Raw genomic sequence first — 55,004 nt, forward strand, 5'->3', positions numbered from 1 at the left:
CCCGGTCTTACACCGTGTATCGAGGCTGGCTCAGGTGATTCCGGGGATCTTCCCGGTACGCCAGAATCGATCCCTGTGAAGCACGGGTACACCAACAGCACGGTCGGCGACGACACATGGGTCGTCAAGTGTTATGAAGGCCCTGACGCGGCTATCCGCCTCAAGACCGAGAGCAGGTTCCTGCGCCGACTGCGCGGGCGGCTGCCTGTGCCCGCCGTACACCGGGTGACCCCGACGAGCGTGACCACTCGCTACGTACGCGGGGCGCACGGCCAGGACCTGCTCGACGAGGGCCGCGTGACCGAGGTCCTCGCCGGGTGCGGGAAGACGCTCGCCCGCATCCACCAGCTGGGGATCGTGCACGGCGACTACGGGCCGCAGAACCTGCTGTTCGACCCGGCCACGTTCGAGACGGCGGCGATCCTCGACTGGGAGTGGGCGCACCCGGGCGAGCCGATCGAGGACCTCGCGTGGTGCGAGTGGATCGTACGCATGCACCACGCGGAGCACGTACCGCTCCTGTCGTCCTTCTTCGACGCGTACGGCGGCCCAGTGCCGTCCTGGCCGGACCGTCACGCGGCCATGGTGGCGCGCTGCCGTGCCCTGCTCGACTTCACCGGCAGGTGGGAGCCGGGCGGCGACGGCGAGAAACTGTGGCGCGAGCGCCTCGACGTCACCGCCTCCTGGACCGACGCAGCCTGACGCCGATAGGCGGGCATCAGGGCTGCGGGCGGCCCGTCAGAGATGCGGACAGAGATCAGGATTGCCCGTCAGAGATGCGGACGGGGATCAGGATGGCGGACGGCCCGTCAGAGACGCGGGCGGGCATCGGGATGGCGGGCGGCCGGTCAGAGCAGTCGCAGTCGCCAGTCGTTGCAGCGCATCGGATGACCCACCGGGTACTCGAAGTCGACCTCCCCGACGAAGGTGAACCCGGCCTTGCGGCAGATCGCGTTGGACGCCGGATGCTCTACCGATGGGTAGGCGTGCAGGTGCCGGTGCCTGCCCTCCGCCCGGGCCTTGGTCGCGATGGCGATGGCAGCAGCCGTCGCGATGCCCCGCCCCTGAAACTCCGGCAAGATCCCCCAGCCCGTCTCATAAACGGTCTCACCTTGCCATTCGCGCTCCCAGAAGCCGATCGAGCCGACCGTCTCCAGCTCAGGCTCGACGACCACGCTGAACATGGCGCCCAGTCCCGGATCATCCAGCTTGAGGTAGCGCTCGTGCCGCCCGACCACCTCTTCCTCGGTCTCGGGACCGCCCAGGTGCTCGGTCATCTCAGGAGCGTTGAGGCGGCGCAGCAACCCAAGGTCACCCTGCGACCAGGGCTCAAGTCGGACAAAAGGTATCTCCATCCCGCGGATGGTACTGAACGAGTCTGACAATCACCGCGCGAACCTTGCGACGTCCGGACCCATCCTGCGAATGACCGTGCCGTGTTCGGATTACCTCCGCCGACGGGAGCATTGAGGACGCTCCTACGGCATCGCGACGGTGTTGCCGCGGCGGCCGAAGGACGATGTTGCCGCGGCGGCCGAAGGAGGTCTCGATCATCTGGCGTCGGGATGCGCCGAGGTGGGGCTGCGGTGTCGGCCGACGACCCGCGGGCGCGACGGTTCTGCGAGCGATTCCGGGTCACATCGTTGGGGCGGCCGGACCCGCCGCCGGAGGAGATGCACCACCGGCTGAGGCTCGCAAGGAGTACATGAGCGGGACCCTGGGCGCGCCCTCCGGCAGGCGGTAGCCAGTGTGGTCGCCGGACATCGTGGCGAAGCGGCGGAAGAGGGTGTGGTCGTACTCGTGCAGGAACTCCACCCGCAGGCCCGCCGCCGCCACAGCGCTGACTACGTCGCCGATGCTGTGCTGGAACTGCACGGAGGTGTGGGACTCGATCAGCCGCCCGCCGGTGTACGTGTACGGTTCCTCCCAGATGTGCGGACCCCGGTCGAAGTAGTCGTAGGCGATCGTCGTGCCGGTCTCCTCATCAAGGACTTGGGGAAAGGGGTGGAATTCCGCGAGATAGAGGAATCCGCCCGGTTCCAGCAGCGCGGCGACCGTCTCCGCCCAGCGGGTGAGCTCGGGCAGCCACACCAGGGCGCCGAGGCCGGTGTAGACGATGTCGTAGGTCTCGCCGAGCGCCTCGACCGCGTCGTACACGTCGGCGGTGACGAACCTCGCCGGCAGGCCGCAGTCGGCGGCGATGGCCCTGGCCTGCTCGATGGCGGCGTCGGAGAAGTCGAGCCCGGTCACCTCGGCGCCGAGCCTGGCCCAGGAGAGCGTGTCCAGGCCGAGGTGGCACTGCAGGTGCGCCAAGCGGCGGCCGGACACGTCGCCGACCTCCGCGACCTCGAACGGCCTCAGGACGCTCCGGCCGTTGGCCTTGAAACCTTCGACATCGTAGAAGTCGCTGTCGACATGGATCGGGACCCGTGCGTTCCAGTTGGCCCGGTTGGTCGTCAGGTAGTCCATGACGCCCGAGGGTAAGCAGGAACGCGGTCGCAACGCCTCCCATTAAGTCGGGCGTACCGCCGTCACCTCGTAGCAACGCGGCGTTCGATCAGAGCTGGGTGCCTCGATGACAGCATCGTCGCCGCACTGTCAGCATCGGAGAATGTCCCGCGATCTTCGGCTGATGAGAGCCACCTTCGACAGCGCCGCTCACTCCTATCAGGACGCCCGCCCCGACTACCCGGCCGAGCTGTATTCCGACCTGCTGGCGATCACGGCGATCACGCCACCCGCGCGCCTGCTCGAAGTCGGATGCGGTCCGGGGAAAGCCACGCTGCCATTGGCACGGACGGGCTTCCGGATCACCGCGGTCGAACTCGGCGATGCTCTGGCAGCGGAAGCACGGCGCCGCCTCGCCGAATTCGCCGACGTTTCCGTGATCGCGTCGTCTTTCGAAGACTGGGAGCCGCCGACAGGGGCCAGCTTCGATCTCGCGTACGCGGCCACAGCATGGAAATGGGTGGACCCGAAGGTCAAGTACGCGAAAGCAGCCGAACTGCTCGCCCCAGGCGGCCATTTGGCCGTGTGGAACGCCGACCACGCGTTCCCGGCAGATTTCGACCCGTTCTTCACCGAAATCCAGAAGGTATACGACGAAATCGGCGAAGGTGATGGCAGCCCGTGGCCGCCGCCACCGCCTGAGAACCAGCCCGACCCCATCGCCACCGAGTTCGATGCCTCCGGACACTTCACAGTGGTCGGAACGAGACTCTACGTGTGGGGATTGCGCTACACGGTAGACGAATACATCGCTCTGCTCGACACGTTCTCCGGCCACATCGCCATGGACCCGGCCAAACGTGAACACCTCTACCGTGAGATACGCCGCCTCCTCGCCACACGCCCGGACGGACGGCTCGTCCGCCACTGGTCGGTCGGCCTCACCATCGGCCAACGCCTATGACCTGGGGATAGCCGCTACGCCCGTGACCTGAAGACGCCCGTGCACCGGATCTTTACACGCTCTCCCCGGAAACCGCACACCGACCTGCTTGGCTCATGGTCATGACGACCATCGCGTACCTGGACCAGCTCGCCGCCAGCGCCCCCGGCCGCGCGTACAAGCGGGACCTGCTGGCCATGATGGACCTGCGGCCCGGCCAGACCGTCCTCGACATAGGCTGCGGCCCCGGCACCGACCTGGCCGGCCTCTCCGACGGCGTGACCTCTGAGGGTACGGTGATCGGCCTCGACCACGACCCGGCCATGGCGGACCAGGCCCGGCTACGGCTGGCCGACCGTACCAACGTGGAGATCCGCGTCGGCGACGCCCACGCGATGCCACTCGACGACGGCACCGTCGACCGGGCGCGTACGGACCGGGTGCTGCAGCACGTGCCGGACCCGGGGCGGGTGCTGGCGGAGTTCCACCGCGTGGCCCGGCCGGGCGCCACCATCGCCATGGCCGAACCCGACTGGCACGGCCTGCTGATCGACTCACCGGCCGGCCCGGGCCTCGTCCGATACATCACCACAGAGGTGATCAGGAACCCGGCCATCGGACGGAGCCTCGCCCGCCTGGCCGACCAGGCCGGACTGACCGTACGGACGGTGACGGTGTTCAGCCCGGTGATCCGGGACCTGGAGACGGCCGAGCAGCTCTTCGGCCTGCGCCGCACCCTCTCCAGGGCTGTGCAGGCGGGCTACCTGGAGGACTCCGCCGACCTCGGCTCCGGGCCCTTCCTGGTCAGTTGCCCGCTGTTCATGGTGGTGGCCGACGCACCTTGACGGCGTCAACGCCTGGCAGCCCCGCCAGCCGGCACGGGCGGGCCGTACAAAAAACAAGTAGTACGGCCCGCAGCCCCCTACTTGGCGTTCGCCTTGAGGTAGTCGCTGTTCATCTGCGCGATGGTGTCCAGCGGGATCCCCTTGGGACACACGGCGGTGCACTCACCCGTGTTCGTGCACCCCCCGAATCCCTCCGCGTCCATCTGGTCCACCATCGCCTTGGCCCGCGTCAGCCGCTCCGGCTGGCCCTGGGGAAGCAGCGAGAGGTGGGTGATCTTGGCGGCTGTGAAGAGCGAGGCCGAGCCGTTCGGGCAGGCCGCCACGCAGGCCCCGCACCCGATGCAGGTGGCGGCGTCGAAGGCCGAGTCGGCGTCCTCCTTGCGTACCGGGATGCTGTGGGCGTCGGGCGCCGAGCCCGCCGGGACCGAGACGAAGCCGCCCGCCTGGATGATGCGGTCGAACGCCGACCGGTCCACCACCAGGTCCTTCACCACCGGGAACGGCGCCGCGCGCCACGGCTCGATGGTGATGGTGGCGCCGTCCTCGAAGTGGCGCATGTGGAGCTGGCAGGTGGTGGTGGCACGCTGCTCGCCGTGCGCGACGCCGTTGATGACCATGCCGCACATGCCGCAGATGCCCTCGCGGCAGTCGTGGTCGAAGGCCACCGGGTCGTCGCCCGAGAGGATGAGGCGCTCGTTGAGTACGTCGAGCATCTCCAGGAAGGACATGTCCGGGGAGACGTCTTCGACCCGATAAGTCGTCATCTTGCCGGGAGCTGACGGGCCGCTCTGGCGCCAGACCTTCAAAGTCAAGTTCACTTGTAGCTCCGCTGGGTCATCTTGACGTACTCGTACTCGAGCGTTTCCTTGTGCAGCACTGGTCCGTCCCCGGAGAACTCCCAGGCCGACACGTGTGCGAAGTGCTCGTCGTCCCGCAGGGCCTCGCCGTCGGCGTCCTGCGACTCGGCGCGGAAGTGGCCGCCGCACGACTCGGTGCGGACCAGCGCGTCCAGGCACATGAGCTCGGCCAGGTCGAAGAAGTCCGCGACCCGCCCGGCCTTCTCCAGGACCTGGTTCAGCTCCTCGGCGGTGCCCGAGACCTTGACGTCCCGCCAGAACTCCTCGCGCAGCTCCGGGATGCGCTCCAGCGCCTTGCGCAGCGACTCCTCGGTGCGCTCCATGCCGCAGTAGTCCCACATGAGCTTGCCGAGCTCGCGGTGGAAGGAGTCGGGGGTACGCGTGCCGTTCACCGCGAGCAGCCGGTCGATCTTGGTACGTACCTTGATCTCGGCCTCGGCCACGGCGTCCTCGGAGACCTCACCGAACGGCCCGGCCGCCAGGTAGTCGCCGAGCGTGGTGGGCAGCACGAAGTAGCCGTCGGCCAGGCCCTGCATCAGTGCCGAGGCGCCGAGGCGGTTGGCGCCGTGGTCGGAGAAGTTGGCCTCGCCGATCACGAACAGGCCGGGGATCGTGGACTGCAGGTCGTAGTCCACCCACAGGCCGCCCATGGTGTAGTGGACCGCCGGGTAGATGCGCATCGGCGCCTCGTAGGGGTTCTCGCCCGTGATGCGCTCGTACATCTCGAAGAGGTTGCCGTACTTCTTCTCCACGGCCTCCCGGCCGAGACGGTTGATCGCGTCGGCGAAGTCCAGGTAGACCCCGAGCCCACCGGGTCCGACGCCGCGACCCTCGTCGCAGACGTTCTTGGCGGCGCGGGAGGCGATGTCCCGGGGGACGAGGTTCCCGAAAGCCGGATAAATCCGCTCCAGGTAGTAATCGCGTTCGTCCTCAGGAATGTCGCCGGGCGCCCGGGAGTCGCCGCCCACGAGCGGCACCCACACGCGGCCGTCGTTGCGCAGCGACTCCGACATCAGCGTCAGCTTCGACTGGTACGCGCCCGACACCGGGATGCAGGTCGGGTGGATCTGCGTGTAGCAGGGGTTGGCGAAGTACGCGCCGCGCTCGTGTGCCCGCCAGATCGCCGTGGTGTTGCAGCCCTTGGCGTTCGTGGACAGGAAGAACACGTTCCCGTAGCCGCCGGAGGCCAGCACGACGGCATCGGCCACGTGCCGCTCGATCTCCCCGGTGACCATGTCGCGGACGATGATCCCGCGCGCCCGGCCGTCGTCGACGATCACGTCGAGCATCTCGTGCCGGGTGAACATCTCCACCGTCCCGGCCGCGATCTGCCGCTCCAGGGCCTGGTAGGCGCCGAGCAGCAGCTGCTGGCCCGTCTGGCCGCGCGCGTAGAACGTACGCGACACCTGCGCGCCGCCGAACGAGCGGGTGTCCAGCAGCCCGCCGTACTCACGGGCGAACGGGACGCCCTGGGCGACCGCCTGGTCGATGATGTTCACGGAGACCTGGGCGAGGCGGTAGACGTTCGACTCGCGGGCCCGGAAGTCACCGCCCTTTACCGTGTCGTAGAAAAGGCGATAAATCGAGTCACCGTCGCCGCGGTAGTTCTTCGCGGCGTTGATCCCGCCCTGCGCGGCGATGGAGTGCGCGCGGCGCGGCGTGTCCTGGTAGCAGAACGACTTGACGTTGTAGCCCAGCTCCCCCAGCGTCGCGGCGGCGGAGCCGCCCGCCAGGCCGGTGCCGACCACGATCACGTTGAGCTTGCGCTTGTTGGCCGGGTTGACGAGCTTGGCGGCGAACTTCCGCTTCTCCCACCGCTCCTCGATAGGGCCGGCGGGCGCCTTGGCGTCCTTGATCTCCGGGCCTTCGGTGTACTTCACTTGATCACTCCGAACGTGACGGCGAGCGGCGGCGCGAGGAAGCCGATGACCAGGACCGCGGACACCAGCGCCGCGACCGGGCGAAGGGCCTTGAAACGGGTGGCCCAGCCGAGGGTCTGGAACATGCTCCAGATGCCGTGCCGCAGGTGCAGGCCGACCATGACGACGGCCACGACGTAGAAGAGCGTGACCCACCAGCGCGACAGGTCGAACCCGGCGATCATCCGGTCGGCCGGCGCGGAGTCGTACCCCTTGGGGTTCACCACGCCGAAGCTCAGGTCGAGCAGGTGCCAGACCAGGAAGAGCAGGATCGTGACGCCGCCCCACCGCATGATGTGCGTGGTGTAGCCCTTGGCCTGCGACTTCTTGGCCACGTACTTCACCGGCCGGGCGTGGTGGGCCCGCCGCGCCAGCGAGATCGCGGCCCACATGTGCAGGACCACCGCGACGACGAGGCCGGCCTCCAGGATCGTCAGCACCGTCCGGTACGGCGCGAGCGGCTCCAGCAGTGTGCGGAGCGCCTCGGCGTACTCGTTGAAGGAGTCCTTGCCGAGGAAGATCTTGAGGTTGCCCAGCATGTGAAGGATCAAGAAGAGCACCATCGCGGCGCCCGTGACGGCCATGATGGCCTTCTTGCCGTTGGACGAGCGCAGGAATCCGCCGCGCTTTCCGCTGGGGGTCGGCTTTTTCGGCGTGGGCTTCAAGACTGGCGCGGTAGCGGCGCCTCGCTCAATCGTGGCTGTCACGTCTTCCGACGCTAGATATCCAGCCATGATCCGTCCAAGTCATGACGGGTCTGGTTTCCATAGCCTTCGGCTATGATGCTTGGTTTGTACGGCCGGCGTAAGGAAATCCCACGAGCCGGTGCGAGGAAAATCACATGCAGCTGCAACAGCTCGCCTACTTCGTCGCCGTCGCGGAGACAAGGCACTTCACCCAGGCCGCCGAACGGATGCGGGTCGCCCAGCCGTCACTCAGCAAGCAGATCAAGGCATTGGAGAGCGACCTCGGCGCCCCGCTCTTCTCCAGGGCGCGCGGCAACGTCACGCTGACCCCGGCGGGAGAGGCGCTGCTACCGCTCGCCCGCCGCATGCTGGCCGACGCCGGCACCGCCCGCCAGGAGGTGGCCGAGCTCGCCGGACTGCGCAGGGGCCGGGTCCGGCTCGGCGCCACGCCGTCACTGTGCGCCGGACTGCTCGCCGACGCCCTGGCCCGCTTCCACCTCGCCTATCCGGGCATCGAGCTGCTGGTCGAGGAGGACGGCTCACGCGACCTGGTCAGGGCGCTGGCCCGCGGGCAGCTCGACCTGTCCCTCATCATCACGCCGCTGCAGGGCGACGACCCGTCCCTGGTGACCGAGGAGATCCTGCGCGAGAACCTGGTCGTGGTGACGCCCTCGCACAAGCCCGAACGCAAGCCGTACCTGCGTATGGAGGATCTGCGCGGCAGGGGGATGGTGATGTTCAGGCGCGGCTACGACCTGCGCGAAGCGACCCTGGCGGCCTGCCGCCAGGCCGGGTTCGAGCCCAGGTTCGCGGTGGAGGGCGGCGAGATGGACGCCGTCCTGCGGTTCGTGGAGGCGGGGCTGGGGCTGGCCGTGGTGCCGTCCATGGTGCTCGACGGACGGCCGGGGCTGACCGGCACTCCTCTGGCGCCACCGGGACTGAGCCGCACCATCGCACTGGCCCACCGCAAGGATGTGGAGCCGACGAGGGCGGCGCAGGCCTTCCGTACGACCCTGCTCTCCTTCGTCGTCGAAGCGGGTCATGAGCGCACGCTTCCGCAAGGGGTAGAGCTCATCGCAGAATAATCCCCAACAGCCCGACTTCTATGAAGAGGCGCGTGTGACGGCAACTCTCAACGAAACGCTGACGCTGCTCCTCATCGAGGACGACGCCGGTGACGCGTTCCTCGTCGAGGAGCTCCTGAAGCAGGCCGAGGCACCGCCGCACATCACCTGGGTACGCAGCCTGGCCGAGGGCAAGGCCAAGCTCGACGCCCGGATCCAGTGCGTACTCGTCGACCTCACGCTCCCCGACGCCACCGGTCTGGAGGCGCTGGAGCAGGTGCTGGGGGCGGCGCCGCACGCGGCCGTACTGGTGCTCACCGGGCTGCGCGACGCTCACGTGGGGGTCGCCGCGGTCCAGGCGGGAGCGCAGGACTACCTCGTCAAGCAGGACGTCGACGCGCGGCTGCTGGCCAGGGCCATCCGCTACGCGATGGAGCGCAAGCGGGCCGATCTGGCGCAGCTCAGGCTGGTCGCGGCCGAGCTGACGGCCAAGGAGAACGCCCGGCTGGAGAGCGGCCTGCTGCCCGTCGCCCTGCTGCGCACCGACGCGCTGGAGCACACCACCCGCTACCTGCCGGGCACCCAGGGGTCGCTGCTGGCCGGCGACTTCTTCGACACCGTGCAGACGCCCGACGGCGCGGTGCACGTAGTGGTCGGCGATGTGTGCGGGCACGGGCCCGACGAGGCCGCGCTCGGTGTGGCGCTGCGCATCGCCTGGCGCACGCTGGTGCTCGCCGGGCAGACGGGCGAGCGGCTGCTGCGTACACTCGACGCCGTCCTTTGTGCCGAGCGCCAGGCCCCGGAGATCTTCACCACCCTGTGCATGGCGACCATCACGCCCGACCTGCGCAACGCCAGGATGCGGGTGGTCGGACACCCGCCGCCCGTCCTCGTCCGTGACGGAGTCGTCGGCGTGGTCCCCGGCGCGCCCTCCGGACCGCCGCTCGGCATCTTCTCCGACGCCGAATGGACCGTCCTCGACGTGCCACTGGGCGAGGAATGGTCCATGATGCTCTACACCGACGGCCTGATCGAGGCCGCGGTGGGCGAGCAAAAGGAGCTGCTCGGCGTGGACGGCCTGGTCGACCTGGTACGCGAACACGGCTCGATCGATCTCGACCGGCTCATCAGGCATGTGGGCACGCTCAGCGACGACCTCGCCGTGGTGCGCGTCAGCAGGAGGTCTCAGTGAGCATCCATCCGCTGCCCCCGCCGAAGCCGGCGACGGGCGTCGGCAGACTGCCGGTAGGCCGCTGGTTCCTCGCCGTCGGCGTGGTGAGCGCCGTGGTGTTCGTGCTGGGGGCCACGCTGATCATGAAGCTGGTCGCCGACATACAGGAGCGGGGTCCGCGGCCCGACGTCGCGGTCCAGCTCGACCGGCTGAACGTGGCGCTGATCGTGCTGCTGGCCGTGATGGCCGTGGTGGGGATCGGGCTGGTGTTCATCGTCCGCTACGCCGTACTGAAGCCCATCGCCCAGCTGACCGACCAGGTGCGCAAGGTCGCGGCGGGCGACTTCGACCACCGGCTGAGCGTGGCGCGGCCGGCGGAGCTGGCCGAGCTGTCGAGCCACATCGACTCCATGCGCGCGCGCATCGTGTCGGCCTGGCGGCGGGCCGAGGAGCAGTCCGACGAGTTGCGCAGGTCCAACGGGGAGCTGGAGCAGTTCGCCTACGTCGCCAGTCACGACCTGCAGGAGCCGCTGCGCAAGGTGGCCAGCTTCACGCAGATGCTGGAGCAGAGGTACGGCGACCGGCTCGACGACCGGGCCAAGGAGTACATCCGCTACGCGGTCGACGGCGCCAAGCGTATGCAACTGCTCATCAACGACCTGCTCGACTTCTCCAGGGTGGGCCGGGTCACCGGCGAGCGGGTGGTCACCGACACGGACGCGGCGCTCACCACGGCCCTGGACAACCTGTCGGCCGCGATCGAGGACACCGGGACGGTCGTCACCCGCGACGCCCTGCCCAAGGTCGTCGGCAACCGTGGCCAGCTCACCCAGCTCTTCCAGAACCTGATCGAGAACGCCGTCAAGTTCCGCTCCGACCTGCCGCCGCGGGTGCACATCGGCGTCAAGCGGGCCGGGCGGATGTGGGAGTTCAGCTGCTCGGACAACGGGATCGGGGTGGAGGCCAAGTACGCCGACCGCATCTTCCTGATCTTCCAGCGCCTGCATCCACGGGACGTCTATCCAGGGACCGGCATCGGGCTCGCGCTCTGCCGCAAGATCGTCGAGTATCACGGCGGCCAGCTCTGGCTGGATGGCGAAGACAAGGCTGCGGGGAAGGGCGCGACGTTCCGCTGGACCCTGCCCGCGGCTGGAGATGAAAATGACGACTGACTGGCGGCCGATCGAGGTGCTCCTGGTCGAGGACGACCAGGGTGACGTGCTCCTCACCAAAGAGGCGTTCGACTTCAACAAGGTCCGCAACCGCCTGCACGTGGTCAACGACGGCGAGCAGGCGATGGCCTTCCTCCGCCGGGAGGAGGGCTACCAGAACGCGCCGACGCCCGACCTCATCCTGCTCGACCTGAACCTGCCCCGGATGGGCGGCTTGGAAGTGCTCACAGAGGTGAAGGCCGACGCCGAGCTGCGCACGATCCCCGTGGTGATCCTGACGACCTCGGAGGCGGAGGAGGACATCCTGCACAGCTATCGGCTGCACGCGAATGCGTACGTCTCCAAGCCGGTAGATTTTGAGCAATTTATCCGAGTTGTCCGCCAAATAGATGATTTTTTCGTGACTGTGGTTAAGCTGCCGAGCAAAGGGCAGCCCACGTGACAGGGGTACGTGACAGGAATCACAGCGAGTCATCGAAAAAGTGAGTGACCCTCCTCACAAATCCCGAGGCGGTCGTCGTAACGTATCCCCCACCAAAGCGCTCTGCGAGCGGAGGCCACGCCCCGCCGTGCACGCGCCAAGCGAACGACCCGGATTCCCTGCGAGCAGGGTCCGCGGGAGGTGGAGAGGTCCGCGATGACCCAAACGACGCCCGATGCTCCTGTCAGAAGGCAGCGTGCGCAGATAAAGGTGCGTACGCTGCGCACCGACAGATGGTGGCTGGCCCCGCTGCTGACGTTCCTGGCACTCAGTGCCTTCCTCGTCTACGGCGTATGGGCGATCATTGACAGCAGCTACTACATCGATCCGTACATCGCCCCGTTCTCGTCGCCGTGTCTGACGACCTCGTGTGCCGAGGGCGCGCGGCTGTTCGGCTGGGCGCCGATCGGTGACTGGTACACGCTGCCGCCCGGTCTGCTGATCCTCGGCCTGCCCGGCGGGTTCCGGCTGACCTGCTACTACTACCGCAAGTCCTACTACCGGTCCTTCTGGCTGTCGCCGCCCGCGTGCGCCGTTCAGGAGCCGCACGGCAAGTACAGCGGTGAGACGCGCTTCCCGCTGATCATGCAGAACATCCACCGGTACTTCTTCTACGCGGCCATCGTCATCGGCGCGATCCTGAGCTACGACGCGATCCTGGCGGTCGTCCACAAGCCGCTGGGCCTGGGCTCGTGGATCCTGATCGCCAACGCCGTCCTGATCGTCGCCTACACGCTGTCGTGCCACTCGTGCCGGCACATCACCGCGGGCCGGCTCAACCACTTCTCCCGGCACCCGCTTCGCTACCGGGCCTGGACGTTCGTCTCCAAGCTCAACGCCAAGCACCAGCCACTCGCGTGGGCCTCGATGTTCTCCGTCATGGGCGCCGACCTCTATGTCCGCCTGGTCGCCAAGGGCATCATCGCCTTCCCGTTCGCTTAAGGATCTTTCTGTGGAAATCGAGCGTCACGAATACGACGTCGTCGTCATCGGCGCGGGCGGCGCCGGGCTGCGGGCCGCCATCGAGGCCCGCCAGCAGGGCAAGCGGACGGCGATCGTCTGCAAGTCGCTGTTCGGCAAGGCCCACACGGTCATGGCCGAGGGCGGCGCGGCCGCCGCGATGGGCAACGTCAACTCAGACGACAACTGGATGGTGCACTTCCGTGACACCATGCGGGGCGGCAAGTTCCTGAACAACTGGCGGATGGCCGAACTCCACGCCAAGGAGGCCCCCGACCGGGTCTGGGAGCTGGAGGCCTGGGGCGCGCTGTTCGACCGCACCAAGGACGGCAAGATCAGCCAGCGTAACTTCGGCGGGCACGAGTACCCCCGGCTGGCCCACGTCGGCGACCGCACCGGACTGGAGCTGATCCGCACGCTGCAGCAGCGCGTCGTCGCGCTGCAGCAGGAGGACTTCGAGACGCACGGCGATCACGAGGCCTACATCAAGGTCTTCGCCGAATGTACGGTCACCCGCCTGCTCAAGGACGGCGACCGCATCTCGGGTGGCTTCGGCTACTGGCGCGAGTCCGGAAATTTCGTGGTCTTTGATGCGCCCGCCGTCGTGCTCGCGACCGGCGGCATCGGCAAGTCCTACGTGGTCACCTCCAACTCCTGGGAGTACACCGGTGACGGCCACGCCCTGGCCCTGCTGGCCGGCGCGAAGCTGATCAACATGGAGTTCATCCAGTTCCACCCCACGGGGATGGTCTGGCCGCCGTCCGTACGCGGCATCCTCGTCACCGAGTCGGTCCGCGGCGACGGCGGGGTGCTGCGCAACTCCAACGGCGAGCGCTTCATGTTCAACTACATCCCCGAGGTGTTCAAGGACAAGTACGCCACCAGCGAGGAGGAGGGCGACCGCTGGTACACCGACCAGGCCAACAACCGCCGTCCCCCGGAGCTGCTGCCGCGTGACGAGGTGGCTCGGGCGATCAACTCCGAGGTGAAGGCGGGGCGCGGCTCTCCCCAGGGCGGCGTCTTCCTCGATGTGTCCAGCCGGCTCCCGGCCGAGGAGATCAAGCGGCGGCTGCCGTCGATGCACCACCAGTTCAAGGAGCTGGCCGACGTCGACATCACCGCCGAGCCCATGCAGGTGGGTCCGACCTGCCACTACATCATGGGCGGCGTCGAGGTCGACGCCGACACCGGCGCGGCGGCCGTGCCGGGACTCTTCGCCGCGGGCGAGGTCTCGGGCGGCATGCACGGCTCCAACCGGCTGGGCGGCAACTCGCTGTCCGATCTGCTGGTCTTCGGCCGCCGAGCGGGCGCCGGAGCCGCCGCGTACATCGACGGCCTGCCCGCCAGGCCCCAGGTGTCCCAGGAACTCGTCGAGGAGGCGCACGCCGAGGCCCTGGCCCCGCTGGGCCGCTCCGGCGAGAACCCCTACGAGGTGCACCACGAGCTCCAGCGGACGATGAACGAACTCGTCGGCATCATCCGCAAGGCCGAAGAGGTCTCCGAGGCCCTGGAGGCCGTGGAGAAGCTCAAGGAGCGGGTCCAGCTGGTCGGCGCGGCCGGCTCGCGGATCTACAACCCCGGCTGGCACCTCGCGATCGACCTGCGCAACATGGTCCTCGTCTCGGAGTGCGTGGCGCGGGCCGCGCTGCTGCGCGAGGAGAGCCGCGGCGGGCACACCCGCGACGACTTCCCCGGCATGAACCCGGCGTGGCGCCGCAAGCTGCTCGTCTGCTCGACGGAGGACGGCTCGTCCATCTCGGTCGAGGAGAAGGTGCAGCCTACGATGGCCGACCACCTGATCAAGCTGTTCGACCGGGACGAGCTGGCGAAATACCTCACCGACGAAGAGATGACCGAGTTCGACGGGATCGCAAAGTCATGAGCTACAAGGCAAAGTTCAAGGTATGGCGCGGTGAGGGCGGTGAGGGCAAGCTCGAGGACTTCACCGTCGAGGTGAACGAGGGCGAGGTCGTCCTCGACATCATCCACCGCCTGCAGGCCACGCAGGCGCCGGACCTGGCGGTCCGCTGGAACTGCAAGGCCGGCAAGTGCGGCTCCTGCTCGATGGAGATCAACGGCAAGCCCCGGCTGGGCTGCATGACGCGGATGTCCACCTTCACCGAGGACGAGACGATCACCGTCACGCCGATGCGTACGTTCCCCGTCATCAAGGACCTCGTCACCGACGTCTCGTTCAACTACGAAAAAGCACGCGAAATCCCGTCCTTCACCCCGCCGGAGGGTGTGCGGCCGGGCGAATACCGGATGAAGCAGGTCGACGTCGAGCGGTCCCAGGAGTTCCGCAAGTGCATCGAATGCTTCATGTGCAACAACATCTGCCACGTGATCCGCGACCACGAGGAGAACAAGCCCGCCTTCGCCGGGCCGCGCTTCCTCATGCGCATCGCGGAGCTCGACATGCACCCGTACGACGTGGCGGACCGGCAGGAATCAGCCCAGGAGGAGCACGGGCTGGGCTACTGCAACATCACCAAGTGCTGCACCGAGGTCTGCCCCGAGCACATCAAGATCACTGACAACGCGCTCATCCCGATGAAGGAGCGCGTGGCCGATCGCAAGTACGACCCGATCGTGTGGCTGGGCAACAAGATCTTCAAGCGCGCCAAGTAGCGTCGTACTCGTACTGAAGCAGGCCGGTGAGGGCTCCCCTCACCGGCCTTCTTCATGAGGCCGGGTGACTTTTTGACTTCTTTTGCTAAGCTGGTCAATAAGTCAGATGGAGGTCGCACGATGGCGCTGGGAAGACCGAGCGAGGCGGCCGACCGCGCCGACCGGATCCTCGACGCGGCGGCCGAGCTGACCGTGCGCCTCGGCGTTCGCAAGGTGACGATCGACGACATCGCCCAGCGGGCCGGCATCGGCAAGGGCACCGTCTACCTGCACTGGCGTACCAAACAGCAGCTCTTCGAGGCCCTGTTCGTGCGCGAGGCCATCATCTACGTGGAGACGCTGCTGGCGGAGTTGCGCCGCGATCCGGCCGTGGTGCTGCCCCACCGCATGCTCAGCACGCTGTTCCTGGTGAGCTGCCGCCGGCCGATGCTGCGGGCGCTCCTCGCCGGCGACCTGCCGCTCCTCCAGGGCAGGATGGCCGACAGCGCGACGCGCAGCCACGAACTGCTCGCCACCGCGCGCTTCCACGAGGTGATGATCCGTCACGGCCTGCTCCGCGACGACGTCGAGCACCTGATCTACGGCCTGACCGCGACGCAGGCGAGCTTCTACCTCCTGGGCACCGTGATCACGGTGCCCGACGAGCCGGACCCCGAGGCCAAGGCCAGGGTGCTCGCGCACATCGTCCGGCACGCGTACGAGCCGGCCGAGCAGCCGGACGCACAGGTGATCGCGGCCGCCGCCGCGGAGATCATCGCCGCCTCGGAAGCCCTGATACCGCCCTACCGGGAGTGGCTCTACGCCGCACACCCCAGATGAAAGGTCGTTCCATGGCAGCCAAGATCTGCCTCGTCACAGGCGCTTCGGCCGGCATCGGCCGCGCCACCGCACTCGACCTGCTGCGTGCCGGCCACACGGTGTACGGCGTGGCCCGGCGCGTCGACCGGATGGAGGACATCCGCAAGGCCGGCGGCCACACCCTCGCGATGGACGTCACCAAGGAGGAGGACCTGCGACGCGTCGTCGACACCATCCTCGCCGAGCAGTCACGCATCGACGTGCTGGTGAACAACGCCGGCGTCGGCGTGTACGGGGCCGCCGAGGACGTGCCACTCGACACCGCGCGCCACCAGTTCGAGGTCAACATGTTCGGGCCTGCCCGGCTGATCCAGCTGGTCCTGCCGGGGATGCGCGAGCGCCGCTCCGGCACGATCGTCAACGTCTCCTCGATCGCGGGGGTGATCTCGCTCCCGCTCGGCGCCTGGTACCACGCCTCGAAGCACGCCCTGGAAGGCTATTCCGACACCCTGCGCCAGGAGGTCGGCCGCTTCGGCATCAAGGTGGTGGTCGTCCAGCCCGGCCTCATCAAGACGGAGTTCGAGTCGAGCACGCCCCACGACCTGCGAGAGGTCTCCGGCAAAGGCGCCTACGCCTCCGTCGCGAACGCGATGGCCGACCGCGCGGAAGCCGCTTTCGCCGGGAAGAACAAGGCCTCGGACCCCTCGGTGGTCGCCCAGGCCATTCGCACGGCCATCGACGCCAAGGCCCCCAGGCCGCGGTACGCCGTCGGCTACCTGGCCAAGCTGCTGCTGAGAATCCACCGGCTGCTCTCGGACCGCGCCTTCGACAAACTCGTCACCCGTACGTGACGCCGCTTCACCAGCAGCGCATGTCCCTCAATCCGCCGTCATACATGCCGTCCAGGTGGACGATCACCTGGTTCGTGGCAGAAGTCTCGTCCGGTTGAACGCCAGGCTCGTCAAACGGCGTCCAGGCCATGATCTCGAAGTCATCGAGGTCTCCGTCGGGATCCTCGATCTTCGCCTGGCGGTAGTGGTTCAGCACCTCCTGGACGGGCCGGTCGGTGGAGACCTCGAAGCGAATGGTGTACCAGCAGTCGCCGGAGTCGCCGGTCACCTCCACTTGCGGGTCGATGTACCCGAAGTCCGCTCCGGGCGGCGGCGGATACTCCTGGATGCGGTCCACCATGCGCGCCAGCCGATAGTCGTTGAGCCAAACGGGCGTCATAACGATCGCCCCGAGTAACACGAACGGCACCAACGACAAGCCCAGGCAACCGATCCGCCGAGCTACACGTGAATGCCCGGACTTTTCCGATAATGCGGGTTCAGCCGCGGCTGGGGGAGTCGACATGGCTGACATACTCGCGTACCGCGCGAAAAACGGGTCATCGAGCGGTCAGGGCGGCGAGTCGCGTGCCGAATCCGACGGCCGGACGCCACAGTCGCGAGATCGTACGACCGCGTTACGGGCGACGTCCCCAGCGGCGCTTGGGCTTCTGCGGAGGCAGCGGCTGGATGGCGGTCACATCGGCGGGCGCCCCATCTGCGGGCGCCCCTTCGGCGGCCAGCCCATCGAGTGTGGGCCCTTCGAGGGTTGGCCCTCCGGGGCCAGGCCCTTCGATGCCAGGCCCTTCGGTGCCGGGTCGGGGCCGGCCGATGCTCTGCCACGGCTCGGCGTCGCCGGTCTCGGCGGCCGAGGCGGCGCCCAGCGGGCGCTCAGGCGAGTCTTCGTACGGACCGGCACCACCGGGCGGGATGTCCGCGGGCGGCTGCTCAGCCGGGACCAGAGCCTCGAACGGGGCCCGGTACGACTCCCCCTGGGGCTCGGGACGGCTGAAGGCATCGAAGTCGGACTTGGCCGGCTCCTGGCTGAACGTGTCGAACTCGTCCGGATGCAGCACCACCGGCTCGCCCGCCGTGGGCGGCTGCGCGGGACCGTAGCCGGGCTGGCCGTACATGTTCGGGTCCTGATAGACCGCGCCGTACTGGACTTGTCCCCCCGGATAGGTCTGTACGGGGACGAAGCTGATAATCGGCGCATACGCCGTACCGCCCGGATAACCGGGCGCCGCGAAACCGGCAGTGGCATAACCGGGGCCCGCCGGATAGCCCATCCCGCCCGGTCCACCGGGGGCTCCCGGGAAGCCGGGCTGACCAGGGCCGCCCTGTGGACCCGCCTTGCGTACGGCCGCCGCGTGGGCCATCCGGCGCAGCCGCCCCTCGAAGATGAGCACCGCGAACAGCACCAGCAGCACCAGCACGAGCGCCGGAATGCTGAGCTGCTGCGTAAGCGTCCGCTGGTCGTACTCGGGAGCCGCGTTACGCAGTTCGAGCGGGACCGACTCCTCCGTCGAGCTCTCCGTCAAACTCGGCGACGGCGTCGTCGAAGGGGTCTCGATGGGCGCCACGCTGGGCAGGACGACGCCCGAGTCCGTGGGCTCGGGCGTGGACGAGGTGGCGGTCGTAGACGGCACCTCCACGCTCTGCGACGGCAACGGCTGCAGCGACGAGGGCGTGGACTTGGTCGTGCTGGGGGTCGAGCTCGGCGTCTTCGAGTGCTTCGGGGTGCTCGTCTTCGTCGTCGTCTTCGTGGGCGCGGTGACGGTCTTGGTGATCGTCGTTTCCGGGTCCGGAGTGGGGGTGTCCATCGTCGTGGTGACCGTGACGGTGGTCTCCGGCGTGGTGTCGCACACCTCGCCCGCTTCACAGGGCTCGACGGCGGGGTCGTAGGCGACCGCGGAGGCGCTCGCGCTCTGGAGGACGAAGGGAACCGCACCGGCACCTGTCAGCCCTAAAGCCAGGATCAGTGCGGACACGGCCGTCGCTCGCGTACGTGCCACCTGTGCCCTCCGCGCAGTCCCGAAACCATGGTCAAGGGAATCCTAGCCGGGTAAAAGTAACAGTAAAGACGGAATTACAACACCTTTCGCCGCAATCGCGCCCGTTGTGCCCTGGCGACCAGCCACAGCGCGCCGAGCAGCACCGCGATCCCGCTCGCGACCCATGGCAGTCCGCGTGCGCCTGCCAGGGGATTCACCCGCTCGGCCGGTTGAAAGCGGTTACCGGTAATGGCGAATGGCAAGGGCGGCCCAGCTTCTTCGGCTGATGTCATGGCCCCCCACCCGGTTCCCGCACCGGCACCGAAACCCGGAGTTCCAAGTCCCGGAGCGCCGCCTGCGGGGGTGCCGCCTTGTGGGGCGCTCAGTGCTGGAGCCCCGGCTCTTGGCATGCCACCGGTGCCGACTCCTGAAGTGCCGCCGACTCCCGGAGCGCCGAGCCCCGACGTCGGCGGAGGGAGGACCTGGGGAACCTGGGGCAGGGTCAGTGCGGGCTCGCGCCGCAGCTCAGGCGCCGGGACCTGGACGGCCGTCCCGTTCGGTACGGCGCTGGACGCGTGCGCATGACCGGCTGAGACCATCCGCAGATGGGACTTCGCGGTATGCCCGTTTCTAGGGCGTACGCTTCCGGCGACCGCCGTCTTGTCCGGGCGAGCGTCCTCGGCGCCGCGTTGGACGCGCACCGCTCGGCCGCTCAGCGTGACATCGCCACGCGGGATCTCGATGAGCGTCCCCACGCTGTCATCGGCGGCCTCCCCACGCACCGCCCCCTGTCCGCGCGCCCCCTTCGGCAGGGTCTGGGCGGACGTCTTCGCCCCCTTCGGCAGGGTCTGGGTGGACGTCTTCGGCCCCTGCTGCAGGGTCGCGACAGGTGCGGCCGGCCGGCCGCTCGCCCTGACAGGGGCGCTCACTGGGGCCTTGACAGAGGTCGTGGTCGAGCCGACGACGGTCGCGAAACCGCCGCTCGTGTCACGCGCCCGAGCCGCCGCCGTGAGCACGACCTCCTTCGGCCCGCTCGGCACGGTGAGCAGCACGTCCACCGACCGATCCCCCGCCACATCACCCAGCGCACAAACCCGCGCCCCAGGGACCACACCCGGCGCCGTCACACCCGACGCGCTGGCCGCCGGAGCGGTCGGCACCAGCGCGGTCCTCAGCGTCGCGGCCGGCGTCGATGACCGCCCGGACGCCAGCACGCCTCGCGACGACGCCACCCCGGCGACCGATCGCCCACCCATCGAAGCCTGTTCGTCAGCCGCCTCCCCAGCGGCGAGCGCGTTCAGAGCGGCGGTCCGAGCCGCCAGAGCACCGCCCGACGCATGCACGCGGCCTACCGACTGCCCATCCGGCGAAGCCTGCCCGCTCCCAAAATCCTGCCCGCTCGGCAAAGCCTGCCCGACGGTCGCCTGCCCACCCTGAACGGCCTGCCCACCCGGAACCGCCAGCCCACTCGGGACCTGCCCGCCCGGAACCGCCTGCCCGCCCGGAACCGTTCGCCCCTCAATCGCCTGATCCCCCGGCCCGCCCACGATTCCCGGACCCGCGTCCAACAACCCACCGGCGGGCAAGCTCGGGCACGTCATCGACGTCAGCGCGTTCGCCGGGCTGGTCGCCACCGCGAGCCGGGCGTCGCTGCCCATCCCCTCCAGGCTCACCCGAAACCGCAGCGCATCCCCCGTACGTACCCATCGCCCGATCTCGCCGGCATCGCCCAGCCGCTCGAAGACCAGCGCGATCCCAGCCCCGCCAGCGGCCCTGAAGACCTCGGCCGCCACGGGCTCGCACTGGATGCCCGCCAAAACCGACGCCCCCGCGAAGGCCAGTGCCCCCGCCACGATCCAGCCATGTCTGACCACGTCGCCTCCCCTCAGGCCGCGTGACATTACGCTCAGTAATCGTTATGTCACCCAGAGGAGATGGTTAACCCTGTCGGAGCAGATCTTCCACGGCTTCCATGACCGGCAGATCCGCCCCGAGCCAAGCCACGTCGTAATACTCGCCAGGCCCGAGCCACCGCAGCGCCAGATGCTCCTTGGCCTCCGGCACGCCCGAGGCCAGGGAGGCCAGCCAGGCCCGCATGACGTACCCCTCGGACAGCGGCCAGTCGCCGCCCACCCGCGCGCCGACCGACACGGTCACGCCGAGTTCCTCGCGGCATTCCCGGATCAGCGCCTCGCTCTCGCTCTCGCCGGGATCCACCTTGCCGCCCGGGAACTCCCACCCGCCGGCGAGGGCGGGCGGCTCGGCCCGCTGCGCGGCGAGTACGTGCCCATCCGACGAGACGATCACCGCCGCCACCACGATCACCGTCATACCGCCACCACGACCATCATCACGCCGTCACCACGATCACTGTCATAGTGCGGCATTCTGCAGCTTCTTGAGCTGTTCGAGCACGTCGGGGTTCTGTAACGGACGGGTGAAACCCATAATATTGCCGCGCGCTTGATACGTCGTCACCTTGATCGGCCCGCACAGCGTGCAGCGGGCCTCCACCATCTTGCCCTTCGACACGATCATTCCGACGTGCCCGGGGTTGTCCGGCCCCGTGCCCGGCCCGGCGTTGAAGAACACCAGGTCACCCGCCTGCTCGTCACCCTGCGGGATCTTCACGCCGAACGGCCACTGCCCGAACGTGGTCCGCGGGATCGACAACCCGGCCGCCCGGTAGGCGGCGTAGATGATGCCCGAGCAGTCGAAGGCGTCCGGCCCGGTCCCGCCCCACAGGTACGGCTTGCCGCGCTGGGCCAGCGCGAACTCCAGGATCTTGGCCACCACGTCACTCGGCGCGGCCTCGACCAGCGGATCGTCACAGGCCTCGTCGGCCTGCGGCGGCACCTCGACGTCACCGGACTTGGCGTAGCCCTTGGCGATCTGCTCGACCTGGTCGACGTACCACCAGGCGCGGTTGTAGATGAACAGCGCCTGGCGTACCTTCTCCGGAGCGCCGTTGCGCTTGAGCATCTTCGCGGCGCCCAGGATCGCGTCGGCGGGGTTGTAGATGTCGCCCACGCCGTCACCGTCGCCGTCGGAGGCGTACCCGTTGAACTTCGACGACATCGCGATCCGCGCCTTGCCGCCCCACGTGCCGATCAGGAACTGCATCGGCCCGGCCGCGCCCGCGTAGTTGGTGCCGCTCTTGACGCCCGCCATGTTCGAGCGGCCGTGGTCGGTCTCGCGCTTGCCGACGGCGGCCAGGATGTTCCACTGGACGCCGATCTTCGTACCGAACTTCTTGTAGAGCTCCAGATAGTCGGCCGGGATGTCGGAGGCGCCGGTGTCGGACACCTCCTGCACGGGCGTGTCGCCGTTGACGCAGTCGGTACGGGCGGTGCTTCCGCTGCCGAGGAAGGACGGGATCGAGGTCATGAGCATCGGCGACATGATGACGACGGCGAGAAGCAGCACCCCGGCGGCTCCGACCGCCAGGGCGACGCGAGCGCGGGAGGTGTTCACCCCTGGGTGTCTCCGTCCTGGCCCGCGTCGGCGGGTTGCAGGTCGAAGACCCGCCAGTCGGCGCCCATCTGACTCACTGTGACCGCGTAGTCGTCCACGACCTGCTTGTTGCCGCTCTTGGCGGTGATCTGCTGCGTGCCGGTCACCACGAAGATGACGGACGACTTCTCGACCTGCCTGATCTCCTTCATCTTGGCCGTCCCCGCCGCCACGAGCTCGTCGGCGCGGTCGCGCTCGACGGTGCCGGGCGAGGTGCGCGTCCTGGCGAGCACGTTGCCGAACTCGGCCGTGGTGAACACCTTGACCCGGTCCACATAGGCCGAGGGCTCCTCGTCGTAGCGGAACGTTCCGTACGCGGCGGTGAACCGCTCGGCCAGGTCGGACGCCGCGGCGAGCTGCTCCTTGGTCATCGGCAGGTAGGAGTAGATGTCGAACGGCTTGCCGCTGGCGGTCGCCAGCGGCTTGCTCGGCGCGGCCGGTGAGACGGTCGTGGTGTGGCCGGCGGGCGCCTTCCCTGCGTCCGGTTCGCCGGAGTCCGGCCACATCGTCAGGTAGATGCCGACGGCGGCGATGACCACCACGATGGCGGCGAAGGCGACGCCCCGCCTGTCACCAGGCTGCGCCATGATCAGTCCCTGTCCGGATTGCTGGGCTTGAGCCAGAACGGCACGGACGGCTCGCCCTCACCGGAGCCGCTGCCACGGCGGCTGCTCGGCAGCCAGAGCGGCGGCGCCTCCGAGGAGCGGCCCTTCGGCTCGTCGGCCGGGCGCCGACCGCCCGAACCGCCACCACCGAACATCCCGCCGCCCGACGACCCACGACTCGCCGACCGGGACCCGCCAGAGCCGCCGGACCCACCCGAGCCACCCGAGCCACCCGAACGACCGGAGCCACTCAGCCAGGATCCACCCGACCCTGACCCGCCCGACCTGGAGCCGCCAGAACCGCCAGAACCGCCGAACCGCGTGCCACCCGACCTGGAGCCACTGGAGCCGCCCGCGCCACGACGTGACGCCCAGCCACCCCCGGAACCTCCACCGAACCAGCCACCTCCACCGGCCCCGCCACTCCCCGCACCGGCGCTCCCGGCACCGGCACCGGCACTCCCAGGACCGGCGGCGGACCCGCCTGACGGCCGCGCTCCACCAGGCGATGGAGTACCACGGGTGCGGGTCGGCGTGCCACTCAGGTTGAGCGGCGGCGCGGCCCCGGCCCGCGGCGCGGGAACCTGCCGGCCTGCGGCCTTCCCGTCCTGCTTGTCGGTGTTCAGCGGCGCCGCCGTGGCGGGGACCCGGGTGCCGGACGCGGCCACGCCCTCCGCGGCCTCCTGCCCACGGGCCCGCCCCTGGGCGACCGTGGACGCCGCCGCCGCGGTGCCCGCCGACGCGCCCATCGCGGCCGCCTGGATGAGCGGCTCGGCCTTACGCGCACCCCAGCGGCCGATCCTGGCCGCCGCCACCGGCGGCAGCGCCGAGGACGACCGCTCGAGTACGGAGGAGGACGCGGCGTCGCCGAGCATGCGCGTGGTCAGGGTGTGCCCGTTCATCGAGGCGAACAGGTGCTGGAACGGCCGCCGGTAGAAGAACACCGCGATCGTCAGCAGCGCCATGAACAGGATCTGCAGCCCCCACGGCATGGCGGTCGAGATGATCAGCGCATAGCCGTAGACCAGCACGCCGAGCACGAGCGCGAGCACGGCCTGCCGGAGCAGCGTGCCGATCAGCATCTCCACCCAGCGCATGGCGATGATCCGCCCGCTGCCCGGATGCACGCCGATCAGCAGGAACACCGGCCCGAGTATGAGCAGCAGCAGGAAGCCGACCTTCAGCACCAGCAGCGAGACCGCGACCAGGAAGATGAGCACCCCGGCGATCAGGGCGGCGATCAGCGCGCCGATGGCCACGCCGAGCCTGCTGGTCCAGTCACGGCCGGAGAAGATCATGTAGCGGGAGTCGTTCTTGAGCTTCTCGGCGATCTCGGCGTACTTGGCCTGATGCGCGCCGACGTCCGGCGCCGGTTGGTTGGCCGTCGCGGCGGGGATCGACTGGGTTTCCAGCATCGTACGGCCGAAGTCTCGCACGATCGGCTGGTTGGGGTCGGCGGTGCCGAACAGGCCCATCAGCCACGGCTTGCAGACCAGCGTGGACCACAGCGCCTCGGCGTTCTGGTCGACCCCGGGCGTGCCGGTCTGGCCGTAGCCGCCCGCCTTGACCTGCGGGTTCGTCTGGCCGGGGCCGGGCAGGCAGGAGGCGCCGCCCGCGCCGGGCAGGCCGGAGAAGGCGGAGTTGACGACCTCGCCGGTCTTGTCCGTGACGATCGTGCCGAGGCCGGTGAAGTCGCCGGGTCGGCTGAAGAACCAGGTCGCGACCGTGACCGCGAGCACCATCCAGATCACGCCTTCGGCGGTGGTGGTGGCCCGCTTGCGGATCAGTCCGTACCAGGCCAGCCAGATCGCGCCGAGGATGACGAGCGGCCGGAGCAGCGGCCAGTACATGGCGTTGGACAGGTTCGTCACGATGTCATCGACCACGTCCTTGATGGACTGCAGCGGTCCTTCCGTGGCCGCTGCCTGGTAGGTGGTGATGGTCACCCGGTCGATCGCCTTGGCCCACAGGAAGATCGTGTTGGCCCAGGTGTTGCCGAGCACCGCGGCGAAGTCGGAGCAGCCCAGGTCGTAGGTGTGCCAGAACTGGCCGCTCATGCCGAACTGGGCGTAGTTGGTGGTCGGCGCCGCCGGCGCGCCGCCCTCGGGGACGGGCGGCTGCATCATGCCGTCGGAGCCGCTGCCGATCACCTCGGGAGCGAGCGCGCCGGACAGGTCGCAGGGGGCCGCGGCGGCGGGTGAGAGCGAGCCCACCACGATCGGCACCACGAGGATGCCCACGAGCAGGGCCAGAGCGAGCGCGAGCCGCCTGGGTAGCCGGATCTTCATGACCGCACCTCCTGCGCTCTGCCGCCCACTCCCCCTTGAAGATCATGATGCCCGTTGTCGCTGGGTTTGTCGTGTGTCGGATTGGTGTCGAGCCAGCGGAGCAGGTCTTCGGAAATCAGGTCTACTCCGATGCGGCCCGCCCTGCCATCCAGATCACGGAAAATGCATTCGCCGTTGCCGAGCGATCTCAGCACCGCCTTGTGCTCTTCCGATGCCTCCACGCCCAGCAGGGACATCACGTGATCGACCTCCACCCGCTCGGTGGACCTGAACGCGAAGACCGAGGACAGACAGTTGGTGACCTGCTCGTTCAGCAGGTCACCGGCATTCTGTGAGACGAGCACCAGCGCGGTGTTGCGAGAACGACCCATGCGGCTGACCTCCGGCACCAGCTTCGCACCCTCGGGCGTGGACGTGATCGCCCATGCCTCGTCCAAGAAGATCGCCTTGGGCGCGCGGCGGTCCAGGCTGTTCATCAGCCGCCGGGCGAACTGGGAGACCAGGTAGAGCAGCGCTACCGACAGCCGCTGCTCGTAGGAGTAGTCGTCGCGGCCCGTCGCCACGTCGGGCAGCGTCAGGCCGCCGAGCGTGAACACGGTCGTCCAGCCCTCGGTGTCGACCTGGTCGCCTCCTGAGGGGTCGAAGCAGAGTTTGGCCAGCCGCATCTCCGACATGGAGCGAAGCACGGCGCCGAGGTTCTTGGAGGCGGCGTCCGTGGACTGCTCCAGGAACTCCACCACCTTGCCGAGCGACGGGTCCACGCCGTTGGACACGGCCGCGACGGCCTGGATCATGGCCGACTCGCGTTCCTCCGACATTCGGGGCAGCAGCAGGCGCAGCGTCTCGGTGGCCATGGTCTTCTTGGCCGCGATGTCGTCGCCGAACGAGAACGGGTCGAGCAGGCCGGGCGCGGCCGAGCCGAGCGGGATGACGCGGGCCTTGCGCTCGCGCTTCTGCAGCAGTTGCACCAGCGACTCGGCGTCGCCCTTGGGGTCGATCACGGCGACGGTGACGCCGCGCAGCGCCATCTGGTAGATCATCAGCAGCGCGAGCGTGGTCTTGCCGCCACCGGGCTCGCCGGTGATCGCGATGGCCGTCGGCCGGTTGCGAGTGGCTGCGACCAGCGGGTCGAAGTGCACGATGCTGCGGGCCCTGCCGACGGTCTCCCCGATGTACGGCCCGAGCCAGCCCTCGCTGCCGTCGCCCAGCCGGTCGCCCAGGTCCACGGTCGCCGTGGCCATGCCGCCGGCGATCGTCCGCAGCGGCTGCCGCTGGGCATAGGCGTTGACCCTGACCTTCTCGCCGGGCAGCGCCTCGCAGAACAGCGAGAACTGGTCGCCGGTCGAGTTGACCACGTCGATGCCCATGTCACGGTAGTGCTCGACGACCGCTTCGACCCGTTGTACGCACATGTCCTCGGTCGGGGCCGACACGATCAGCCGGTGCCAGCCGTACACGAAGGGCAGCCGCTCCTTCGTGATGCCGTGCTCCAGCATGCGGGCCGCGTCGATCTGCTCGGCGAGCGCGAGCGGCGCCTCCGCGCCGGCCTCGCGGATGTGGATGTCCATGTCGCGCGCGTGCGCGAGCTTGCGCGCGACGTCCTTCGACGCCTTGACCGGCGGGATCAGCCGCATCCTCGACGAGACCTCGACGGGGAAGGGCAACTGGTCGGCGAAGTGCAACCACGGCTCGCCGTCCGGGAACGGCATGATGTCCGGGAAACGGGCGAACGACAGGTGCGCGACATAGGAGTCACCCTGCGGCTGCACGATGCGCAGCAGTGACCTGCCGTTGTGGATCTCTCCCTCGACCAGCGACTCGATCTCGCCCTTGCCCCAGCGCCGCTTCGGGCTCGCAGACGGCGGCGGATCGCCGAGCGCGCCCGCGGCCGAGTGCTGGAACAACCACGCCACCTCCACGGAGGTGGCATGCCTGGCATAGAGGGCGCTGGAGGCGAGTGCCCGGCCCAGCCGTTCGGCCTGCTCGGTCCATCTGCCGATCTCGCCCTCCGGCACATGGTCGTCCTCGAGCCCGAGTGCCTTCTCCGTACGCTGGTAGAAGCCGAACAGCTGCCCCAGCACGCCAGCGCCCACCTGCTTGCCCCGGGGGCCGAGGCGGACACCGATGTAGACCTCCTTGGACCAGAAGTCCTTGGCCCATACGTGCCGGTACATCTCCTCCAGATAGTCGCGCCAGCCCGACCCCTCGTCGGAGGTGGCGTTGAGCGCCATCGCCCATTCGGCCGCGGGATAGGTGCGGTGGGCGACCCTCAGGTGTACCTCGGCGTCGGGCATCCGGATCGTGGCCAGCGCGATCGTGATGTTGGTGGCCAGCGCCTCACGCTCTTCGGGCGTGACGAACTCATAGCTGATCGTCGGAAGTCGGAAATACGCCCATGCGCAGGTGTTGGTGAGCAGGATGCGGTCGTCGAAATAACGGACCGCCAGGCGCTGATGCGCTCGGGACCCCCTGCTCATGCCGCCCCCTCGGCGCATGAACAAGTCAGACCTGCTCGCATGTTCACTTATCGCTCACCGATTCTCGTGCCCGGGGGGTCACTCGCCAACTCCTCTTCGCTCGGACGGACCGTCTGTGCCGCAAAGCCCGCGACCACGACCCCGGCGAGGGCGAGGTACGCCCGCCGCCCAGCCGGGCGCAACTGCCCAGGATCGACCACCCCGTCGCCGCCCGGCGCCAGGTCGTCCTCCCAGGGGACCCTGACGATGGCCCGGCACCTGCCGCTGGCCACCGACTCCGCCTGCTCGACATCGGCCATCGAACGCCTGCTCACGCCGTTGACCACCATGACCGCCCGCCTGCGCAGGTCCGCGCAGCCGTGCCCGTCGAGCCACTCGTACGTCATCGCCACCGCCTCGGGCGCCTCCTCACTCGCGGGGACCACCAGGACCAGCTGGTCGGCGTACGGGAGCACGCGAGCCGCGAGCGCGGCGGCCGGGTCCAGGACGGCCAGCTTGTAGTGCCGGTCGAGCAGGTGCATGGCCTGGCCCAGCCGGTGGTCGGAGAACAGCGTCCGGTCGGACAGCCGCTGCTCGGCGTCCGCGTCGGTGTCGGCGCCGATCACCTCGAGCCCCGACCCGGTGCGGGTGGTGTAGCCCCGCATGGTCAGATAACCGCTGACCCGCTCCAGCCCCGCCAGCAGCGAGGCCAGCGTCTCGGGGGTCTCCGGGTCGATCCTGCTGGTCAGGGTGTTGCCACCGATGTTGGCGTCGATGGCCACGACCCGGTCGTCGCGATATTGGGCGAAGGTGTGCCCCAGCATCAGCGCGGTCGTGCTCTGCCCGGCGCCACCGGTGCAGCCGAGCACGACGACCCGGCGACTGCCGCTGAACACCGCCCTCGTCCGGGCCTCGTCGATCTCCGATCCGTCGGTCCGCACGCTGCCGCCGCCGACGACCACCTGCGCGATCCGCCGCCAGCCACCGGAGTCGCGGCCGACCACGGACTCGACCCGCCGCACCCGCTCGCCCGGCGTGGGCCCCTGGGTGATCTGCCTGGCCGCGGGCGGCCGCACGGCCTGCTCTCTCTGCTCGCTCTGCTCACTTTCGAACGGCCCGATGCCCGCTGCCTCGTCCGCGTACGCCCTGCTAACCGCCGCCTCGTCCGCATACGTCCCGCTGTCGCGGTCGCTTGCCGACGCGGCTCGCTCGCCCTTCGCGGGGCCGTGCTCCTGACGGGCCCGCTCACTCTTGGCGGGGCCGATCTCGTGAACCGACGCGGTGGTCTCGGGCCCTTGGAGGGACGCGGTGGTCGCGGGCTCGTCGCGTCCCACGGGAGCCGTCCCGGCCCTCTGGGCCTCGTCGTCGCGCGTCACCGGCCGGATGAACCGCACCGGCTTGCTGTCGGGGCTGAGCGGCGGCCAGAGCCGTTGCACATCCGGGAACACGAGCGGCGGGCTCTGCCTGGGCGGCTTCCCCTTCCTGTGCTGGTCACGCGCCACCTCGTCCACCCCGGCCGCACGCACCTCCTCGGGACCGGCAGCGCGCACCTCCTCGGGCCCGGTCGCGCGCTCGTCCTCGCGACCGGCGCCGTCGGCCGATCGCGATCCCTCACTCCGGCCCATCCCCGAGGACCCGCCCGCCTCCGCCGCTCCACCGGCCATCGCCTCACGAGAGGCGGCTTCGCTGTGCGGCGCCTCAGCGCGGGTCACGTCTTCGGAGTGGATCACGTCAGAGGGGGTCGCGTCAGAGGGGGCCGCCTCGGTGGACGCCGTCGTGTCGGCGCTCACCGCCACAGACGGGACCGCCCTGGCGTGGGTCGTCTCAGCCCGAGTCGTCTCAGCGCGGGTCGACTCGCTGGACACCGTCGTGTCGGCGCTCGCCGCCAACCTGCGCAGTCGCCGCAGCGCCTCCGTGTCGATCGGCTTTCCGGCCGTACGGGCGACGTCTTCTCCACTCCTGTCGACCGGTTTCCCAGCGACCCGGGCGCCATCGTCGCCGCCGCTGTCGACCGGCTTCCCGGCCGCCAGGACGACGTCTTCGCCGCCCTCGTCCCCCTGTACGGCGATCAGCGGCCGCTCCGTAGGCCGTGAGCCGCTCTCAGCGGCCCTGCCCGCTCTTGGCCCCACACCCGATGTCTTGTCCGCCGACGACCCCGCCTGGGCCGGCCGTGAGCCCATCGCGAGTGTCTTGTCGGGGCGTACGGAGGGCTCAGGCTGAAGTGCCGGCGGCTGGACCGCGAGCTCGGCACCCAGGGCGGGCGCGGTGCCGCGGCGCGTGACCGAACCCCAGCCGGGACGGGCGGGCCTGGGCTCGGCGACCGGAGCCTGGGCGGCCGCCGCGGCGGCGGCCGCGACCGCGGGGCGGACCTGGCGCGGGCCGGTAACCGGCTCGGCGCCGACAGACCGCCTGGTCTGGGTGGCGAGCTCCAGCTCGGCGCGGCGCCTGCGCTGGGGCTGGCGGGCCTTGCGCGGCGCCTTGACCCGCTTGGGCGTGACCCGCCAGACACGTCCCGCGAAGGTGACCGTCTCGGGCTCGGAGGTCGGCGCCATCCGGCACCAGGCCCGCGGCTCGCCCACGTAGCGCAGCTGCGACTGCAGGAGCTCGGTCAAACGCTTGCTCTCGATCACCGGGCGGGTGGACAGCCAGGTGACGACACCCGGTGGCACCAGGTAAAGCACGTGCCATGGTGCGGCGAAAGGGATGTGCAGGAGCATGAGGAGCAGGGACCATGGAGCCAGCACGCCGACGAACACGCCGATCCACACGATCGGGAGGGGCATCGGCAACCGTAGGTCGTACAGCTTGTAGAGCCGCTTCTCAATTCGCCAAATATTGGTATACGTGGGCAGGTCCACGCGGTCCTCCTCTCCACCCGCTCGTACAATGACCGCCCTTGAGCGGTCTCAACCCTTTACTTGATGCCCAGTGCTCCCGCGATCGCCTTCGCCGTCACCTCAATGATGTTGGGCACGTAGAAGATCACGCCGATGGCGATGGCCAGGATGAGGAACTGCACGAACCTCGTGATCTCGCGCGTGAAGAGGAAGAAGAGCGCGACCACGGAGACGACGACAAGGAAGAGCGGGGCGAAGAAGGCCCGCAGGAAGTTGGCGAGCCCCTCGGAGTCGATGCCGGTGGGGGCGGGCGTTGGCGTCATTTCGATCAGGTTGAGCACTATCGTTTTCAAGATCACTTCTTTGTCCTCCCGGGGGTACCGATCAACAGGGCGTTCGTGCGTCTACCCAACGGCCCGACCGGCACCGCGGATGTCGTCGACGTACCATTTGTCGCCCTGCTTCTCGACGGTGAGGCGATATGCCTGCTCCAGGCGGGCGCCGACCGCGTTGGCGTCGGCGGCGTCCGGTTCGGCCGACGGCGTCGCGCCGCTCGGCACGCTCCACACCACGACCACCTGGATCTCTCGAGTGGCGCCCCCCACAGGCACCACGATGTCCTTGAGCTCGGCGAAGGTGAAGGCGCCGCCGAAACTCGCGATGCTCTTGCCCGGGGCGACATAGCGCTGCAATCCCGTCGTGTCGCCTGAGCCGTAGTTCTTGAAGAAGTCCTCCAGCTGCGGCTTGAGCTCGGCGGCGACGGCGTCGTCGTTCTCGGGCTTGGCGAGCTGGGGCAGATCCGCCCGGCCGGGCGCGGGCAGTATGGCGGGCCGGCCGGAGACGACGAAGCTGCCGCCGTCGTCGGCCGAGTAGTAGATCGGGACCGACAGCATCATCCGGCGGGAGCCCGACTGGAAGGCCACGGTGACGATCGCGTCGCTGGCGCTGGTGGCCTCGATGTCGTAGGGCTGGATCGCGACGGCGGCCAGCTTGCCATTGCCGTCCCAGCCCATCTGCTGATCCATGCCGTCCGCCAGGAACGCGGCCAGCTTGCCCGCCCTGCTCTGCGCGTCGGCGGGAGTGAAATTCAGATAGACGCCGGCGAACTGGGCCGCGAACGCCATGCCGCGGTCGGCCGGGAATCCGTGATTGGCCACGGGCGCCTCATTCGGAGCCGCCGCGCCACTCTGAGTAAACCTCTCAAATGGGGCACGGACCCCATTAACCACGATAACTATGATAAGCGCCCAAAGAACGATTCGGCCGGTCCACACCAGCCATCTCCCGCCGGCGCCAGACCAGCCGCCACGGCGCGGCCTGCGGGCAGGCGACACGTCGAAGTCGGCCATGTCATGGCGAGCCGAAAGCTCGGGGTCGCCAGGGATCCGAGGACCCTGCTGGACGGTTGACCTACGAGCCATCACGCCTCCGCTCGCGCCGATCCCCCGGGCTGGCGCGGTGTCGTCCGTTGCCGATCCCCATCATCCGCGGTGAAGCAGTCACCCTACCGGTCTCCGCCATTGTTCCAGGAAAGCCACGCCCATGCTGCAGGCATCGCCGTCCATGGGCAAACCAGGTTGTGTATGCCACGCTGGAGTGCCAACTCTTGTCACTTCCCCTGCCAAATGGGCATTTGACCAGGCCAGAGGCCGGTAATGGCATAGCCCTGCGGCCACGGATTCCTGTCCAAACCAGCCATGGACTCTCTTTGACCTGCGGAATTGGTATAACACGCGAACGGCCGCATGCCCGCCAAGGGGCCTGCGGCCTGGTGCGTGGCGCGCCCTCAGGCAGGCTCTGGGTCCTGTCCCAAGTCGCGCCGTCTCCTGCTACGTAGATCGACCACCGTGGGCGCCACCGACCGCTCCAGCGAACCACGCAGGCCTTCGAGCATGGCGGCGGCGTCCTGCCCGCGCACCCGCATGGCGAGCTCTTCGCGCTCGTCCACTTTCCTGCGCAAGTACGCCTCGCGATTGACGCGCAGACCGTACATGAGCTCGACCCGCAACAGTGCGAGCTCCTCTTCGAGGCTGATGCCCGCCAGTGAAGGTGCGGGACGTCGTTTCCGGATGATGCGACGGATCATGAGGGCCCTCCCGAGTCAGCGTAAACGCTGTGACGATTCGACGCGTAGGGGCCCAAAGTGGTTGACAACTCACTTATCCAAGAATCAGCCGTTGACGCAGAACTCCCGGCCGCGGTTCGTCCACCCCCGGCCGGCCATCGACCAGCGGGGCGTCGTCGTGTGTCCGGCTCAGGCCGACCGGCCACTCACCGCCAGGGCGCGCAGTTCCCGTGCCGAAGACAGAGCGCGGGCCTTCTCCGGCAAGGCGTCGATGATCAGATGGGCCGCTGAGATCACTCGGGTATCGCGTCGCTCAGGGGGTATTGCGTCGAGGAGTCGCAACCCCCGACGCGTGCCCTCGGCGGGATCGGTGCGGGCGTGGAGCGCGGCGCCATAGAGCGCGAGCAGGGTCGCTGTGCGATGCCCCGCCGGATAGAGGCTCTCGGCCGTATGGCGGGCATCCTCGGCGCGCTTGGCGTCCCCCGCGAGAGTGTAGATGAGCGTTCGGTCGTACCACAGCGTACGGCCTTGATCTGAGCCTCCCGAGGAAGGCAGCCGCTCGTATGTCTCCTCAGTGCGGCGTAGCGCGGTGATCGCCTCAGCGTGGCGCCCGACCATCGAAAGGATCATAGCCTCGGTTGCGAGAGCGGCCACGAGTGGCGCGCTTGGGGCATCTCCCGCGAGACGACGTGCTTCCCCCGCCACGAGAAGCACACTGTCGAGATCCTCACCCTGATCATATAGCCGGTAGCCCGCCTCCCAGCCTCTCAGCCACGACGCCAGGAGGTCATCACCGGACCGTTCGCTCAACTGCCGGGCTTGTGCCCACCAGCGCTGCGCCTCGCGGCGGTTACCCAGGTCGAACCACTTGCCACCGATCAGGGCCGCGTGACGCGCGGCGGCATGGGAGAGGTCACGTTGTACGGCATCGGGTTGAGCGCGGCCCAGATGAGGGGCCATGTCGGTGTAGTCGACCGCGAGCGCGGCGAGAACGACGGCGGGCGGATCGAAGCGCGCTCGCTGCTCGTGGACATCGGCGGCATCTTCCCAGTCGTCGATCATCCCGCGTGACACGCTCGCGCCCGGCAGCGGCCGTCGCGTGATGGCCAGCGCATCGGTCAGCGAGGTCAGCACGGGAGCCAGCGCACCTACAGCGGCGACGGCAGCCGCATTCCGCATCAGTCGTCTGCGCTCCACATCCTCACCCTCATCCCGCGTTGAGGCGTTTGCTTGGACGGTACCCCTTCGTAGCCGATCGGACTCGGCCATGGCCGCACGAAGCGCCCGGGTCACCAGTTCGCCCCCGGCGCCGAGTTCGGCGTCAAGGGCCGTGATCGCCTCGACAGGCGGGCGATTCTTCCCCTGCTCCCACTTGGCGATCAATGAGTAGTCCCATCGAATCCGCCCGGCAAGGTCACGCAGGCTCAGTTCGTGCCGTTCGCGCCATGTCCGCAGAGCACTGCCGAACTCCTGCCAGGTCGTTGAAATCGTCGATGTCGATTGTCTGATCACGTCTGCCTCGCGATCCGTTGCACGCGTTGCACCGACCCCAGGGCAACGCTACGTGTCTTGTCCAACACGCTGAGTCGCTTCAACTATGGCACCAGTCAGCGCTACGTAAAGCGGAACCCCGCAGGCGGACAGGCCATACGGGGTTCCTTGATCGCACAGGAGCTGCGACCCATGGACGATGCTAAGACCGCTACGCCCGAACCGACGATTCCCGGTTGGCGGCTGATCCTCAGCGACAGGGGCCGCTTCTGGGCCGTCCGCCGCGAGGCGTTCCCTCCGGACGCGTTGCGCGCAGGGGCGGAACCCACTGTGGACGCCGACACCTTCGACGCGCTGAAGGTCGAGGTCGCCCGGCAGGAAGAGATCGCCGAGCGGGTGATCTCATGATCCGGCGACGCCCTGCCCGCGCCCCCGGCCGCCACCGTAAGGGCCAGGCTCACACGAAGGCGTACCGCCGCCTGTGGGATGGCCCGGCCCGCGCCGAGGCCGAACTACTCGATCAGGCATGGCCCGGCTGGAGCGTGCTCTACAGTCTCGGCAACCGCCGTTTCTACGCCATAGCGGCCTGGCCGGCACCGAGGCCGTTGATCGTCGAAGACGACACTCCAGAGGGCTTGGAGGAGCGGATGCGCGAGGCAGAGTCGGCCTTCACCTGGTACGCGCCCCCCATCCCTCCCCAGAGCAGGCACGTCCGAAGACCGGCCACTCTGGAGCTCAGCTGCCATAGAGGGTGAGCAGATCGACCAGGAGGAGGTCGTCACGGCGGTCGGCCAGTTCGACCAGGTCGGGGTGGAAGCCGTGCAGAGAGTACAGGGCCAGAGTGGTGGCAGCAGTGTCATGCCCCTGATCTGCGAGCAGGGCACGGATACGTTCCAGGCGCTCCAGGTCACCGGTCCCTCGGCGAGCGACTGTCGCCTTGGCCTCACCGAGGAGCGCGATCCTCGCCCGAGGGGCCTGCGGGCGCTCGCCGGCGGCCAAGGCGATGACATCGACCTCGTGCTTCGTACGGGCGGCCTGGTCGGCGACCTCGGTGGTGCCGACCGGGCCGGGCAGTCCACCGGGCAGCAGGGTGTGGGCGTAACGGCGGGTGAAGTCACGGGCCAGGTCCTCGAAGTGCGGTCCGAGGATCTTGGAGTTGAAGGTCGGAGCGGCCTGCTGCCACACCTGCTCGGCGAACCCCTGCTCGACGGCGGCGGCCTGCGGGAGGGTGATGAGCTGGTTGAAGCGGATAACGGGGTCGGCGAGGGTGATGACGGGGTGCCTGGAGCGGAGGATGTCCTGTTCGCGCCGGATGTAGCCGGTGGATTCCAGCACTCCGAGGGGGTAAGCGACGGCGTTGCGCGGGCGCTCCAGGGCAGCACCGATCTTGCTGGGGGTGCTGGCACCCCGCGCGATCGCAGTGAGGATGTCGTAGTACAGGGTGTGCTGCGTGATCCTCGGGTCCTCGCGCAGCAGGTACTCGGTCTCGGCGCGGGAGTACACCGCACGCCCCGGATCGAGCAGCGTCCGGGTCAGCCAGGCGTCGAAGCCGTCGTCCGGATGCGGACGGGCGGCCACCGGCCGGTAGCCCGGGGCTCCGCCGAGGACCGCGTGCACCTTCAGCGCAGTCAGCGGGTCATCGATCCGCCAGAAGTCCCGGCTGGCCCGGTAGCCGAAGGCACCCAGCCGTAGATCGACCACCGCACGGCCGCGCAGCGGCTTGGTCCCCGAGAGAAGTTCGTGCATGACGCTCATCGCGGAGCCGCACAGGATCAGCCGCGGGCCCGGCCCGGCACCGGGCCGGGCACCGCGCTGGCGCTCGTCGTAGAGCTGTTGCAGCAGTCCCGGGATTTCGGGCGAGTGCTGGAGCAGGTACGGCAATTCATCGATCACCAGGAGCGGGTGCGACGAACGGGCGGTCACATCAAGGGCATTGGACAGGACGTCACGCCAGTCGGTCAGGCGCAAACTCCCCGGCCGCAGGCCGGCGTGGGTGGCGACCGCGTCACTGAACCGCCGGATCGCGGGCAGCCGCCCTTCCTCCCGCACGGCTGTGACATACAGGCCGCCGACCTGCTCGGACAGTGCCTGCAGAAGGTACGACTTCCCATGCCGCCGCCGCCCGGACACGATGCCGAGCCGCATCGCCGGGTCCGGATCGGTGAGGAACTCCGCGAGTAGATCCCACTCCCGGTCCCGATCGACTACGTCGTCCGGCTTGGACGGCAGGCCCTTCGTCACTCACCCTCCCACATCTCGGCTGCGACGGAATATGTCTAACTCTACTTCGACGCAATCCGTCGTTGTGGGATTCACCCCTGAGCCGCGACAGCCCAGGGGCGGAGAATCCGGCGGGATGCCGCGACCGAGGGAAACCCCGGGGTTCAGGGCCCATCACACCCACCGAGCCCACGCGCTTCGGGGGCGGGCTCGGGCAGCGGCGACGGGGTTCCAGGGTGGGAAATCCGCCGCTCAAAGCTGACAAGCGGTCAGCAATTCGCCAGGGCCGTAGGCGGCATCGAGCCCCGGACAGTCGACTCCGCTGCGCGAGACAGCCACGACTGGAACGGGTTCGTCGGTAAGCACGGCGCGGTGCCGGCGAAGGGCTGCCAGGCCGACCTCCACACAGGTTACTAACATCGATGTTAATAGAGCAGCCCCGCCAGTTGTCGTTCACGGTCACGAGTCATAAAGGTCAGGCATCTCAGCACGGGAAGAAACCAGAGGCCCAACCCCGGAGAGTCGGACTCCTTCTGACCACCATATTTGCCGGATAAGCGACATGGTGGTGCGTCACCCGCTACACGTTGAAGCGGAACTCCACCACGTTCCGTGGGAGGACATGAAACGCTACAAAACACCCTCAAAAACCAGCGCAAATTAATGTTTCCGCATGTCAGGCGGCAAACCCATCAAAGGTTGAACCGGAACGCGACTCTGGAATTTTCCGCCAAGGAGCGTGCCAGCGTCGGGCGCAGCGAGGGAGCCAGCTCAGTCTGTCCATGGGTCGAGCAGTTCGATTCCCGTCTGCACGAAGTCCTTGATGTTGCGGGTCGCGCACGCGGCCTTGTGGGACCGGCAGATCGCAGCGATCTGGGCGTCTGCCGTGCTGATGGGCAGTCCGGCCTGTTCGCGCACAACGAGGACGTCGGCGTAGTGCGCTGCCGCCTCTTCGTCGAACGACAGCACTGCTCTGGTCTCCCGGTAGGGCTGCAGCGCGAATTCAATCGTCGCGCTTAGCGCCGACCTGCGCTTGCTGTCTGGGAGACGGCGCACGCCGGCCAGAAGCTCGGCGAGCGTGACGGAGGTGATGGCCACATCGCCGGCGAGAGACTCCAGCCATGCCACGACGCGGGCATCGGGCTTCGGTCGGAAGATCTCCGAGATGACGTTCGTGTCGAGGACGATCACTCGAAGTCCACCGCTCGCGCGACGTCGCTGCGCTCAGGGATAACGAGATCGTCGATCCCGCCAGCCTCCTGCGCGGCCCGCATGAGCGCCAGGCCGATGTGGGGCCGGCGCGCGGCCTTCGTAAGGATGTCGCGGACCTCGGCTTCCATGGAGCGGCCATGCTCCTTCGCCTGAACGGCGAGCTGCTTCTTTACGGACTCCTCGAGCCCGCGGACGACGATGGATGACATCAGAACCACCTCCTCAGCCGATATCAGCCATGATAGCACTCGGGTCGTATCAACCAACAGTGAATCGGCTGACCGCCGCGCGGGCCCCTCTCAGTGGCGAGCGACCGGACTCAGGAACCGACTCCGCGCGCGACCAGCCACTCCCGTGCGCTTCTGGCCGTGGAGCGGAGCTGCGGATGCTCCTGCACAAGTGAGGTGGAAGACCACATCCCGGCCGCGTGCAGCCCATAGCCGCTAACCCCGCGCGCTGACCGAAGTCAGCACGCTGCGGACTCTGCGCCGACCGCAAAGGCCGCCCAACCCACTCCGCCACAGGTCAGACGGACTTTCGCCACACGTATTAGACGTTGAAGCGGAACTCCACGACGTCTCCGTCACGCATGACGTAGTCCTTGCCCTCGATGCGGGCCTTGCCCACCGAGCGGGCGCTGGCGATGGAGCCCGCCTCGACCAGGTCGTCGAACGAGACGACCTCGGCCTTGATGAAGCCGCGCTGGAAGTCGGTGTGGATCACGCCGGCGGCCTCGGGCGCGGTGGCGCCCTTACGGATCGTCCAGGCCCTGGTCTCCTTGGGCCCGGCCGTCAGGTAGGTCTGCAGGCCGAGCGTCTCGAAGCCCACTCTCGCCAGCTGCGACAGGCCGGACTCCTCCTGGCCCACCGATTGCAGCAGCTCCAGCGCCTCCTCGTCGTCGAGCTCGACCAGCTCCGACTCGATCTTGGCGTCGAGGAAGACCGCCTCGGCCGGGGCGACCAGGGTGGACAGCTGCTCCCTGAGCGCGGAGTCGATCAGCTCGTCGGCGTCGAGGTTGAACACGTAGAGGAACGGCTTGGCCGTCAGCAGGTGGAGCTCACGCAGCTCCTCACGGTCGAGGCCGCTCTCGAAGATGGTCTTGCCGGTCTCGAGCACGGCCAGAGCGGCCTCCGCGGCCTCCAGGGCGGCCTTCTTGTCCTTGTTGTGGCGCGCCTCCTTCTGCAGGCGCGGCACGGCCTTCTCGACGGTCTGCAGGTCGGCCATGATCAACTCGGTGTTGATGGTCTCGATGTCGCGCTTGGGGGAGATCTCGCCGTCGACGTGCGTGACGTCGGGGTCGGTGAAGACCCGGATCACCTGGCAGATCGCGTCGGTGTCACGGATGTTGGCGAGGAACTGGTTGCCCCGCCCCTGCCCCTCCGAGGCGCCCTTGACCAGGCCGGCGATGTCGACGAACTCCACCTTGGCGGGCAGCACCTTCGCCGAGGAGAAGATCTCGGCCAGCTTGGGCAGCCGGTCGTCGGGCACGCCCACGATGCCCACGTTGGGCTCGATGGTGGCGAACGGGTAGTTCGCGGCTAGCGCGTTGCCGGTCTTGGTCAACGCGTTGAACAGCGTGGACTTGCCGACGTTGGGCAAACCGACAATGCCGATGGAGAGGCTCACGTTCGCCGAGTTTACTTGCTCACAAGACTCAGGCAGGTCACGGGCCGATAGGCGCCCCGAGCCTCCAGGTAGCGCTCGGAGCTGCCCGGGCAGCTCGCGGCGGACTCGGCGAAGGCGGTCACCCGGGCCCAGGCCCTCGGCGACGCGCAGGCGACCCGGTCGATCGCCGACCTGGTCACCGCGCCGGGGCCCGGCTCGGCCACGCACATCCCCCGGCCGAGCACCTTGCCGCCGCGGCCCAGGCAGATCACGGCGTCGCCGGACGGTGTGCCGGGTGCCGGACCGCCCAAAGTCAGCGTGTCGAGCGTGGTCGCGGGGCAGCTCGACGGTGAACGGACGAGGGCGACGGCTCTGCCGTACCAGCCTGATCCCGAACACGGCCGCTCGCGGCCGTCGAGCGCGACGCAGTCGCCCGGTCTGAGCACTCCCCCGCCACCGCCCGGCGCGCCGGGGTGCGGTTCGAGGAAGTTACGTACGCAGGCGGCGCGCCCTCCGTCGATGCGCAGGACGTCGTCGACGTCGTTGGGGCAGGCGCCTGGCCCCGGTGGGTCGGCGGACAAGGCGACCACCTCGGCGTCGCCGCCGTTGCAGGGCGTCAGGTCGTAGCGTTCGGCGGATCGGCGTACGCACGCGCCGGCCTCCCACCGCAGCGCCGGCCGGGGGTTCAGGGCGGCGACGGGGCGCGGGGAGCCGGCGCGGACGACCACCACCGCCAGCGCGACCACGCCGGCCGCCACGGCGAGCGCCGCCACGAGCGACAGCGTCGGCCGCCATCGGGTAATCATACAAGTACTGTGGGTGACTGATGATGAGGCGCACAAGCGGAATGCCCAAGCGTGTCGGAGAGATCCGCGATCGATGACCTGCAATCATCGTTGGAGTGGACAGCGAAGGAGTGGATGTCGTCTCGCTTCTCATCGGCCTCGCCGTTGGGTTGGCCATCGGGTTCATGATCGCCCGCACCCGGGCGGCGGTGCGGCTGGCCGAGTCCGACGCCAAGGCCAGATCGGCCGCCGACAAGCTCGTCTACGTCGAGGAGCAGCTCGCCGAGCGCTTCCAGGCGCTGTCCACCCGGGCGCTAGACGTCAACAACCTCCGCTTCCTGGAGCTGGCCGAGACGCGGCTGGCCGCCAGCCGCGCCGAGGCCAGCGGCGACCTCGACCAGCGCAGGCAGGCGGTCGAGCACCTGGTCGAACCACTGAAGGACGCGCTCACGCGGGTGGAGGCCCAGCTGCGCGACACCGAGTCGGCCCAGCGCGCCGGCCGGGCGGAGCTGGCCAAGCAGATGGAGTTCGTCCGGCAGAGCAGCGCGGAGCTGCGTTCGCAGACCACGGCACTGGTCCGCGCGCTGCAACGGCCCGAGGCCCGTGGCCGGTGGGGCGAACTGCAGCTGCGCAGGGTCGCCGAGATCGCCGGGATGCAGCGCTACTGCGACTTCGACGAGCAGGTCACCGAGGGCGCCATGCGGCCCGACATGATCGTGCGGCTGGCCGGCGGCAAGAACATCGTGATCGACTCCAAGGTGTCGCTGGCCGCCTATCTGGAGGCCGCGGAGGCGTCCGACGACTCGCTGGCCACCGTGCGGCTCGACGCGCACGCCAGGCACGTACGCGAGCACGTCGACCGGCTGGCCGCCAAGACGTACTGGCAGGGGTTCAACCCGTCGCCGGAGTTCGTGGTGCTGTTCATCCCCGGTGAGGCGTTCCTGGCGCCCGCGCTGGAGCGGGATCCGGCGTTGCTGGAGTACGCGATGACGCGCCGCGTGCACATCGCCACCCCGACCACGCTGATCACGATGCTGCGCACCGCCCAGTACGCCTGGCAGCAGGCCGCGCTGAGCGAGAACGCGCGCGCGGTGTTCGAGCTGGGCAAGGAGTTGTACGAGCGGCTCTCGTCGCTGGGCAGGAATGTCGAGTCCCTGGGCAAGTCCCTGACCCGGGCCGTCGAGGCGTACAACAAGACCGTGGGATCGCTCGAAAGCCGCGTACTGGTCAGCGCGCGCAAGCTGCACGATCTGGGCGTCGTCGACGGCGAACTCGACGCTCCGGAGATGCTGGAGGGCCTGCCCAGGCCGCTGGCCTCGCCCGAACTGCTGGAAACCTCGTCTCTGATCTCGCACGCGAACGGTAAGTTGGCCAACGGGTCGCAGTAAGGGGGCGGGGGCCAATGAGTGAGAGAGGCAAGCGATCAGCCGTCAGGCTGACCGCTCGCGGTGCCATCGCGCTCGCCTTGATCGCCACACTGGCGGCCTATGTCGTGGCCGCCGTGATCAACCTGCCTATCGTGGTCGGGCCGGTGTTCGTGGTGGCGAGCCTGCTCGGCGTGCTCCTGGTCAACCCGCGCGAGCTGCTGTCGCTGGTGGTGACGCCGCCGCTGGTGTTCTTCGTCGCGACGTTCTTCGTCGAGCTGGGCCGGGCGTTCGGCGCGCTGTCGATCATGCAGTCGCTCCTGGTCGGCCTGTTCAGCTCGTTGTCGCGCGGGGCGCCCTGGCTGTTCGCGGGCTCGGCGATCGTGCTGGTCGTCGCCTGGCGTCGCGGGCTGCGCGACAACGTACGGGATCTGCGCGAGGAGCTGCGGGCGGGCGCCGAAGCGCCACGCCCGCGCCAGTCGTTCGTACCGGAGCCTGAGGGCTACTTCGAGCCCAAGGTGTACGGCACGGCGCGCACCGAGGAGTGACCAGGCCCCCGGGCACGCCCGGGGACGCTGACGAGGCTACGCGCGCCCGAGGTCAGGAGGCTCGGAGGTCCTTGCGGAGCTCGTGCGGCAGCGCGAAGCGCACGCTCTCGTGGACCGGCTCGACCTCCGCGACGTCGTCGAACCCGTGCTCGGCCAGCCGGGCCAGCACCTCGGCGACCAGCTCCTCCGGCACCGAGGCGCCACTGGTCACGCCGACCGTGGTCACGCCCTCGAGCCACTCGTCACGGATGAAGGTGGCGTTGTCGACCAGGTAGGAGGCGTCGGCGCCGTAGTCCTTGGCCACCTCGACCAGGCGCTTGGAGTTGGAGGAGTTTTCCGACCCGACCACGATGACCAGCTGCGACTCGGCGGCGATCTCCTTGACCGCGACCTGGCGGTTCTGCGTCGCGTAGCAGATGTCGTCGCTGGGCGGGTCGATCAGCGTGGGGAAGCGTTCCTTGAGTTTGGCCACCGTCTCGTTGGTCTCGTCGACCGAGAGCGTGGTCTGCGACAGCCAGACCAGCTTGGACGGGTCCTTGACCTGGATCCGGTCGACGGAGTCGAGGCCGTCGACGAGCTGGATGTGGTCGGGCGCCTCACCGGCGGTGCCCTCGACCTCTTCGTGCCCCTCGTGTCCGATCAGCAGGATGTCGTATTCCTGACCCGCGAACCTCTTTGCCTCGTTATGCACCTTGGTGACCAGCGGGCAGGTAGCGTCGATCGTGCGCAATCCGCGTTGCCTGGCCTCGTCGTGCACCGCGGGCGAGACACCGTGGGCCGAGAACACCACGATCTCGCCCTCGGGCACTTCTTCGGTCTCCTCGACGAAGATCGCGCCTCTGGCCTCCAGCGTCTTGACCACGTGCGTGTTGTGGACGATCTGCTTACGCACGTAGACGGGCGCACCGTACTGCTCCAGGGCTTTCTCGACCGCCACCACGGCTCGATCGACTCCGGCGCAGTAGCCGCGTGGCCGGGCAACGAGCACTCGGCGGGAAGTGGGGGTCTGGGGCTCCATACTTCTTATGCTACGTGGAGCGGCCAACAGGCCCGCGCGTGCGTGGTTGCCCGCCGTGCCAGACTGGCCGTCCAATACAGACCTCCCAGGGAGACGTCATGTCCCTCAGCGACGTGATACGCAACATCACGAAGACCATCACCAACAAGGACGAGCTGAAGGAGAAGGCCAAAGACCTTCCCCTCCTCGTGATCCAGACCACTTTGAGCGCGGCCGGTCAGGCGCTGCTGCTCGTCGACCGGATGAAGAACTCGATCAAGGGGATCGGCGGCAAGGAGGACAAGGAAGCGGACCACGACTCCCGCCCGTCCGCCGCCGACCAGGTGACGCCGCCCGTGACCGCGGACGAGGAGGTGGCGAAGCCCGCTCGCAAGGAGCCGGTCATCTTCGCGCCGCGCCCCACGCCGTCCGACACCCCCGCGTCCAACGGCTCCCCCAAGACCAAGCCGGACCCGGTCATCTTCGCCCCGGCGGCCAAGCCGAAGCCCGAGGCCACCACCGAGACCGCTGCCGCCGCGCCCGCCCCGGTGACCACTCCCGAGCCGGTGGCCGCGTCTGAGGCCGCGACCGTTGAGCCCGCCGTGGCGCCCGAGCCCAAGACCGCGCCTGAGGCCGCGACCGTTGAGCCCGCTGTCGTGCCCGAACCCGTCGCCGTCCCTGAGCCCAAGATCGCGCCCGAGCCTGAGGCCGCCACCGTCGAGCCTGCGGTCGCCCCCGAGCCTGAAGTCGCCACCGTCGAGCCCGCTGTCGCCCCCGAACCGGTGGCCGGGGCGGAGCCGGTCGCGCCGGAGGCCGTCGAGGTCAAGCCCGCGCGGGCCACCAAGCCCCGGACCCCTGCCAAGCCTCGGGCCGCCGCCAAGCCGAAGGCCGCCCCCAAGGCCAAGGCCGCCACGGAGACGGTGACCGCCACCGAGACCGAGGCGACCACCGAGGCGGAGGCAAGCCCCGAGGCAAAGACCACCCCCAAGCCGAAGGCGACTCCCAAGGCGAAGGCCACCGCCGAGGCAGCGGCCGTCACCGAGACGAAGGCCGCCACCGACCTGGCCGAGCCGCTGCCCGGCTACTCCGAGCTGACCGTCGCCTCCCTGCGCGCCAGGATGCGCGGCAAGTCCGCCGAGCAGATCACCGAGCTCATCGCGTACGAGCAGGCCACGAGCGGGCGGCCCGAGGTTGTCCGGATGTTCGAGAACCGCCTGGTCAAGCTGCAGGCCGGGGAATAAGTCGTCCCGGCACCGTAGTCTTCCGCCATGACCTCGAAGACCTCGCCCGAGTCTCCGCTGCCGATCCGCACCGTCCTGCAGATGGTGGGCGGCTGGATCGGCAAGCTGGGCACGGTCTGGGTCGAGGGCCAGATCACCGATCTGAGCGCGCGTGGCGGCACGGTGTTCATGACGCTGCGCGACCCGGTGGCCAACGTGTCGGCCCGGGTCACCGCCCCGCGCGGCGTCTACGAAGCGACCATGCCCCGCCCGGCCGACGGCGCGCGGGTCGTGGTGCACGTCAAGCCCGACTTCTGGGTCAACAAGGGCTCGTTCGCCTTCACCGCGCTGGAGATCAGGCCGATCGGCGTGGGCGAGCTGCTCGCGCGGCTCGAACGGCTGCGCCAGCTGCTGGCCGCCGAGGGCCTGTTCAACGCCGACAGGAAGCGGCGGCTGCCGTTCCTGCCCGGCACGGTCGGGCTGATCTGTGGCCGCGACTCGGCGGCGGAGCGTGACGTGCTGGAAAACTCCAGGCGCCGCTGGCCGGCCGTGCGGTTCAAGGTCGAGGAGGTGGCCGTCCAGGGCCCGTACGCCGTGGGCGAGGTCACCGAGGCGCTGCGTAAGTTCGACGCGGACGCCGAGATCGAAGTGATCGTCATCGCCCGTGGCGGCGGCTCCCTGGAAGACCTCCTGCCGTTCTCCGACGAGACGCTGGTGCGCTCCGTGGCCGCCTGCCGCACTCCTGTCGTGAGCGCGATCGGCCACGAGCAGGACAGTCCGCTGCTCGACCTGGTGGCCGACGTACGGGCCTCGACGCCGACCGACGCCGCCAAGAAGGTGGTGCCCGACGTGGGCGAGCAGCTCACGCTGGTGCGTCAGCTGCGTGACAGGGGTCGCAGGGTGCTCGGCGGCTGGCTCGACCGGGAGATGTCCTGGCTGACGTCGGCGCGCTCCCGGCCCTCGCTGGCCGACCCGGTGCGCGAGCTCGAACGCCGGGCCGAGCAGGTCGAGGCGCTCCGCGACCGGACCAGGCGCTCGCTGGGCGGCTCGCTCGACCGCGCGGAGGACTCACTGTCGCATCTCCGCGCCCGGCTCGTCGCCCTCTCGCCCGCCGCCACGCTCGAACGCGGCTACGCCATCGTCCAGGATCCGTCCGGGGAGGTCGTCCGGCTGGCCAAGGACGTGGCCCCCGGCTCCCTGCTGACGATCCGGCTCAGCGACGACCGCCTGACCGTCCGTACGGAAGACCCCGCCAAACCCCGCAAGCCCCGCAAGAAGGCTTCCGACGAAACCGCCTCCTGAGCCGGCTTTCGGGGACGGCCCGCTCCCGACCTGGCTTTTTAGCGGGCGCTTGGCTCTCGAAACCGCTTGAACCGGACTTCGAGGGCGACCTGCCTTGCCTCATGTTCTGATCGCCTGGGTCAAGGCGTCGAATCCGGCCTTGATCTCCTCGATCGACATGCCACGTTGGTCCCGCTGGTACTGGAGCAGATGGGCGTTGATCGGCGCCAGCAGCGCGTCGGCCAGGAAACTCGCGCCTTCCGGGCGTACCTGGGCGAGGAGTCCGGCCAGGTGGGTGTGATGCGCCCTGTACGCCCCACTGAGCTGTGCGGTCGGCGGCCCGAGCAGCAGGAACAGGTCCATCTGCGCCACCACCCGATCGATCAGCGCGTGCAGGAACGCCCGGATCCGCTCGGCAGGAGGCGCGCCCGGCCCGATCGGCGGCGGCCCGCGCAGGAAGTCTTCTTGGAAGCGCCGCTCGCGATCGTCGATCAGCGCCAGCACCAAACCGGCCCGATCCCCGAAGCGACGGTAGACGGTGCCGACCCCCACGCACGCCTCACGAGCGACCTCGTCGAGGGAGAGCCGGCCGATACACCCGTCGGCGACCATCTTGGCGGCCACTTCGACGATCTTCTGCCTGTTGCGGGCCGCGTCAGCCCGTTCGGGCTGGGGCTGCCCGATGATCGGCAGGGATCGACGCTCGCACACAGACTGAGCATAAACGTGGTAAACGGAAATATCTCCGGCTAGGCTTTGGCTGCCATAAATGGAGAAATTTCCGATTCGAGGAGCGATCATGGCGAACGACTTCAACGAGCAGATCATCGCCGAGTTCCGTGCCAACAAGGGCAAGGTCGGGGGCATGTTCGAGGGTGCCAACCTGTTGCTTCTCACGACCACGGGCGCCAAGAGCGGCAAGCGCACGACCAGCCCGGTGATGTACTTCGAGGACGGTGACCGCTACATCGTCATCGCCTCGTACGCCGGCGCGGACCACCACCCGGCGTGGTACCACAACCTGGTCGCCAACCCCGAGGTGACCGCCGAGATCGGGACGGAGACGTACGAACTCACGGCCGAGGTCGTGGGCGAGGAAGAGCGCGACAGGCTCTATGCCCACGTGGTCACGATCGCCCCGGGTTTCGCGGAGTATCAGGAGAAGACCACCCGCCGCATCCCGGTAGTGGCCCTCCACCGCTCCGCCTGACGGGCATCAGCGGCCAGAACGAGCGTCGTCCGGCTGTGGGACGTCGTCCGGCTGTGGGCGACTAGAACGGGGCGTCGTCCGACTGGTTGGTGGTGGGGTCGGCGCGGCGGGCCATGGCGGCGGCGAGCTTCACCCTGGCGCCCTGTAGCCACTCCTCGCAGATGGCGGCCAGCTTCTCGCCGCGCTCCCACAGCTCGATCGACTGCTCCAGGGTGAGCCCGCCCGTCTCCAGGCGGCGCACCACCTCGGTCAACTCCTCGCGGGCCTGCTCGTATGAGGGTGCCTTCTCTTCTGCCACGGGCACCACCCTAGAGTCAGGCACCGACATCCCGCGCCCTGGCCCGCCGAGGAGCCCCGGCGAGGAGCGGGTCAGACTCTCGCCTCCGGCCGCCGCCTCCCGGTCGGAGGCGTGGGTCAGCTTGTCGGCTTCGGTCGCTGTTGCAGGATGGCGGCCAGCTCGCCCAGCTCGGTCCAGTCGGCCGTGCCGGTGACGACCAAGGTGACCTCCGGCAGCACCCGGATCAGCGAGCGCTGGTTCTTGTCCTCGCGGAAGCGCTGTTCCCAGGGTTGCCCGGCCACCTGCTGGGTGCCCACGGCCCGGTTGGAGTTGGCCATCCGGTCGGCGAACCCGGCGGCCGGCTTCTCGTCGCTCTGCACGAACATGGCGTGCTGCCTCTTGGCCGTCGCATAGCCCAGGTAGAGGACCTGGGCCCCGCCGGAGCCCTTGGCGATCTTGTTGCTGTTGGGGATCCAGCCCGCCGGGTCCTTCGCGGGCGCCCACACCTGGTAGGGCACGTCATGTGCGAAGTTGGCGACGGTGATGGAGTAGTTGAGCTTGGGAATGTGCTCCTCCCGGCTCTGCGGCGTGACCAGCAGGAACAGCCCTACCCCCACAAGACAGACGAGCAGGGCTACCGCGTAGCCGTAGAAACCTTCCGTGAACCGTCGCACAACTGGCGAGATTACCCGCTGGTGATGCCGCCCGACGAAGCGGCCGGGCGGATCTGGCCGATGATGGCGAGCACGTCCTCGGCCAGCGCGGGGTCGTCCGACAGCACCACCTCGGAGACGGCGGCCGCGAGCGCGCCCGTGAGGACGACCACCAGTGCCCCTTGGTCCTCGAAGAGCGCGGCGTTGCGCTCGGCCCATTTGCGCAACCGGGCGCGCATGACGAGCTCGAAGCCGGGCGGCCCGTCGCCGCGCAGGAACAGCGCGGCGAGCTCGCGTTCCTCGATGCACCCGTCGAGGTAGGCGCGGGCGGCGCGGATGAAGACCCGCATCGGGTCGCTCTCTCCTTCGGCGCGAGCCTCGCGGGCGGCCTGCTTGGTCCGCTGGGCCTGCCTGCCCTGCCACTCCTCGAACAGCGTGAGGTAGAGGTCGGCCTTGCCGGAGAAGTGGTGGTAGAGGCTGCCCACGCTGGCATCGGCCTTGGCCACCACATCGGTCACTCCGGCCTCGGCGAAACCCTTGGAGACGAAGACGTCTCTGGCGGCCTTGAGTAGCGCGCTGCGCGTGGCCGCGCCTCGCCCGGAGGTGCGGGCTGTCGCCGGTTGTTCCACATCGCTGCTCATGGCAGGCACATTATCCTCCGGTGACCGGGGATACAGGGACAACTACGATCGAGACAGTTTGTCCACGAGGAGGCCCTTCATCATGTCCGATCAGACGTCCGTACCCGCAGCGCTGGCCACGGGAGAGCGCGCCCCTGATCGCAACCTGGCTCTGGAACTCGTACGCGTCACCGAGGCGGCCGCGATGGCGGCGGCCCGCTGGGTGGGCAGGGGCGACAAGAACGGCGCTGACGGCGCCGCGGTCAACGCGATGCGCCAGCTGATCAACACCGTGTCGATGAACGGGTTGGTGGTCATCGGGGAGGGCGAGAAGGACCACGCCCCGATGCTGTTCAACGGCGAACGCGTCGGCGACGGCAGCGGCGCCGACTGCGACGTGGCCGTGGACCCGATCGACGGCACCCGGCTGACGGCGCTCGGCATGCCGGACGCGGTGTCGGTGATCGCGGTGAGCGAGCGCGGCTCGATGTACGACCCGTCGGCCGTGTTCTACATGGAGAAGCTGGTCACCGGCCCCGACGCCGCTGACGTGGTCGACATCGAGGCTCCGGTGGCCACGAACATCCAGGCGGTCGCCAGGGCCAAGGGCTGTTCGTCCTCCGACGTGACGGTCGTCGTACTCGACCGCCCGCGGCACGAGCAGATGGTCAAGGAGATCAGGGAGACCGGGGCGCGGATCAAGTTCATCGTCGACGGCGACGTGGCGGGCGCGATCATGGCGGCCCGCGCCGACACCGGCATAGACCTGATGCTGGGCATCGGCGGCACGCCCGAGGGCATCGTGGCCGCGTGCGCGCTCAAGTGCCTGGGTGGTGTCATCCAGGGCAAGCTGTGGCCGCGCGATGACGCCGAGCGGCAGAAGGCGCTCGACGCCGGGCACGACCTCGGCCAGGTGCTGACCACGAACGACCTGGTGCGTTCTGAGGATGTGTTCTTCGCGGCGACCGGCATCACGCAGGGCGAGCTCATGCAGGGCGTACGGTTCAGGGGCGGGGTGGCGCTGACGCACTCGCTGGTGATGCGCGGGCGTTCCGGCACCATCCGCAAGGTGGACAGCGAGCACCAGCTCACGAAGCTGCGCGCCTACAGCGCGATCAACTTCGACACGGCCGGATAGGGGATCAGCGGCGGCGCTTGCGGCGGGGCGGCTCTTTGACCTTGACGTCGCCCACGAAGTTCGTGGTGCGCACCTCGACCACCGGCGCTTCGGGCTCGGTCGGCTGCTTGGTCAGCCGGACCGTGCTGCCCTTCGCGACGCGGATCACCTCAAGGCCCTCGGGCACGTGGATCTCCAGACCGCCGAAGACCAGCGTCGCGTTGATGATGACGCGCCGGTTCTGCAGGATGGCTTCGCGGAGGTCCAGCTTGGTGGTGCCGAACATGGCGGTCACGGTCAGCTCGGCGGGCACCACCCAGCGTCCGCCGCGCTGCTCCTGCTTGAAGAACGCCGACACCGGCCTGCCGTCGAGGTTCAGCGGTTGCTGCTCCGCCGGCAGCAGGTCGGCCGTCACCGCGGCGAGCTCGCCCAGCGTCCGGGCCGCGTAGACGACGCCGAGCCGTTCCTCCAGCTCGTCGAGCATGAGGCGGCCGTCGGCGTGGGCGTCCTGGAGCACCTGGACGAACCGCTCGCGATCGTCGTCGGAGGCGCGTAGTTCGTCCGGGCGCGGGCCGCTGTCATCCTCCTTGGGGCGGCGTGCCGAGACCCATTCCTCGGCCAGCCGTTCTCCGACTTCCTGCAGGCGTGGCAACCAGGATCCCGGGCGTTCATTCACACTTCTGACGATATCCGGCAGGCGGCCACTTCGCTCGCGCCTCGGTCGCCGCGCCAGCCGAAAGTGCCCCGAAAGTCAGCCGAGCCGCGCGACCAGGGCCGCTATCTCCTCCGCGAGCCTCTCGTCGACTTCGGCGTGGCGGTTGAGCAGGCGGTACCACATGGCGCCGAAGATCAGATCGACCGCTAGCTCCACGTCCACGTCGGCCGGGAGCGCGCCGCGTTCCAGCACCGAGCGCAATGCCTGCCGGCGCGGGCCGATGAGCTTGGCCCGCAACTCCTCGGCGAACCGGGGGTCGGCCTGGGCGTCGGCCATGAGACCCACGACCACCCGCCCGGCCACGCCATGGGCCACCGCGAACGTCTCGCGCAGGAAAACGACCAGGTCCGTCCCCGCGTCCCCACTGATGGGCGGGGGCCGCATCTCTGCCCCCACCAGGTCGGTCATCGCCTCCAGCAGCACCTCGCGCTTGGTCGGCCACCAGCGGTAGAGGGTCTGCCTGCCGACGCCCGCCGCGGCGGCGACGCCCTTCAGGGTGACGTTCGGGTATCCGTCGCGCTCGCACAGGTCGAGCGCGGCCTTGAGGATCGCCTTCCTGGCCACCTCGCTACGCGGTCTGCCTACCATGCCCGCCACTTTACAAGACACGATGCCTCGATATAGTTTCGAGGCAAGATGTCTTGAATTAGGAGGAAACGCGATGCGAGTCGTGATCATTGGCGGCACCACGGGCATCGGGCTGGCGACGGCGGCCCGGCTGGCGGCCGACGGCGCCGAGGTGGTCATCACCGGCCGGTCCGCCGAGCGGGTGGCGGCCGCGGTGAAGCTGCTCGGCGACCGGGCCTCGGGCGAGGCCGTGGACGCCCGTGACACCGAGGCGATGCGCGATCTCTTCGCCCGTACCGGTGCCATCGACCACCTGATCATCACCGTGACCGGCCGCGGGCCCGCCGGGCCGCTGCGCTCGCTGACGCGGGAGGCGCTGGTCGAGGCCGTACAAAACAAGCTGATCCCGCACCTGCTGGCCGCGCAGGCCGCTCTGGACGTACTCGATCCCGAGGGTTCGATCACATTCGTGACCGCGGCGTCGGCGGGCTCGGCCTTCCCCGGCGTCTCCGCTCTGGCGGCGGTGAACGGCGCGATCGAGGCCGCGGTGCCCGGCCTGGCGGTCGAGCTCGGCCCCATCCGGGTGAACGCCGTCTCCCCCGGCGTGATCGACACCGAGTGGTGGTCCGGGCTCCCCGACGACGCGCGGGAGGCCCTGTTCGCCCACGCGGCGGGGAGCTCGCCGGTCGGCCGGGTGGGCCGGCCGGAGGACGTGGCGGCGACGATCGCCTACGTGGTGGGCAACTCGTTCGTCACCGGAACGGTGCTGACCGTCGACGGAGGGGGCAGGCTGAAGGCATGAGGACGATCCTGATCACCGGCGCGACGGATGGGCTCGGGCGGGAGCTGGCACGACGGCTCGCCGCCGGCGACCGCGTCATCGTGCACGGACGCGACCCGGAGCGGGTACGGCGGGCGCGGGCCGACGCAGAGCGGGCCGACCCGGAGCGAGTACGGCGGGAGCAGGCCGACGCGGGCGGCACTACCGAAGGCGTTCTGGCCGATCTGGCCGATCTGCGCCAGGTGGACCGGCTGGCCGACGAGGTGCTCGACCGGTTCGACCGGCTCGACGTGCTGGTCAACAACGCCGGGATGGGCGGCGGTCCGCCCGGCTCCGGCCGCGCGGAGAGCCGGGACGGCGTCGAGCTCCGCTTCGCGGTCAACTACCTGGCCGGATACCACCTGACCCGGCGGCTGCTCCCGCTGCTCGTCAAGTCGGCGCCGTCGAAGGTGGTGAACGTCGCCTCGGCCGGGCAGCAGGCGATCGACTTCGCCGACCCGATGCTGACCCGCGCCTACGGGCGCCAGCGCGCGTACAACCAGAGCAAGCTCGCGCAGATCATGTTCACCTTCGACCTGGCCGAGGAGCTGGCCGGGCAGGGGGTGACGGTCAACGCCCTGCATCCGGCCACGTACATGGACACCACGATGGTCCGTGAGGCGGGTGCGCCGGTGATGAGCACGGTCGACGAAGGCGTGGCGGCGACGCGGCAGTTGATCGACGGGCTCGACGGTGTGAGCGGGCGTTACTTCAACGGGCTGCGGGAGAGCCGGGCCGATGCCCAGGCATACGACCTCGCGGCGCGGAAGCGGTTGCGCGAGCTCAGCGACGATCTCGTACGGCGAGCGCTGGGCTGATCCACGAGCCACCACCGGCACGGGGCGGCGTCGGCACACGGGCGGCGGTGTCACGGGGTTGTGACGTCACACTGGCATGGTGGCGAAAGAGCTGGCCAAGCGGCTAACCTGACCCCGCCTCACGTTCCCCCCATCAGGAGGCCGCCGTGCCGACTCCTCGTGATCGCCAGGCCCGTATAGCCACGTTCGTCGTGTACGCGGTGCAGGGCCTCTCGTTCATCACGCTGCTCGCCCAGGTCGCGAACCTGCAGACCAAACACCGGCTCGACGAGGGCGCCCTGACGATCCTGCTGCTCATCGTGCCGGTCTTCGCCGGGCTGGGCAGCGTGGGCGCCGGGTGGTTCGCCTCGCGCAAGGGGAGCAAGCCGCTGCTCCGCCTCGCGCAGCCGGTCGTGGCCGTCGCCGTGGTGCTCATCAGCCTCGCGCCGAGCGTGCCGCTGCTGGTACTCGCGTTGCTGCTGTTCGGCCTCGGGCTCGGCGCGGTCGACGCGGGCATCAACATGCAGGGCGTGGCGGTCGAACGTCGTTACGGGCGGGCCGTGCTGAACGGTTTCCACTGCATGTGGAGCGTGTTCAGCACGGCCGGGGCGCTGTGGGCATCGGTCGCGGCCGAGCTTCCCTTGATCGTCACGATGACGGTTCCGATGGTCGTGGCGGTGGCGGGCTCCCTGTACGCCGGGCCGCAACTGTGCACCGTCGAGGAGGAGAAGGTCGAGGAGACCACCGCTACGGCCGCCGGCGGGTTCCCGTGGAAGCCGATCATCCCGCTCTGCCTGGCGATGGCCTTCCTGTACGTCGGGGACGCCTCGGTCTCCAACTTCAGCACCGTCTACATGCAGCAGGTGCTGGCCGCGAGCCCCGCCGTCGTCCCGCTGGCCTACGCCGCCTACCAGGCCACCACGCTGCTGATCAGGCTCGGCGGCGACGCCGCCGTCAGGAAGTACGGACCGGCGGCGATCGTCAGGATCGGCGGCGGGATCGCCGCCCTCGGCTTCCTGGGCATCGTCCTGGCGCCCAGCCAGCCGCTGGCCATCCTGGCGTTCGGCCTGACCGGGGTGGGGCTGTCGGTGATCGCGCCGCAGTCGTTCTCGGCGGCGGGGCGGCTCGACCCGGCGGGGACGGGGGTGGCCATCGCGCGGGTCAACATGTTCAACTACGTCGGCTTCATCGTGGGCGCGGCGCTGGTCGGCGGCATCGCCAGCGCCAGCGACATGCAGGTGGCGTTCGCCGCGCCGCTGGTGCTGTCCGCCGTGATCATCGTCCTGGCCAGGGGATTCGAGCCGCGACGGGTCAAAGAGATCGCATGACAGTCAGCCGACCCCCAGGTAGGCGAGGCTCCGCCGTACGTCGTGGATCGGCTCGTCCCCCGGACCGGACAGGACCACGTCCTGCTCCATGACGTACCAGCCCTGGTAGCCGCTGCTCTCGAGGCCGGAGACGATGCCCGCGATGTCCACGTCACCCTGCCCGAGCGGCCGGTAGACGCCCGCGCGCACGGCCTGCGTGTACGTGAGCTCGCCGCGGGCGACCTGCCGGGCGAGCGACGCGTCGACGTCCTTGAGATGGACGTGCGCGACGCGGCCGGGGTCGGCCGCGGCCAGGGCGGCCGGGTCGGTACCGCCGATCAGCAGGTGACCGGTGTCGAGACAGAGCGGGATCGAGCTGCCGCCGAGCACCCGGTCGACCTCCTCGCGGGTCTCGATCATGGTGCCGACGTGCGGGTGCAGGGACGCTCCACGGCCGTACGCCGCGGCGATCCGGTCGAGGTTGGCCAGCAGCGTCGCCCAGCCCTTCTCGTCGAGGACCGGCCGGGTGTCGTAGCCGTCGGCGCCGGTGGCCGCCGCCAGCACGAGCATGCCCGGCGGGTCGGGGGGCAGCCCGGGGAGCGGATCGTGACCCGGATCGTGCAGCACCACGGGCACGAACCCGCCCGCGACGCTCAGGCCGTACTCCTCGATGAGGGCGGGTGTCAGGAAGCCGTCCGGGCCCAGCTCGGTCGCGGTGAGGCCGAGGTCGCGCATCTCGGCGAGCACCCGCTCGGGCGGAAGCTGGAAGCCCCAGCCGGGCACCTCGCACACGCCCCACGAGATGGGCGCTCCAGCCAGGTTCATCCGGTCACCTCCGCGACCTCGACGGGGCGGTGTTCGCGGCGGGAGAGCTCGGCGGCCTCGGCGACGTACAGGGCCGCCAGGGCGTCTTCGATGGAGCACAGGCTCACGTCGCTGCGCAGGAAGCAGTCGATCTCGGCGGCGTACGCGTCGGCGAAGCGGGTGACGAAGTCGGGCCACGGCTCCCCGGGCGGTTGCAGGCCCTCCGAGCTGCTCAGGGGCGCGCGCGGCCCGAGGCCGACGGCCCGGGTGCCCTTGGTGCCGGCCAGTTCCATGCGCACGTCATAGCCGGCGCCGTTGTAGCGGGAGCCCTGCAGGGTGGCCAGCGTGCCGTCGTCGAGTGTGAGCAGCGCGGCGCTGGTGTCGACGTCGCCTGCCGCGCCGAAGAAGGCGGCGCCCCGGTTCGCGCCGGTCGCGTACACGGACACCACCTCGCGTCCTGTCACCCAGCGCAGGATGTCGAAGTCGTGGATGTGGCAGTCGCGGTAGAGGCCGCCGGACAGCGGGATGTACTCGGCGGGCGGCGGCGCCGGATCCGCGGTAATGAGGTGAACCCGGTGCAACTCCCCCAGCTCACCCCCGCGCAGCGCCATCGCCGCGTCGATGTAACCGGGGTCGAACCTGCGCTGGAAGCCGATCTGCACCCGGTTGCCCCGGCTGGCCGCGAGCACCTCCACGGTCTCCTTGACGCTCCCCGCGACCGGTTTCTCGCAGAACACCGGGATGCCCAGCCCGCACGCCTTCAGCAGGAGCTCGGCGTGCGTGCTGGTCGGCGAGGCGATGACCAGCGCGTCCGCCTCGAAGGGGTCTCCC

Annotated in this window: 56 protein-coding genes (1 of these 56 cut by a window edge); 24 read left to right on the forward strand and 32 right to left on the reverse strand. The window is 69.2% G+C overall.

The window, feature by feature from the left end:
• The first annotated feature begins 75 nt into the window (after window positions 1–75).
• Window positions 76–702, forward strand: a complete 627-nt coding sequence (locus ACGFJ2_RS34295; protein WP_357944170.1) for a phosphotransferase — start codon at window positions 76–78, stop codon at window positions 700–702.
• Window positions 703–848: 146 nt separating this feature from the next.
• Here ACGFJ2_RS34295 and ACGFJ2_RS34300 read toward each other — a convergent pair whose 3' ends face one another.
• Window positions 849–1,355 (reverse strand): GNAT family N-acetyltransferase, encoded by a 507-nt coding sequence (locus tag ACGFJ2_RS34300; RefSeq protein ID WP_364005151.1) that lies wholly within the window; start codon window positions 1,353–1,355, stop codon window positions 849–851.
• Window positions 1,356–1,635: 280 nt separating this feature from the next.
• Complete coding sequence (locus tag ACGFJ2_RS34305) at window positions 1,636–2,469, reverse strand: class I SAM-dependent methyltransferase (protein ID WP_393475392.1); 834 nt, start codon at window positions 2,467–2,469, stop codon at window positions 1,636–1,638.
• A gap of 142 nt (window positions 2,470–2,611) precedes the next feature.
• On the opposite strand from ACGFJ2_RS34305, the gene ACGFJ2_RS34310 reads away from it, so the two are divergent.
• Both ACGFJ2_RS34310 and ACGFJ2_RS34315 read left to right on the forward strand, forming a co-directional pair.
• On the forward strand, window positions 2,612–3,412 hold the full coding sequence (locus ACGFJ2_RS34310; RefSeq protein ID WP_393475395.1) for a class I SAM-dependent methyltransferase: 801 nt from the start codon (window positions 2,612–2,614) through the stop codon (window positions 3,410–3,412).
• Between the two features lie 101 nt (window positions 3,413–3,513).
• Complete coding sequence (locus ACGFJ2_RS34315) at window positions 3,514–4,236, forward strand: methyltransferase domain-containing protein (protein ID WP_357944160.1); 723 nt, start codon at window positions 3,514–3,516, stop codon at window positions 4,234–4,236.
• A gap of 77 nt (window positions 4,237–4,313) precedes the next feature.
• Here the strand turns inward: ACGFJ2_RS34315 and ACGFJ2_RS34320 are convergent, their stop codons facing one another.
• The 3 genes from ACGFJ2_RS34320 to ACGFJ2_RS34330 are packed head-to-tail and all read right to left on the reverse strand — an operon-like array spanning window position 4,314 to window position 7,677.
• Window positions 4,314–5,054 carry a succinate dehydrogenase/fumarate reductase iron-sulfur subunit gene (locus ACGFJ2_RS34320; protein ID WP_357944158.1) on the reverse strand — a complete coding sequence of 247 codons (741 nt, stop codon included), beginning with the start codon at window positions 5,052–5,054 and terminating at the stop codon, window positions 4,314–4,316.
• Window positions 5,051–6,973, reverse strand: a complete 1,923-nt coding sequence (locus ACGFJ2_RS34325) for a fumarate reductase/succinate dehydrogenase flavoprotein subunit (protein WP_393475399.1) — start codon at window positions 6,971–6,973, stop codon at window positions 5,051–5,053. The genes ACGFJ2_RS34320 and ACGFJ2_RS34325 overlap by 4 nt, the downstream gene beginning before the upstream one ends.
• Window positions 6,970–7,677, reverse strand: a complete 708-nt coding sequence (locus tag ACGFJ2_RS34330; RefSeq protein WP_357944154.1) for a succinate dehydrogenase cytochrome b subunit — start codon at window positions 7,675–7,677, stop codon at window positions 6,970–6,972. The genes ACGFJ2_RS34325 and ACGFJ2_RS34330 overlap by 4 nt, the downstream gene beginning before the upstream one ends.
• Before the next feature lie 176 nt (window positions 7,678–7,853).
• Here ACGFJ2_RS34330 and ACGFJ2_RS34335 point away from each other — a divergent pair, with 176 nt between their 5' ends.
• The 9 genes from ACGFJ2_RS34335 to ACGFJ2_RS34375 all read left to right on the forward strand — a co-directional run bounded on the left by ACGFJ2_RS34335 (window position 7,854) and on the right by ACGFJ2_RS34375 (window position 16,826).
• On the forward strand, window positions 7,854–8,783 hold the full coding sequence (locus ACGFJ2_RS34335) for a LysR substrate-binding domain-containing protein (protein WP_357944152.1): 930 nt from the start codon (window positions 7,854–7,856) through the stop codon (window positions 8,781–8,783).
• 34 nt (window positions 8,784–8,817) lie between these two features.
• A complete protein-coding gene (locus ACGFJ2_RS34340; RefSeq protein ID WP_357944150.1) occupies window positions 8,818–9,954 on the forward strand; it encodes a fused response regulator/phosphatase in 1,137 nt (378 codons plus the stop codon).
• Window positions 9,951–11,105 carry an ATP-binding protein gene (locus tag ACGFJ2_RS34345; RefSeq protein ID WP_358179287.1) on the forward strand — a complete coding sequence of 385 codons (1,155 nt, stop codon included), beginning with the start codon at window positions 9,951–9,953 and terminating at the stop codon, window positions 11,103–11,105. The genes ACGFJ2_RS34340 and ACGFJ2_RS34345 overlap by 4 nt, the downstream gene beginning before the upstream one ends.
• Window positions 11,095–11,547, forward strand: coding sequence for a response regulator (locus ACGFJ2_RS34350; RefSeq protein ID WP_357944146.1), 453 nt, complete (start codon window positions 11,095–11,097; stop codon window positions 11,545–11,547). The genes ACGFJ2_RS34345 and ACGFJ2_RS34350 overlap by 11 nt, the downstream gene beginning before the upstream one ends.
• A gap of 195 nt (window positions 11,548–11,742) precedes the next feature.
• Entirely contained in the window at window positions 11,743–12,528 is a 786-nt protein-coding gene (locus ACGFJ2_RS34355; protein ID WP_357944144.1) for a hypothetical protein, read from the forward strand.
• A complete protein-coding gene (locus tag ACGFJ2_RS34360) occupies window positions 12,482–14,428 on the forward strand; it encodes a fumarate reductase/succinate dehydrogenase flavoprotein subunit (protein WP_357944142.1) in 1,947 nt (648 codons plus the stop codon). Before ACGFJ2_RS34355 ends, ACGFJ2_RS34360 begins: the two co-directional genes overlap by 47 nt.
• On the forward strand, window positions 14,425–15,177 hold the full coding sequence (locus ACGFJ2_RS34365) for a succinate dehydrogenase/fumarate reductase iron-sulfur subunit (protein WP_225300743.1): 753 nt from the start codon (window positions 14,425–14,427) through the stop codon (window positions 15,175–15,177). The genes ACGFJ2_RS34360 and ACGFJ2_RS34365 overlap by 4 nt, the downstream gene beginning before the upstream one ends.
• Window positions 15,178–15,297: 120 nt before the next feature.
• Window positions 15,298–15,996 (forward strand): helix-turn-helix domain-containing protein, encoded by a 699-nt coding sequence (locus ACGFJ2_RS34370; protein ID WP_357944140.1) that lies wholly within the window; start codon window positions 15,298–15,300, stop codon window positions 15,994–15,996.
• Window positions 15,997–16,007: 11 nt separating this feature from the next.
• Window positions 16,008–16,826, forward strand: coding sequence for an oxidoreductase (locus ACGFJ2_RS34375; protein ID WP_357944138.1), 819 nt, complete (start codon window positions 16,008–16,010; stop codon window positions 16,824–16,826).
• Window positions 16,827–16,833: 7 nt separating this feature from the next.
• Here the strand turns inward: ACGFJ2_RS34375 and ACGFJ2_RS34380 are convergent, their stop codons facing one another.
• Both ACGFJ2_RS34380 and ACGFJ2_RS34385 read right to left on the reverse strand, forming a co-directional pair.
• On the reverse strand, window positions 16,834–17,205 hold the full coding sequence (locus ACGFJ2_RS34380) for a hypothetical protein (protein ID WP_357944137.1): 372 nt from the start codon (window positions 17,203–17,205) through the stop codon (window positions 16,834–16,836).
• A 238-nt stretch (window positions 17,206–17,443) separates the two neighbouring features.
• Window positions 17,444–18,388 carry a hypothetical protein gene (locus tag ACGFJ2_RS34385; protein WP_393475407.1) on the reverse strand — a complete coding sequence of 315 codons (945 nt, stop codon included), beginning with the start codon at window positions 18,386–18,388 and terminating at the stop codon, window positions 17,444–17,446.
• Between ACGFJ2_RS34385 and ACGFJ2_RS34390 the strand changes: the two genes are divergently transcribed.
• The gene (locus ACGFJ2_RS34390) at window positions 18,378–18,710 is read left to right on the forward strand and encodes a hypothetical protein (RefSeq protein WP_393475410.1); all 333 of its coding nucleotides are present in this window, start codon (window positions 18,378–18,380) and stop codon (window positions 18,708–18,710) included. The genes ACGFJ2_RS34385 and ACGFJ2_RS34390 overlap by 11 nt on opposite strands.
• A gap of 184 nt (window positions 18,711–18,894) precedes the next feature.
• Here the strand turns inward: ACGFJ2_RS34390 and ACGFJ2_RS34395 are convergent, their stop codons facing one another.
• The 11 genes from ACGFJ2_RS34395 to ACGFJ2_RS34445 all read right to left on the reverse strand — a co-directional run bounded on the left by ACGFJ2_RS34395 (window position 18,895) and on the right by ACGFJ2_RS34445 (window position 34,075).
• Window positions 18,895–20,673, reverse strand: a complete 1,779-nt coding sequence (locus ACGFJ2_RS34395; RefSeq protein ID WP_393475413.1) for a hypothetical protein — start codon at window positions 20,671–20,673, stop codon at window positions 18,895–18,897.
• 64 nt (window positions 20,674–20,737) lie between these two features.
• Complete coding sequence (locus tag ACGFJ2_RS34400; RefSeq protein WP_357944129.1) at window positions 20,738–21,130, reverse strand: (deoxy)nucleoside triphosphate pyrophosphohydrolase; 393 nt, start codon at window positions 21,128–21,130, stop codon at window positions 20,738–20,740.
• A gap of 42 nt (window positions 21,131–21,172) precedes the next feature.
• Window positions 21,173–22,273 (reverse strand): bifunctional lytic transglycosylase/C40 family peptidase, encoded by a 1,101-nt coding sequence (locus ACGFJ2_RS34405; RefSeq protein WP_357944127.1) that lies wholly within the window; start codon window positions 22,271–22,273, stop codon window positions 21,173–21,175.
• Window positions 22,270–22,899, reverse strand: a complete 630-nt coding sequence (locus ACGFJ2_RS34410; protein WP_357944126.1) for a hypothetical protein — start codon at window positions 22,897–22,899, stop codon at window positions 22,270–22,272. Before ACGFJ2_RS34410 ends, ACGFJ2_RS34405 begins: the two co-directional genes overlap by 4 nt.
• Window positions 22,900–22,901: 2 nt before the next feature.
• Entirely contained in the window at window positions 22,902–25,205 is a 2,304-nt protein-coding gene (locus ACGFJ2_RS34415) for a type IV secretion system protein (RefSeq protein ID WP_393475416.1), read from the reverse strand.
• Window positions 25,202–27,682: an ATP-binding protein gene (locus tag ACGFJ2_RS34420; RefSeq protein WP_357944122.1), complete on the reverse strand. Its 2,481-nt coding sequence runs from the start codon at window positions 27,680–27,682 to the stop codon at window positions 25,202–25,204. The genes ACGFJ2_RS34415 and ACGFJ2_RS34420 overlap by 4 nt, the downstream gene beginning before the upstream one ends.
• Window positions 27,683–27,729: 47 nt before the next feature.
• Entirely contained in the window at window positions 27,730–30,519 is a 2,790-nt protein-coding gene (locus ACGFJ2_RS34425; protein ID WP_393475419.1) for a TcpE family conjugal transfer membrane protein, read from the reverse strand.
• Window positions 30,520–30,575: 56 nt separating this feature from the next.
• Complete coding sequence (locus ACGFJ2_RS34430; RefSeq protein WP_357652102.1) at window positions 30,576–30,821, reverse strand: hypothetical protein; 246 nt, start codon at window positions 30,819–30,821, stop codon at window positions 30,576–30,578.
• Window positions 30,822–30,902: 81 nt separating this feature from the next.
• Complete coding sequence (locus ACGFJ2_RS34435) at window positions 30,903–31,655, reverse strand: conjugal transfer protein (RefSeq protein WP_358179265.1); 753 nt, start codon at window positions 31,653–31,655, stop codon at window positions 30,903–30,905.
• Between the two features lie 629 nt (window positions 31,656–32,284).
• Complete coding sequence (locus tag ACGFJ2_RS34440) at window positions 32,285–32,584, reverse strand: hypothetical protein (RefSeq protein WP_357944116.1); 300 nt, start codon at window positions 32,582–32,584, stop codon at window positions 32,285–32,287.
• Window positions 32,585–32,752: 168 nt separating this feature from the next.
• Complete coding sequence (locus tag ACGFJ2_RS34445) at window positions 32,753–34,075, reverse strand: helix-turn-helix domain-containing protein (RefSeq protein WP_393475423.1); 1,323 nt, start codon at window positions 34,073–34,075, stop codon at window positions 32,753–32,755.
• A gap of 171 nt (window positions 34,076–34,246) precedes the next feature.
• Between ACGFJ2_RS34445 and ACGFJ2_RS34450 the strand changes: the two genes are divergently transcribed.
• Both ACGFJ2_RS34450 and ACGFJ2_RS34455 read left to right on the forward strand, forming a co-directional pair.
• Complete coding sequence (locus tag ACGFJ2_RS34450; RefSeq protein WP_357944112.1) at window positions 34,247–34,462, forward strand: hypothetical protein; 216 nt, start codon at window positions 34,247–34,249, stop codon at window positions 34,460–34,462.
• Window positions 34,459–34,809, forward strand: coding sequence for a hypothetical protein (locus tag ACGFJ2_RS34455; RefSeq protein ID WP_357944110.1), 351 nt, complete (start codon window positions 34,459–34,461; stop codon window positions 34,807–34,809). Before ACGFJ2_RS34450 ends, ACGFJ2_RS34455 begins: the two co-directional genes overlap by 4 nt.
• On the opposite strand, the gene ACGFJ2_RS34460 is transcribed toward ACGFJ2_RS34455, so the two are convergent.
• The 5 genes from ACGFJ2_RS34460 to ACGFJ2_RS34480 all read right to left on the reverse strand — a co-directional run bounded on the left by ACGFJ2_RS34460 (window position 34,790) and on the right by ACGFJ2_RS34480 (window position 39,897).
• Window positions 34,790–36,295, reverse strand: a complete 1,506-nt coding sequence (locus ACGFJ2_RS34460) for an ATP-binding protein (RefSeq protein ID WP_363989687.1) — start codon at window positions 36,293–36,295, stop codon at window positions 34,790–34,792. The two genes, ACGFJ2_RS34455 and ACGFJ2_RS34460, sit on opposite strands and share 20 nt — an antisense overlap.
• Window positions 36,296–37,045: 750 nt before the next feature.
• Complete coding sequence (locus ACGFJ2_RS34465; RefSeq protein ID WP_357944108.1) at window positions 37,046–37,465, reverse strand: type II toxin-antitoxin system VapC family toxin; 420 nt, start codon at window positions 37,463–37,465, stop codon at window positions 37,046–37,048.
• Window positions 37,462–37,695, reverse strand: coding sequence for a toxin-antitoxin system (locus tag ACGFJ2_RS34470; RefSeq protein WP_357944107.1), 234 nt, complete (start codon window positions 37,693–37,695; stop codon window positions 37,462–37,464). Before ACGFJ2_RS34470 ends, ACGFJ2_RS34465 begins: the two co-directional genes overlap by 4 nt.
• Before the next feature lie 340 nt (window positions 37,696–38,035).
• Window positions 38,036–39,112, reverse strand: a complete 1,077-nt coding sequence (ychF, locus tag ACGFJ2_RS34475; RefSeq protein ID WP_357944103.1) for a redox-regulated ATPase YchF — start codon at window positions 39,110–39,112, stop codon at window positions 38,036–38,038.
• Between the two features lie 11 nt (window positions 39,113–39,123).
• A complete protein-coding gene (locus ACGFJ2_RS34480; RefSeq protein ID WP_393475428.1) occupies window positions 39,124–39,897 on the reverse strand; it encodes a hypothetical protein in 774 nt (257 codons plus the stop codon).
• Window positions 39,898–40,061: 164 nt separating this feature from the next.
• Between ACGFJ2_RS34480 and ACGFJ2_RS34485 the strand changes: the two genes are divergently transcribed.
• Together ACGFJ2_RS34485 and ACGFJ2_RS34490 are read left to right on the forward strand one after the other, a co-directional pair.
• Entirely contained in the window at window positions 40,062–41,264 is a 1,203-nt protein-coding gene (locus ACGFJ2_RS34485) for a DNA recombination protein RmuC (protein WP_393476281.1), read from the forward strand.
• 14 nt (window positions 41,265–41,278) lie between these two features.
• Window positions 41,279–41,788 (forward strand): DUF6542 domain-containing protein, encoded by a 510-nt coding sequence (locus ACGFJ2_RS34490; RefSeq protein WP_357944099.1) that lies wholly within the window; start codon window positions 41,279–41,281, stop codon window positions 41,786–41,788.
• Window positions 41,789–41,840: 52 nt separating this feature from the next.
• On the opposite strand, the gene ACGFJ2_RS34495 is transcribed toward ACGFJ2_RS34490, so the two are convergent.
• A complete protein-coding gene (locus ACGFJ2_RS34495) occupies window positions 41,841–42,806 on the reverse strand; it encodes a 4-hydroxy-3-methylbut-2-enyl diphosphate reductase (RefSeq protein ID WP_358448842.1) in 966 nt (321 codons plus the stop codon).
• A gap of 98 nt (window positions 42,807–42,904) precedes the next feature.
• Here ACGFJ2_RS34495 and ACGFJ2_RS34500 point away from each other — a divergent pair, with 98 nt between their 5' ends.
• Together ACGFJ2_RS34500 and xseA are read left to right on the forward strand one after the other, a co-directional pair.
• Window positions 42,905–44,026, forward strand: coding sequence for a hypothetical protein (locus ACGFJ2_RS34500; protein WP_393475431.1), 1,122 nt, complete (start codon window positions 42,905–42,907; stop codon window positions 44,024–44,026).
• A 27-nt stretch (window positions 44,027–44,053) separates the two neighbouring features.
• Window positions 44,054–45,307, forward strand: coding sequence for an exodeoxyribonuclease VII large subunit (xseA, locus tag ACGFJ2_RS34505; protein WP_357944093.1), 1,254 nt, complete (start codon window positions 44,054–44,056; stop codon window positions 45,305–45,307).
• Between the two features lie 99 nt (window positions 45,308–45,406).
• Here xseA and ACGFJ2_RS34510 read toward each other — a convergent pair whose 3' ends face one another.
• Complete coding sequence (locus ACGFJ2_RS34510) at window positions 45,407–45,997, reverse strand: TetR/AcrR family transcriptional regulator (RefSeq protein ID WP_393475433.1); 591 nt, start codon at window positions 45,995–45,997, stop codon at window positions 45,407–45,409.
• Window positions 45,998–46,085: 88 nt separating this feature from the next.
• On the opposite strand from ACGFJ2_RS34510, the gene ACGFJ2_RS34515 reads away from it, so the two are divergent.
• Entirely contained in the window at window positions 46,086–46,496 is a 411-nt protein-coding gene (locus ACGFJ2_RS34515) for a nitroreductase family deazaflavin-dependent oxidoreductase (protein ID WP_357944089.1), read from the forward strand.
• 61 nt (window positions 46,497–46,557) lie between these two features.
• Here the strand turns inward: ACGFJ2_RS34515 and ACGFJ2_RS34520 are convergent, their stop codons facing one another.
• From ACGFJ2_RS34520 to ACGFJ2_RS34530, 3 genes are all read right to left on the reverse strand, one after another.
• Window positions 46,558–46,824 (reverse strand): exodeoxyribonuclease VII small subunit, encoded by a 267-nt coding sequence (locus tag ACGFJ2_RS34520; RefSeq protein WP_225296495.1) that lies wholly within the window; start codon window positions 46,822–46,824, stop codon window positions 46,558–46,560.
• Between the two features lie 86 nt (window positions 46,825–46,910).
• Window positions 46,911–47,447 (reverse strand): DUF4245 domain-containing protein, encoded by a 537-nt coding sequence (locus ACGFJ2_RS34525; protein WP_357944087.1) that lies wholly within the window; start codon window positions 47,445–47,447, stop codon window positions 46,911–46,913.
• A gap of 11 nt (window positions 47,448–47,458) precedes the next feature.
• Window positions 47,459–48,067, reverse strand: a complete 609-nt coding sequence (locus ACGFJ2_RS34530; protein WP_393475436.1) for a TetR/AcrR family transcriptional regulator — start codon at window positions 48,065–48,067, stop codon at window positions 47,459–47,461.
• Between the two features lie 82 nt (window positions 48,068–48,149).
• Between ACGFJ2_RS34530 and glpX the strand changes: the two genes are divergently transcribed.
• Complete coding sequence (glpX, locus tag ACGFJ2_RS34535; protein WP_393475438.1) at window positions 48,150–49,184, forward strand: class II fructose-bisphosphatase; 1,035 nt, start codon at window positions 48,150–48,152, stop codon at window positions 49,182–49,184.
• Between the two features lie 4 nt (window positions 49,185–49,188).
• Here the strand turns inward: glpX and ACGFJ2_RS34540 are convergent, their stop codons facing one another.
• Both ACGFJ2_RS34540 and ACGFJ2_RS34545 read right to left on the reverse strand, forming a co-directional pair.
• Complete coding sequence (locus ACGFJ2_RS34540) at window positions 49,189–49,839, reverse strand: DUF1707 domain-containing protein (protein WP_357944081.1); 651 nt, start codon at window positions 49,837–49,839, stop codon at window positions 49,189–49,191.
• Between the two features lie 75 nt (window positions 49,840–49,914).
• Window positions 49,915–50,466: a TetR/AcrR family transcriptional regulator gene (locus ACGFJ2_RS34545; RefSeq protein ID WP_357944079.1), complete on the reverse strand. Its 552-nt coding sequence runs from the start codon at window positions 50,464–50,466 to the stop codon at window positions 49,915–49,917.
• Between the two features lie 73 nt (window positions 50,467–50,539).
• Here ACGFJ2_RS34545 and ACGFJ2_RS34550 point away from each other — a divergent pair, with 73 nt between their 5' ends.
• From ACGFJ2_RS34550 to ACGFJ2_RS34560, 3 genes are all read left to right on the forward strand, one after another.
• Window positions 50,540–51,247, forward strand: coding sequence for an SDR family oxidoreductase (locus ACGFJ2_RS34550; protein WP_363989726.1), 708 nt, complete (start codon window positions 50,540–50,542; stop codon window positions 51,245–51,247).
• Window positions 51,244–52,083, forward strand: coding sequence for an SDR family NAD(P)-dependent oxidoreductase (locus ACGFJ2_RS34555; protein ID WP_393475443.1), 840 nt, complete (start codon window positions 51,244–51,246; stop codon window positions 52,081–52,083). The genes ACGFJ2_RS34550 and ACGFJ2_RS34555 overlap by 4 nt, the downstream gene beginning before the upstream one ends.
• A gap of 146 nt (window positions 52,084–52,229) precedes the next feature.
• Window positions 52,230–53,390 (forward strand): MFS transporter, encoded by a 1,161-nt coding sequence (locus ACGFJ2_RS34560; protein WP_393475446.1) that lies wholly within the window; start codon window positions 52,230–52,232, stop codon window positions 53,388–53,390.
• A 3-nt stretch (window positions 53,391–53,393) separates the two neighbouring features.
• Here ACGFJ2_RS34560 and ACGFJ2_RS34565 read toward each other — a convergent pair whose 3' ends face one another.
• Both ACGFJ2_RS34565 and ACGFJ2_RS34570 read right to left on the reverse strand, forming a co-directional pair.
• A complete protein-coding gene (locus ACGFJ2_RS34565) occupies window positions 53,394–54,194 on the reverse strand; it encodes a TIM barrel protein (protein WP_363989734.1) in 801 nt (266 codons plus the stop codon).
• On the reverse strand, window positions 54,191–55,004 hold the 3' portion of the coding sequence (locus tag ACGFJ2_RS34570) for a Gfo/Idh/MocA family oxidoreductase (protein WP_357944069.1). The gene runs 125 nt beyond the window's last position; the window shows 814 of its 939 coding nt (coding positions 126–939); the start codon falls outside the window, past its right edge; the stop codon is at window positions 54,191–54,193. Before ACGFJ2_RS34570 ends, ACGFJ2_RS34565 begins: the two co-directional genes overlap by 4 nt.

The organism is Nonomuraea sp. NPDC049028 (assembly GCF_043197735.1).
Taxonomy (GTDB): Bacteria; Actinomycetota; Actinomycetes; order Streptosporangiales; family Streptosporangiaceae; genus Nonomuraea.

Excerpts from the sequence above, each read along its gene's own strand:
- ACGFJ2_RS34515 (WP_357944089.1), top strand. The coding sequence starts at position 46,086 with ATGGCGAACGACTTCAACGAGCAGATCATCGCCGAGTTCCGTGCCAAC.
- ACGFJ2_RS34530 (WP_393475436.1), bottom strand. The coding sequence starts at position 48,067 with ATGAGCAGCGATGTGGAACAACCGGCGACAGCCCGCACCTCCGGGCGA.
- ACGFJ2_RS34380 (WP_357944137.1), bottom strand. The coding sequence starts at position 17,205 with ATGACGCCCGTTTGGCTCAACGACTATCGGCTGGCGCGCATGGTGGAC.
- ACGFJ2_RS34550 (WP_363989726.1), top strand. The coding sequence starts at position 50,540 with ATGCGAGTCGTGATCATTGGCGGCACCACGGGCATCGGGCTGGCGACG.
- ACGFJ2_RS34490 (WP_357944099.1), top strand. The coding sequence starts at position 41,279 with ATGAGTGAGAGAGGCAAGCGATCAGCCGTCAGGCTGACCGCTCGCGGT.
- xseA (WP_357944093.1), top strand. The coding sequence starts at position 44,054 with ATGACCTCGAAGACCTCGCCCGAGTCTCCGCTGCCGATCCGCACCGTC.
- ACGFJ2_RS34360 (WP_357944142.1), top strand. The coding sequence starts at position 12,482 with ATGTCCGCCTGGTCGCCAAGGGCATCATCGCCTTCCCGTTCGCTTAAG.
- ACGFJ2_RS34440 (WP_357944116.1), bottom strand. The coding sequence starts at position 32,584 with ATGATCCGTCGCATCATCCGGAAACGACGTCCCGCACCTTCACTGGCG.
- glpX (WP_393475438.1), top strand. The coding sequence starts at position 48,150 with ATGTCCGATCAGACGTCCGTACCCGCAGCGCTGGCCACGGGAGAGCGC.
- ACGFJ2_RS34485 (WP_393476281.1), top strand. The coding sequence starts at position 40,062 with ATGATCGCCCGCACCCGGGCGGCGGTGCGGCTGGCCGAGTCCGACGCC.
- ACGFJ2_RS34565 (WP_363989734.1), bottom strand. The coding sequence starts at position 54,194 with ATGAACCTGGCTGGAGCGCCCATCTCGTGGGGCGTGTGCGAGGTGCCC.
- ACGFJ2_RS34375 (WP_357944138.1), top strand. The coding sequence starts at position 16,008 with ATGGCAGCCAAGATCTGCCTCGTCACAGGCGCTTCGGCCGGCATCGGC.
- ACGFJ2_RS34350 (WP_357944146.1), top strand. The coding sequence starts at position 11,095 with ATGACGACTGACTGGCGGCCGATCGAGGTGCTCCTGGTCGAGGACGAC.
- ACGFJ2_RS34355 (WP_357944144.1), top strand. The coding sequence starts at position 11,743 with ATGACCCAAACGACGCCCGATGCTCCTGTCAGAAGGCAGCGTGCGCAG.
- ACGFJ2_RS34545 (WP_357944079.1), bottom strand. The coding sequence starts at position 50,466 with ATGGTAGGCAGACCGCGTAGCGAGGTGGCCAGGAAGGCGATCCTCAAG.
- ACGFJ2_RS34410 (WP_357944126.1), bottom strand. The coding sequence starts at position 22,899 with ATGGCGCAGCCTGGTGACAGGCGGGGCGTCGCCTTCGCCGCCATCGTG.
- ACGFJ2_RS34450 (WP_357944112.1), top strand. The coding sequence starts at position 34,247 with ATGGACGATGCTAAGACCGCTACGCCCGAACCGACGATTCCCGGTTGG.
- ACGFJ2_RS34430 (WP_357652102.1), bottom strand. The coding sequence starts at position 30,821 with ATGACGCCAACGCCCGCCCCCACCGGCATCGACTCCGAGGGGCTCGCC.
- ACGFJ2_RS34310 (WP_393475395.1), top strand. The coding sequence starts at position 2,612 with ATGTCCCGCGATCTTCGGCTGATGAGAGCCACCTTCGACAGCGCCGCT.
- ACGFJ2_RS34480 (WP_393475428.1), bottom strand. The coding sequence starts at position 39,897 with ATGATTACCCGATGGCGGCCGACGCTGTCGCTCGTGGCGGCGCTCGCC.
- ACGFJ2_RS34365 (WP_225300743.1), top strand. The coding sequence starts at position 14,425 with ATGAGCTACAAGGCAAAGTTCAAGGTATGGCGCGGTGAGGGCGGTGAG.
- ACGFJ2_RS34500 (WP_393475431.1), top strand. The coding sequence starts at position 42,905 with ATGTCCCTCAGCGACGTGATACGCAACATCACGAAGACCATCACCAAC.
- ACGFJ2_RS34390 (WP_393475410.1), top strand. The coding sequence starts at position 18,378 with ATGGGCGCCACGCTGGGCAGGACGACGCCCGAGTCCGTGGGCTCGGGC.
- ACGFJ2_RS34455 (WP_357944110.1), top strand. The coding sequence starts at position 34,459 with ATGATCCGGCGACGCCCTGCCCGCGCCCCCGGCCGCCACCGTAAGGGC.
- ACGFJ2_RS34300 (WP_364005151.1), bottom strand. The coding sequence starts at position 1,355 with ATGGAGATACCTTTTGTCCGACTTGAGCCCTGGTCGCAGGGTGACCTT.
- ACGFJ2_RS34370 (WP_357944140.1), top strand. The coding sequence starts at position 15,298 with ATGGCGCTGGGAAGACCGAGCGAGGCGGCCGACCGCGCCGACCGGATC.
- ACGFJ2_RS34335 (WP_357944152.1), top strand. The coding sequence starts at position 7,854 with ATGCAGCTGCAACAGCTCGCCTACTTCGTCGCCGTCGCGGAGACAAGG.
- ACGFJ2_RS34420 (WP_357944122.1), bottom strand. The coding sequence starts at position 27,682 with ATGAGCAGGGGGTCCCGAGCGCATCAGCGCCTGGCGGTCCGTTATTTC.
- ACGFJ2_RS34315 (WP_357944160.1), top strand. The coding sequence starts at position 3,514 with ATGACGACCATCGCGTACCTGGACCAGCTCGCCGCCAGCGCCCCCGGC.
- ACGFJ2_RS34305 (WP_393475392.1), bottom strand. The coding sequence starts at position 2,469 with ATGGACTACCTGACGACCAACCGGGCCAACTGGAACGCACGGGTCCCG.
- ACGFJ2_RS34415 (WP_393475416.1), bottom strand. The coding sequence starts at position 25,205 with ATGAAGATCCGGCTACCCAGGCGGCTCGCGCTCGCTCTGGCCCTGCTC.
- ACGFJ2_RS34555 (WP_393475443.1), top strand. The coding sequence starts at position 51,244 with ATGAGGACGATCCTGATCACCGGCGCGACGGATGGGCTCGGGCGGGAG.
- ACGFJ2_RS34520 (WP_225296495.1), bottom strand. The coding sequence starts at position 46,824 with ATGTCGGTGCCTGACTCTAGGGTGGTGCCCGTGGCAGAAGAGAAGGCA.
- ACGFJ2_RS34470 (WP_357944107.1), bottom strand. The coding sequence starts at position 37,695 with ATGTCATCCATCGTCGTCCGCGGGCTCGAGGAGTCCGTAAAGAAGCAG.
- ACGFJ2_RS34495 (WP_358448842.1), bottom strand. The coding sequence starts at position 42,806 with ATGGAGCCCCAGACCCCCACTTCCCGCCGAGTGCTCGTTGCCCGGCCA.
- ACGFJ2_RS34400 (WP_357944129.1), bottom strand. The coding sequence starts at position 21,130 with ATGACGGTGATCGTGGTGGCGGCGGTGATCGTCTCGTCGGATGGGCAC.